Annotated in this window: 54 protein-coding genes and 1 pseudogene (1 of these 55 running past the window's edge); 25 read left to right on the top strand and 30 right to left on the bottom strand. The window is 72.8% G+C overall.

Annotation, left to right across the window (positions count from 1 at the left end):
- Positions 1–118: 118 nt before the first annotated feature.
- Positions 119–490 (bottom strand): hypothetical protein, encoded by a 372-nt coding sequence (locus tag IEY30_RS20350; protein ID WP_030200401.1) that lies wholly within the window; start codon positions 488–490, stop codon positions 119–121.
- A gap of 78 nt (positions 491–568) precedes the next feature.
- Positions 569–1,936: a ferredoxin reductase family protein gene (locus IEY30_RS20345; RefSeq protein WP_052358717.1), complete on the bottom strand. Its 1,368-nt coding sequence runs from the start codon at positions 1,934–1,936 to the stop codon at positions 569–571.
- 190 nt (positions 1,937–2,126) lie between these two features.
- Between IEY30_RS20345 and IEY30_RS20340 the strand changes: the two genes are divergently transcribed.
- Positions 2,127–3,710, top strand: coding sequence for an alkaline phosphatase PhoX (locus IEY30_RS20340; protein WP_052358719.1), 1,584 nt, complete (start codon positions 2,127–2,129; stop codon positions 3,708–3,710).
- Positions 3,711–3,984: 274 nt separating this feature from the next.
- On the opposite strand, the gene IEY30_RS20335 is transcribed toward IEY30_RS20340, so the two are convergent.
- Positions 3,985–4,971 (bottom strand): sugar phosphate isomerase/epimerase family protein, encoded by a 987-nt coding sequence (locus IEY30_RS20335; RefSeq protein WP_030200417.1) that lies wholly within the window; start codon positions 4,969–4,971, stop codon positions 3,985–3,987.
- A 46-nt stretch (positions 4,972–5,017) separates the two neighbouring features.
- Positions 5,018–6,199, bottom strand: coding sequence for a Gfo/Idh/MocA family protein (locus IEY30_RS20330; protein WP_030200422.1), 1,182 nt, complete (start codon positions 6,197–6,199; stop codon positions 5,018–5,020).
- A gap of 152 nt (positions 6,200–6,351) precedes the next feature.
- Between IEY30_RS20330 and IEY30_RS20325 the strand changes: the two genes are divergently transcribed.
- From IEY30_RS20325 to IEY30_RS20315, 3 genes and pseudogenes are all read left to right on the top strand, one after another.
- Positions 6,352–7,401, top strand: coding sequence for a LacI family DNA-binding transcriptional regulator (locus tag IEY30_RS20325; protein WP_030200424.1), 1,050 nt, complete (start codon positions 6,352–6,354; stop codon positions 7,399–7,401).
- A gap of 40 nt (positions 7,402–7,441) precedes the next feature.
- Positions 7,442–7,645 (top strand): annotated as a pseudogene (locus tag IEY30_RS22050) (4a-hydroxytetrahydrobiopterin dehydratase); the annotation flags it as partial.
- A 128-nt stretch (positions 7,646–7,773) separates the two neighbouring features.
- On the top strand, positions 7,774–8,100 hold the full coding sequence (locus tag IEY30_RS20315) for a VOC family protein (RefSeq protein ID WP_229675119.1): 327 nt from the start codon (positions 7,774–7,776) through the stop codon (positions 8,098–8,100).
- A gap of 10 nt (positions 8,101–8,110) precedes the next feature.
- On the opposite strand, the gene IEY30_RS20310 is transcribed toward IEY30_RS20315, so the two are convergent.
- Both IEY30_RS20310 and IEY30_RS20305 read right to left on the bottom strand, forming a co-directional pair.
- Positions 8,111–8,842, bottom strand: a complete 732-nt coding sequence (locus IEY30_RS20310; protein ID WP_030200427.1) for an alpha/beta fold hydrolase — start codon at positions 8,840–8,842, stop codon at positions 8,111–8,113.
- 59 nt (positions 8,843–8,901) lie between these two features.
- Positions 8,902–9,942, bottom strand: a complete 1,041-nt coding sequence (locus tag IEY30_RS20305; protein ID WP_081920570.1) for a LacI family DNA-binding transcriptional regulator — start codon at positions 9,940–9,942, stop codon at positions 8,902–8,904.
- 116 nt (positions 9,943–10,058) lie between these two features.
- On the opposite strand from IEY30_RS20305, the gene IEY30_RS20300 reads away from it, so the two are divergent.
- Positions 10,059–11,087 carry a Gfo/Idh/MocA family oxidoreductase gene (locus tag IEY30_RS20300; RefSeq protein ID WP_030200434.1) on the top strand — a complete coding sequence of 343 codons (1,029 nt, stop codon included), beginning with the start codon at positions 10,059–10,061 and terminating at the stop codon, positions 11,085–11,087.
- Positions 11,087–11,890 (top strand): TIM barrel protein, encoded by an 804-nt coding sequence (locus IEY30_RS20295; protein ID WP_030200437.1) that lies wholly within the window; start codon positions 11,087–11,089, stop codon positions 11,888–11,890. The genes IEY30_RS20300 and IEY30_RS20295 overlap by 1 nt, the downstream gene beginning before the upstream one ends.
- 74 nt (positions 11,891–11,964) lie before the next feature.
- Here the strand turns inward: IEY30_RS20295 and IEY30_RS20290 are convergent, their stop codons facing one another.
- The 4 genes from IEY30_RS20290 to IEY30_RS20275 are packed head-to-tail and all read right to left on the bottom strand — an operon-like array spanning position 11,965 to position 15,092.
- On the bottom strand, positions 11,965–12,813 hold the full coding sequence (locus tag IEY30_RS20290; RefSeq protein WP_030200440.1) for an SCO6745 family protein: 849 nt from the start codon (positions 12,811–12,813) through the stop codon (positions 11,965–11,967).
- A 24-nt stretch (positions 12,814–12,837) separates the two neighbouring features.
- Positions 12,838–13,626, bottom strand: coding sequence for an ABC transporter permease subunit (locus IEY30_RS20285; protein ID WP_030200441.1), 789 nt, complete (start codon positions 13,624–13,626; stop codon positions 12,838–12,840).
- Positions 13,616–14,551 carry an ABC transporter ATP-binding protein gene (locus IEY30_RS20280; RefSeq protein WP_030200442.1) on the bottom strand — a complete coding sequence of 312 codons (936 nt, stop codon included), beginning with the start codon at positions 14,549–14,551 and terminating at the stop codon, positions 13,616–13,618. Before IEY30_RS20280 ends, IEY30_RS20285 begins: the two co-directional genes overlap by 11 nt.
- A gap of 4 nt (positions 14,552–14,555) precedes the next feature.
- Positions 14,556–15,092, bottom strand: coding sequence for a MarR family winged helix-turn-helix transcriptional regulator (locus IEY30_RS20275; RefSeq protein WP_229675118.1), 537 nt, complete (start codon positions 15,090–15,092; stop codon positions 14,556–14,558).
- Positions 15,093–15,118: 26 nt separating this feature from the next.
- Between IEY30_RS20275 and IEY30_RS20270 the strand changes: the two genes are divergently transcribed.
- The gene (locus IEY30_RS20270) at positions 15,119–16,933 is read left to right on the top strand and encodes a chloride channel protein (protein WP_081920572.1); all 1,815 of its coding nucleotides are present in this window, start codon (positions 15,119–15,121) and stop codon (positions 16,931–16,933) included.
- Positions 16,934–16,945: 12 nt separating this feature from the next.
- Here IEY30_RS20270 and IEY30_RS20265 read toward each other — a convergent pair whose 3' ends face one another.
- Together IEY30_RS20265 and IEY30_RS20260 are read right to left on the bottom strand one after the other, a co-directional pair.
- Positions 16,946–17,680, bottom strand: coding sequence for a sulfite exporter TauE/SafE family protein (locus tag IEY30_RS20265; RefSeq protein ID WP_030200447.1), 735 nt, complete (start codon positions 17,678–17,680; stop codon positions 16,946–16,948).
- Positions 17,681–17,731: 51 nt separating this feature from the next.
- Positions 17,732–18,229 carry a MarR family winged helix-turn-helix transcriptional regulator gene (locus IEY30_RS20260; protein WP_030200449.1) on the bottom strand — a complete coding sequence of 166 codons (498 nt, stop codon included), beginning with the start codon at positions 18,227–18,229 and terminating at the stop codon, positions 17,732–17,734.
- A 39-nt stretch (positions 18,230–18,268) separates the two neighbouring features.
- Between IEY30_RS20260 and IEY30_RS20255 the strand changes: the two genes are divergently transcribed.
- Positions 18,269–19,195 carry an EamA family transporter gene (locus IEY30_RS20255; protein WP_030200454.1) on the top strand — a complete coding sequence of 309 codons (927 nt, stop codon included), beginning with the start codon at positions 18,269–18,271 and terminating at the stop codon, positions 19,193–19,195.
- Here the strand turns inward: IEY30_RS20255 and IEY30_RS20250 are convergent.
- Complete coding sequence (locus IEY30_RS20250) at positions 19,182–19,559, bottom strand: hypothetical protein (protein ID WP_030200460.1); 378 nt, start codon at positions 19,557–19,559, stop codon at positions 19,182–19,184. The two genes, IEY30_RS20255 and IEY30_RS20250, sit on opposite strands and share 14 nt — an antisense overlap.
- Positions 19,560–19,651: 92 nt before the next feature.
- Between IEY30_RS20250 and IEY30_RS20245 the strand changes: the two genes are divergently transcribed.
- From IEY30_RS20245 to IEY30_RS20205, 9 genes are all read left to right on the top strand, one after another.
- Positions 19,652–21,019, top strand: coding sequence for a dihydrolipoyl dehydrogenase family protein (locus IEY30_RS20245; RefSeq protein WP_030200462.1), 1,368 nt, complete (start codon positions 19,652–19,654; stop codon positions 21,017–21,019).
- A gap of 193 nt (positions 21,020–21,212) precedes the next feature.
- On the top strand, positions 21,213–22,070 hold the full coding sequence (locus IEY30_RS20240; RefSeq protein ID WP_043417044.1) for an HAD family hydrolase: 858 nt from the start codon (positions 21,213–21,215) through the stop codon (positions 22,068–22,070).
- A gap of 17 nt (positions 22,071–22,087) precedes the next feature.
- Complete coding sequence (locus IEY30_RS20235) at positions 22,088–23,008, top strand: hypothetical protein (RefSeq protein ID WP_030200464.1); 921 nt, start codon at positions 22,088–22,090, stop codon at positions 23,006–23,008.
- A gap of 46 nt (positions 23,009–23,054) precedes the next feature.
- Positions 23,055–23,486, top strand: a complete 432-nt coding sequence (locus IEY30_RS20230) for a YciI family protein (protein WP_156035436.1) — start codon at positions 23,055–23,057, stop codon at positions 23,484–23,486.
- A 105-nt stretch (positions 23,487–23,591) separates the two neighbouring features.
- Positions 23,592–24,818, top strand: a complete 1,227-nt coding sequence (locus tag IEY30_RS20225; RefSeq protein ID WP_188960181.1) for an RNA polymerase sigma factor — start codon at positions 23,592–23,594, stop codon at positions 24,816–24,818.
- A gap of 86 nt (positions 24,819–24,904) precedes the next feature.
- Positions 24,905–25,738: a uracil-DNA glycosylase family protein gene (locus tag IEY30_RS20220; protein ID WP_030200485.1), complete on the top strand. Its 834-nt coding sequence runs from the start codon at positions 24,905–24,907 to the stop codon at positions 25,736–25,738.
- A complete protein-coding gene (locus tag IEY30_RS20215) occupies positions 25,723–27,102 on the top strand; it encodes an amidohydrolase family protein (RefSeq protein ID WP_030200488.1) in 1,380 nt (459 codons plus the stop codon). The genes IEY30_RS20220 and IEY30_RS20215 overlap by 16 nt, the downstream gene beginning before the upstream one ends.
- A 71-nt stretch (positions 27,103–27,173) precedes the next feature.
- Positions 27,174–27,644, top strand: coding sequence for a hypothetical protein (locus tag IEY30_RS20210; RefSeq protein ID WP_030200492.1), 471 nt, complete (start codon positions 27,174–27,176; stop codon positions 27,642–27,644).
- Between the two features lie 249 nt (positions 27,645–27,893).
- On the top strand, positions 27,894–28,490 hold the full coding sequence (locus IEY30_RS20205; protein WP_030200495.1) for a hypothetical protein: 597 nt from the start codon (positions 27,894–27,896) through the stop codon (positions 28,488–28,490).
- Between the two features lie 15 nt (positions 28,491–28,505).
- Here IEY30_RS20205 and IEY30_RS20200 read toward each other — a convergent pair whose 3' ends face one another.
- A complete protein-coding gene (locus IEY30_RS20200; protein WP_030200498.1) occupies positions 28,506–28,958 on the bottom strand; it encodes a winged helix-turn-helix transcriptional regulator in 453 nt (150 codons plus the stop codon).
- 118 nt (positions 28,959–29,076) lie between these two features.
- Here IEY30_RS20200 and IEY30_RS20195 point away from each other — a divergent pair, with 118 nt between their 5' ends.
- The 3 genes from IEY30_RS20195 (at position 29,077) to IEY30_RS20185 (ending at position 30,564) form a co-directional block, all read left to right on the top strand.
- Positions 29,077–29,457 (top strand): TIGR03618 family F420-dependent PPOX class oxidoreductase, encoded by a 381-nt coding sequence (locus IEY30_RS20195; protein ID WP_030200501.1) that lies wholly within the window; start codon positions 29,077–29,079, stop codon positions 29,455–29,457.
- 4 nt (positions 29,458–29,461) lie between these two features.
- Positions 29,462–29,839, top strand: a complete 378-nt coding sequence (locus IEY30_RS20190; protein ID WP_052358723.1) for a hypothetical protein — start codon at positions 29,462–29,464, stop codon at positions 29,837–29,839.
- A gap of 71 nt (positions 29,840–29,910) precedes the next feature.
- Positions 29,911–30,564, top strand: a complete 654-nt coding sequence (locus IEY30_RS20185) for a hypothetical protein (protein WP_030200506.1) — start codon at positions 29,911–29,913, stop codon at positions 30,562–30,564.
- Between the two features lie 129 nt (positions 30,565–30,693).
- Here the strand turns inward: IEY30_RS20185 and IEY30_RS20180 are convergent, their stop codons facing one another.
- The 7 genes from IEY30_RS20180 to IEY30_RS20150 form a co-directional block, all read right to left on the bottom strand.
- Positions 30,694–31,743: a TerC family protein gene (locus tag IEY30_RS20180; protein ID WP_030200510.1), complete on the bottom strand. Its 1,050-nt coding sequence runs from the start codon at positions 31,741–31,743 to the stop codon at positions 30,694–30,696.
- Positions 31,744–31,912: 169 nt separating this feature from the next.
- Complete coding sequence (locus IEY30_RS20175) at positions 31,913–32,605, bottom strand: NADPH-dependent F420 reductase (protein WP_030200513.1); 693 nt, start codon at positions 32,603–32,605, stop codon at positions 31,913–31,915.
- A 167-nt stretch (positions 32,606–32,772) separates the two neighbouring features.
- A complete protein-coding gene (locus IEY30_RS20170; RefSeq protein WP_052358725.1) occupies positions 32,773–34,212 on the bottom strand; it encodes a sensor histidine kinase in 1,440 nt (479 codons plus the stop codon).
- On the bottom strand, positions 34,209–34,979 hold the full coding sequence (locus IEY30_RS20165; protein ID WP_229675117.1) for a response regulator transcription factor: 771 nt from the start codon (positions 34,977–34,979) through the stop codon (positions 34,209–34,211). The genes IEY30_RS20170 and IEY30_RS20165 overlap by 4 nt, the downstream gene beginning before the upstream one ends.
- A gap of 234 nt (positions 34,980–35,213) precedes the next feature.
- Positions 35,214–35,726: a DedA family protein gene (locus IEY30_RS20160; RefSeq protein ID WP_030200524.1), complete on the bottom strand. Its 513-nt coding sequence runs from the start codon at positions 35,724–35,726 to the stop codon at positions 35,214–35,216.
- Positions 35,727–35,779: 53 nt separating this feature from the next.
- Entirely contained in the window at positions 35,780–36,340 is a 561-nt protein-coding gene (locus tag IEY30_RS20155) for a cysteine hydrolase family protein (RefSeq protein WP_030200526.1), read from the bottom strand.
- Positions 36,341–36,415: 75 nt separating this feature from the next.
- On the bottom strand, positions 36,416–36,853 hold the full coding sequence (locus IEY30_RS20150; RefSeq protein ID WP_373286744.1) for a VOC family protein: 438 nt from the start codon (positions 36,851–36,853) through the stop codon (positions 36,416–36,418).
- Positions 36,854–36,911: 58 nt separating this feature from the next.
- Between IEY30_RS20150 and IEY30_RS20145 the strand changes: the two genes are divergently transcribed.
- The 5 genes from IEY30_RS20145 to IEY30_RS20125 all read left to right on the top strand — a co-directional run bounded on the left by IEY30_RS20145 (position 36,912) and on the right by IEY30_RS20125 (position 40,928).
- Positions 36,912–37,730, top strand: a complete 819-nt coding sequence (locus IEY30_RS20145) for an AraC family transcriptional regulator (RefSeq protein WP_030200532.1) — start codon at positions 36,912–36,914, stop codon at positions 37,728–37,730.
- Between the two features lie 163 nt (positions 37,731–37,893).
- Positions 37,894–38,322: a DUF2000 domain-containing protein gene (locus IEY30_RS20140; protein ID WP_030200535.1), complete on the top strand. Its 429-nt coding sequence runs from the start codon at positions 37,894–37,896 to the stop codon at positions 38,320–38,322.
- A gap of 114 nt (positions 38,323–38,436) precedes the next feature.
- Positions 38,437–39,300: an RNA methyltransferase gene (locus IEY30_RS20135; protein ID WP_030200538.1), complete on the top strand. Its 864-nt coding sequence runs from the start codon at positions 38,437–38,439 to the stop codon at positions 39,298–39,300.
- A gap of 151 nt (positions 39,301–39,451) precedes the next feature.
- On the top strand, positions 39,452–40,087 hold the full coding sequence (locus tag IEY30_RS20130) for a VOC family protein (protein ID WP_030200539.1): 636 nt from the start codon (positions 39,452–39,454) through the stop codon (positions 40,085–40,087).
- 136 nt (positions 40,088–40,223) lie between these two features.
- Positions 40,224–40,928: a hypothetical protein gene (locus IEY30_RS20125; RefSeq protein ID WP_156035396.1), complete on the top strand. Its 705-nt coding sequence runs from the start codon at positions 40,224–40,226 to the stop codon at positions 40,926–40,928.
- 60 nt (positions 40,929–40,988) lie between these two features.
- On the opposite strand, the gene IEY30_RS20120 is transcribed toward IEY30_RS20125, so the two are convergent.
- From IEY30_RS20120 to IEY30_RS20080, 9 genes are all read right to left on the bottom strand, one after another.
- Positions 40,989–41,528, bottom strand: a complete 540-nt coding sequence (locus IEY30_RS20120) for an NUDIX hydrolase (RefSeq protein ID WP_052358726.1) — start codon at positions 41,526–41,528, stop codon at positions 40,989–40,991.
- On the bottom strand, positions 41,525–42,547 hold the full coding sequence (locus tag IEY30_RS20115; protein ID WP_156035398.1) for a hypothetical protein: 1,023 nt from the start codon (positions 42,545–42,547) through the stop codon (positions 41,525–41,527). Before IEY30_RS20115 ends, IEY30_RS20120 begins: the two co-directional genes overlap by 4 nt.
- A gap of 127 nt (positions 42,548–42,674) precedes the next feature.
- Positions 42,675–43,013: a VOC family protein gene (locus IEY30_RS20110; RefSeq protein ID WP_030200552.1), complete on the bottom strand. Its 339-nt coding sequence runs from the start codon at positions 43,011–43,013 to the stop codon at positions 42,675–42,677.
- A gap of 111 nt (positions 43,014–43,124) precedes the next feature.
- On the bottom strand, positions 43,125–45,611 hold the full coding sequence (locus tag IEY30_RS20105) for a heavy metal translocating P-type ATPase (RefSeq protein WP_030200556.1): 2,487 nt from the start codon (positions 45,609–45,611) through the stop codon (positions 43,125–43,127).
- A complete protein-coding gene (locus IEY30_RS20100; protein ID WP_030200559.1) occupies positions 45,608–45,826 on the bottom strand; it encodes a heavy-metal-associated domain-containing protein in 219 nt (72 codons plus the stop codon). Before IEY30_RS20100 ends, IEY30_RS20105 begins: the two co-directional genes overlap by 4 nt.
- A gap of 77 nt (positions 45,827–45,903) precedes the next feature.
- A complete protein-coding gene (locus IEY30_RS20095; protein WP_020143728.1) occupies positions 45,904–46,185 on the bottom strand; it encodes a metal-sensitive transcriptional regulator in 282 nt (93 codons plus the stop codon).
- A gap of 54 nt (positions 46,186–46,239) precedes the next feature.
- The gene (locus IEY30_RS20090) at positions 46,240–46,647 is read right to left on the bottom strand and encodes an MmcQ/YjbR family DNA-binding protein (RefSeq protein ID WP_030200563.1); all 408 of its coding nucleotides are present in this window, start codon (positions 46,645–46,647) and stop codon (positions 46,240–46,242) included.
- 100 nt (positions 46,648–46,747) lie between these two features.
- The gene (gene purB, locus IEY30_RS20085; RefSeq protein WP_030200565.1) at positions 46,748–48,160 is read right to left on the bottom strand and encodes an adenylosuccinate lyase; all 1,413 of its coding nucleotides are present in this window, start codon (positions 48,158–48,160) and stop codon (positions 46,748–46,750) included.
- 120 nt (positions 48,161–48,280) lie between these two features.
- Positions 48,281–48,443, bottom strand: partial view of a VOC family protein gene (locus tag IEY30_RS20080; RefSeq protein WP_030200568.1) — the end only. It continues 629 nt past the right edge of the window; 163 of the gene's 792 nt are visible here — the last part of the coding sequence; its start codon lies off the right edge, out of view — the gene reads right to left on this strand; it ends in the stop codon at positions 48,281–48,283.

Here is a 48,443-nt window from a genome sequence, read left to right as displayed (position 1 = left end):
CCACCATGGACCGCAAACCAGACCACTGTCAGGGATGTCCCTTCACACTCCTGTCAGGGATGTCCCTTCAAAAGACACCGCAGAACCTGCGGCGGGTACACCTCAAACCGGCGGCCCCTCACTGGAGGACCACGAGCAGGACCCCGCCGACGGCGACCAGCGCCCCGATCACCGCCGGCACGAGCCCGACTCGAGCTCCCTCCCGGCGGGCGCGCAGCCCGTAGACGACGGCGCCGGCGCAGGGCAGGAAGAGGATGAGCAGGGCCGGGATCCCGGCGACGAGATCCGCCCAGAGCGGCGGCGTGGCTCCGGCGCTCGGGTCGTAGCCGGTCAGCGCGTAGATGCCCTGCGCGGCCGCGAACGCGACGAAGAAGAAGACCGGGACGAGGGCGACGGAGATCCAGGCGCGGGTCAGCGGCGTCCGGTCGCGGGGCCCCTCACTTGCTGTTGGGGTGCTGGACGGGGTGCTGGGGCCTGACGTGTCGACCATGGTGCGCCTCCTGTCCGGCATCCCGCTCGACGGGCACGGGGAGAGGGCCGAAGGTCCCGGTCCCTTCAGGAGCCGCGCTCAGCGCAGGTTGTAGTACTCGCGGTGGACGTTGGCCGGCTTGACCCCGGCGCGCACGAGGTCGCGCTGCAGGGCGTTGACCATGGGCTCGGGCCCGCAGAGGAAGGCCGACAGCTCCCGGGAGTCGACGTCGACGGTCGCCAGGACGTGCTCGGCGGTCAGCCGCGGGTCGGTAGCCGTGTCGACGAGGTGGAGGCGCATCTCGTCGTGGTGCTCGGCGAGGTGGCTGACCTCGTCGGCGAGCGGAGCCGGTCCACGGGCGGTGTAGAAGAAGTCGACCCGGTGGGGCAGCTCGCCCGGCTTGGCCGACCGCAGCCAGCTGAGCATGGGCGCCACCCCGATGCCGCCCGCCACCCACACCTGGTGCTCGGTCCCGCGGGTGAAGTCGAAATGCCCCTGGGGGCTGCTGATGACGGCCGGCATGCCCGGTGCGACGAGCTCGCCGATGCTGGACGTGAAGTCGCCGAGGGCACGCACGGTGATGCGGACCTCCTTCTCCTGCGGGGCGCTCGCGATGGTGAAGGGGTGCCGGTGCCAGCCGTCGCGGGCCTCGAGGTTGACGAGGGCGAACTGCCCGGGCCGGAAGGCGAAGCGGTCGCCGAGCGGCCGGAGCCAGATCTCGAAGGCGGCGTCGTCGATCGGCGCCACCGACGACACCTCGTAGTCGTGGGTCTGCGCGAGACGCCGCGCCAGCAGCTCGCGGTAGACGTAGAAGGCGAGCCCGATGCCGCCGACCGCGACGTAGGACCACCTCAGCAGCGGCGAGCCGAAGAGCGTCGCGTCCATGAGCCCGTGCACGAAGCCGAAGGCGAGGAAGACCCCGGTCAGCCGGTGGAACCCGCGCCAGAGTCCGTAGCTGCCGACCCATCGCCCGACGAGCCGGACGGGTGCGGTCTCCATGACCCGCTCCACCGGACCGCGCAGCGGGCGCGGCGTGATTGAGCGCCAGCGCGGGGCGATGGCCCACACGGTCAGGGTCGCGAGGCCGACGATGCCGATCGTGCCCAGCGTCGGCCCGAGCTGGGTGGCGTTCGGGTTGCCCGTCGAGGCGATGTGTACGCCGATGAGGATCGTCCCGGCGATCGCGACCCGTCGGTGCCACACGGCGGCCTTGTCGACGCCGTCGAAGAACTGCTCCACCCAGCGCAGCGTGCTGATGAGCACGAGCCCGACGGACAGGAGCAGCACTCCCTCGGCCCCGATGAGCTGGCCGACGAACTGGCCCACGTCGCCGAGCGGCCGGGCGACCAGCCAGAGCAGCGCGAAGGCGACGACGAGCGCCGCGATCGTCAGCGGGCCGACGAGTCGGGTGATGAGGTGCGCGCCGCGGTAGGGCCGCCGGTGCCGCACGGCCGTGTCGATCGCCATGCCCCACACGTACCCTCTCGACGCCCGTGACCGGCGTGTCCGGGGGTCGCCGAGTCTTCACCGGCTGGTCCGCCGGATCTTCCACGCCGTTCACGCAATCCGAAGGATTCTCCCAGACTTCGTGGAAAGTGTTGGGGCGTCTGCGAACTCACCCGGACACACGTTCCGAAAACCCACGAGAGGTCTCTCCGTGAACACTCCCACCATCCTCAAGGCAGGGCTTGTCGGCACGCTCGCCGCGGCGGCCGCCTTCGCCCTCGGCGGCACGTCCGCCGAGGCCCACGACGGCCTGCCCGTCGTGAACGTCCCCCACGCCAACCCGAGGTCCGGCGTCCAGAACAACGTCCTGACGCCGTCGGCGACCCAGACGTCCGTCGCCTGGGGCAACCTGCCGCTCACCAACCCCGACACCGCCAACGGGGTCACGCACTACGGCTACAACACCCTCGACGGCGCACCGCTGACGCAGACGAAGGACGAGGCCCACAAGACGGAGCCCGACAAGAACGTCTACCTCGTCCTCGGCGGCAAGCACTACCTCTACCAGGGGCACGAGATCGGCCCGCGCGGCTACGTCACGCGGATCAACCTCGACGAGAGCGACCCCCTCAAGCGGGTCACGCTCATCTCCGACACCGATACGGCCGGCAACGCCTACCCGACGATCGACGGCATCACGTGGGACCCGTTCACCCAGCAGCTGCTGCTCACGGCCGAGTCGAGCGCGCCCAAGGGCGGCGTCTTCGCCGTCGGCCTCGACGCGAACGGTGACCCGGTCGACGGCGGCAAGGCCACCCGGCTCGCAGCCCTCGGTTCCGGCGGCTTCGAGGGCATCCAGAACGACGCCGACGGAAACGTCTGGATGCTCGAGGACATCGGCGGCAAGGGCGCGAGCGGCGGCAAGGTGCCCAACAGCTTCGCCTACCGCTTCGTCCCGACCGACAGGAGCGACCTGACGAAGGGCGGCTCGCTGCAGGCCCTGCAGATCGAGCGCAAGGACGGCACGCCCGCGACCACCGCTGCGCTGCAGGCGAACCCGTCGGACGCGTTCATCAGCCAGCTCCACGCATACGGCAGCTCCTTCGCGACGAAGTGGGTCACGGTCCACACGGGCACGACCGAGGCATTCGACGCCACGGCCGCCGCGAAGGCTGCCGACGCGACGCCGATGAAGCGCCCCGAGAACGGCGTCTTCCGCCCGGGCACCGGCTTCCGGGAGTTCTACTTCACCGAGACGGGTGACACGAGCACGTCGAGCACGCTGCCCGGCGCCTACGGCGGCGTCTTCCGCATCTCGCAGAAGAGTCCGAGCGCCGACACCGGGCGCATCTCGATCGCCGCGGTCGGCGACGAGGAGCACACCGGCTTCGACAACATCACCTTCGCGACGGCCGACGACCTGCTCGTCGTCGAGGACGCCGGCGACAGCCTGCACACGCAGCGGGGCGCGCTGGACTCGGGCTACGTCTTCCACCTCGGCGAGGGCCGCGACGCGGAGGGGTCGTATGCCGCGGGCCGCGGTCACGCTCCCCGCCCGGTGCGCTTCCTCGCCGAGGGTCGCGACGCGTCGGCGACGTTCGACTCGATGAGCGGCCCCTCCTACAACGACGGCGACAACGAGATCACCGGCATCCACGGCTCCGACGGTGACGCCTCGGTCGGCGGTCTGCTCGGCGCCAAGCTGCCCCGGCCCACGACGTCGCCGGCCTGGCGCACGTTCTGGACCCAGCAGCACGGCGACAACACGACGTGGGAGATCCACTGGAACGGCTGACCCCGTCCCGCCCACCCGCTTGAGGTATGCCCGCCGCAGCTACCGCGGCGGGCATACCTCAACCCGTTGCCGGTTCGGTCGCCGGGGCGGCCGCGAACGCGGCGTCGATGAGCTCGGCGTTGCCGACGGCCCAGTCGGCGTCGGTGGTGACGGCCCGGCCGTTGCGCACCGCGCTGGCGAACGCCTCGAGCTGGTGGGTGTAGCTCGTCCGGGTGCCCAGGTGCTCGACGACCTCAGGTTCATCGTGGCGCCGGACGACGAGCGAGCCGTCCTCTCAGATGCCCTTCTCGGCCTCGATGAGGGTGTTGGCGGCGAAACGCAGGCCCTCGAGCTGGTCGAGCTCCTGGTCCTCGTGCTCGATGTTGACCGGCATGTCGGGGTCGACCTTGTGCAGCGCGCGGAGGAACTCCGTCCAGTAGGCGTTGTCGTGGCCGCGGCCGACCGCGACGAAGTCCCACGACGGGCTCTTCGGCCAGCCGCTCAGGGTCGTGCCAACACCGAGCGGGAGGTAGCCCTTCTCGCCCTGGGCGACGCGGTAGAAGGAGTCGTCGATGACGCCGTTGACCTTGGCGGCCTCGTTGATCCGGGTGTCCTTGGCGGCGGCGATGAAGACGAGCTCACCGAGGTCGGCGACGGCCAGCACGGGGTCGATGCCCTGCCAGAAGAGGTGGCTCGGGTCCATCTCGGCGCCGATGTGCGTCGCGTTCGTCTCGGCCACGAGACGGTGCAGGGTGCGCGGGTTGAAGACGATGTTGCCGGGGTGCATCTCGATGGCGACGCGGACGTCCGCAGCCGCGGCCCGGGCCTGCACGTCCTTCCAGTAGGGCACGGCGACGCTCCACTGGTGGTCCTGCACGTCGAGGAACGGGCTCCACCAGGGGAGCGGGTTCCACACGGGGACAGACGTGCCCGGCTCGCCGCCGGGGGCGCCGGACATCGTGATGACGCGCGGGACCCCGAGCAGGGCGGCGAGCTCGATGGAGTCGAGGAGGTCCTGCGAGTGCGGGAAGCCGGCGGCGGGGTGCAGCGGGTTGCCGTTGCAGTTGAGGGCCGTGAGCGTCAGTCCGCGCGAGCTGAACTCGCCGAGGTAGTCCTGCCGGGCCTGCTCGCTCGCGCGGAGGTCGTCGACGGGCAGGTGGATGGGCGGCAGGAAGCCGCCGGAGTTGATCTCGACGCTCGTCAGGCCGAGGCTCTTGATCATGTCGAGGGCCTCGCCGAGCGGCTTGTCTCCGAGGCAGGCGTTGTAGGCACCGAGCTGCATGGGATCGTTCCTTCTGTTTCGGGAAGTGCTTGGGGTGGTTGGGGACTCAGCTGAGGGAGACGGTGGCGCCACCGGCTGCGGCGGACCGCGCGACGGCGTCGATGACGGTGAGGTCGCGCACGCCCTCGTCGAAGGCCGCGACCTTCGGCAGGCCGCCCTCGATGCCGGCGACCTGCTCGAGGAAGGCCCGCGCCTGGTAGCCGAAGAGGTCGCCGACGCCGTAGGAGCAGCCGGGGAAGTCCATGGGCAGGCCGCCCTTGACGTAGGGGTGCGCCGGCCCGGCGAGCACCTGGTTGTAGCCGTCCAGGCCGTCACCGCGCAGCTGCCGGATGACGGAGAACTCAGCCGGCCGGTCCATGTCCCACTTCGCGGCGCCGTGCTCGGCCATGAGGTCGAAGGCGAGCGAGTTCGCGTGGCCCGGGGCGATGCGCGAGATGGAGAAGGTGCCGACGGCGCCGGACGCGAAGTGCGCCGTGAAGGTCGCGACGTCGTCGTTCTCGACGGGCTCGCGCACGTCGGACAGCTCGGCCCTGGCGTGCCCGTAGGTCGTGCCGAGCGGGACGGCCCGCTCGGTGACCTTCGTCGTGAAGGCGCCGCCGCTGACGGAGGTCATCGGGCCGCAGACGAACTCGGCGAGGTCGATGAGGTGGCTGCCGATGTCGGCGAGGGCGCCCGTGCCGGGACCGCCCTTGTAGCGCCAGGCCATCGGGGTCTCCGAGCTGCGGGCGTAGTCGCACCAGTAGCGCCCGTTGAAGTGCGAGACCTCGCCGAGCTCGCCGACCACGAGGTCGCGGATGGCGGCCACCGCAGGCTGGCGGCGGTAGACGAACCCGACGCCGCTGACGAGCTCGGGGTGGGCCTCGGCGGCGGCGACCATCGCGCGGGCGTCCTCGAGGCTCGCGGCGAGCGGCTTCTCGCAGAGCACGTGCTTGCCGGCGGCGAGGAGGGCCTCGACGATCTCGCGGTGCAGGTGGTTGGCGACGACGACGCTGACGACCTGGACGTCATCGTCGTCGAGCAGCTCGCGCCAGTCGGTGCCGTGCCGCTCGTAGCCGTAGCGGCCGGCCGCGTCCTTGGCGACGGCCTCGTTCGCGTCGATGACGGCGACGTAGCGGATGGGCGGCAGCGGCGGGTCGAAGAGCGTGGGGGCGGTGCGGTAGCCGGCGCAGTGCGCGCGGCCGGCCATGCCGGCGCCGATGACGGCGACGCCGATGGGTGACTCGGTCATGGGATGTGCCTCTCTGGACATCTAGGTCGGGGTCGCAGCGGCGATTTAAAGCGCTTTAAGATTACGATGGCACCAGTGTGCGGAGCGCGTCCCGCGCCTGTCAACACTTTGTTCTGACAAAGTGCCCTGAGCTCGTCGAACCAAGGAGTCGTATGCCGTCCCGTCCCTCGCGTCCCCGCCTCGAGGACGTCGCCGCGCGGGCCCGCGTCAGCACGGCCTCGGTGTCGCTCGTCCTGCGCGGCCGGCCCGGCCCCAGTGCCGCGACGAGGGAGGCGGTGCTCGAGGCTGCACGCGACCTCGGCTACCGCGCCGACCGCACGGCGAGCCTGCTCGCCCGGCGTCGCACGCAGCTGCTCGGCGTGACGATGGACGTCCGGAGCACCTTCCACGGCGAGCTGCTCGAGGACCTCCAGGCCGCCGCCGACGAGCGCGGCTACGACGTCGTCGTCAGCCCGCTGACCCGCACCCGGGACGAGCGTCGCGCCGTCGAGTCGCTGCTCGACTTCCGGTGCGAGGCCCTGCTCCTGCTCGGTCCGCGCCTGCCCGACGCCGAGCTCGCGGCGCTCGCCGAGGAGCACCATGTCGTCGCCATCGGCCGCCGCGCCCGGGCCGCCGGGGTCGACGTCGTGCGGGCCGCCGACGACGTCGGCGTGGGCCTCGCGGTCGAGCACCTCGTGGGTCTGGGCCACCGAGACATCGCCTTCGTCGACGGCCCCCGGGGGCCGATCTCCACGCTGCGCCGCCAGGGCTACCGCCACGCCCTGAAGCGCCTCGGCCTCGCCGACGCCGCCGACGTCGCCGCGGGCGGCGACGACGAGGAGTCCGGCGTCGCCGCAGCCGAGTCCCTCCGAACCCGCGAGGCCCCGTTGCGCATGCCGTCCGCGGTCGTCGCGTTCAACGACCGTGTCGCGCTCGGGCTGCTCGACCGGCTGCGGCGTGACGGGCTCGACGTGCCGGGCGACGTCGCGGTCGTCGGCTACGACGACAGCCTCGTCGCCCGTCTCGCCACCGTCGACCTGACGAGCGTCAGCCAGGCACCCGAGGCGATGGCGGTTGCCGCCGTCGAGGCCGCGACCCAGCGTCTCGACGGCGGCCGCACCGAGGCGGTCGACGTCGTGCTCGAGCCGCACCTCGTCGTCCGCGGCACGACGGCACCGCGCGGCGACCACGCCACCCGGGGTGACGGCACGCGCGAGGGGTGACGGGCCGCCGACCGTCGGCGCCGCGGGCTACGGTCGGGCCATGGCCGACAAGCTCTCCCGTCGGGCGGCGTCCGACGCCCTGCCCACGTGGCGGTTCCTGCTCCAACGCATGCACCTCACGGTGCGCGCGCCCGATGCGGCGGCCGCCTTCGGCTTCGTCGCGCGGGTCGGTGAGGTGGCGGCCGTGCTCGGTCGCGGTCCGGACGTCGACGTGCGCGGTGACGTCGTGCACCTGGCCGTGTCGACCGCGTCCGCGGGTGGTGTCACCGACGACGACATCGCCGTGGGACGCGCCGTGGACGCCGTCGTCGCGGAGCTGGGGCTCGCGTCCGCGCCGGCACGCTCACGGACGTCGAGATCGCGATCGACGCCGTGGACATCGACGCGGTGCGGCCCTTCTGGGACGCCGTGCTCGGCTGGGACGTCGTCGCCCGCGACGACCTCCAGGACCCGCTGCGGCTCGGCCCGGCGGTGTGGTTCCAGCAGATGGACGAGCCACGGCCGCAACGCAACCGGATCCACCTCGACGTCACCGTCGCCCACGACGAGGCGCCCGGCCGCATCGAGCGGGCCCTCGCCGCGGGCGGCCGCCTCGTGTCGGACGACAGTGCCCCCGCCTTCTGGATCCTCGCCGACCCCGAGGGTAACGAGGCCTGCGTCTGCACGTGGCAGGGGCGCGACCCCGCGCCGTCGGACTGACACGCCGGCGTCACCCGGCGGATCGCGTGGCGTCCTCGGCGGCCAGGGCGACGAGGTCGGCGACCGCGTCCGGATGGGTGAAGAGGTTGTTGTGCGAGCCGCCGAGCAGCGAGGTGCGCACGCTCGGGGCGCTGCTGGCCGACAGCGCCAGGCGGTCGAGCCACGGGACCGGCACGAAGGCGTCGTGCACGCCCGCCGTGACCGTCAGCGGCACCGGCAGCCGGCTGATGCGCTGCTCGGGCGCGTCCCGCAGTCCCGAGTGCAGTATCGCGACGATGCCGGTCCGACCGCGGTACAGCTCTGCAGGGTCCACCTCTGCCGGGCCGTCGTCGCGGTAGGCGAGGGGAGTGGCGCCGGCCAGTCGCCACAGGCGGCGCTGTTCCGGCGCGAACGTCGTCCCGGCCAGCACGACAGCGAGGGCGCGTCGCCGGGCACTGAGGGCGAGGCCGGTGGTCAGGGCGGCCTGCCCTCCGGTCGAGTGGCCGAGCACCACGACCGGGCGCCTGCTCGCCGTGGCCTCGACCCAGCGGGCCGCGGTGAGCCCGATGGCATGGATCGAGGGGCGCGTCGGCCACGGGCGGCTCGAGCCGAAGCCGGGCAGGTCGAGCACGGCGGCGTCGAACCCTCGCGCGACGAGCGCGCGTGCCGTCGGCAGCGTGTAGAAGGGCAGCCCGAGGCCAGGAACGATGACGACGAGCGGCGCTGTGCTGGAACGCTGCTCGCCGACGGTCAGTGATCGCACGACTCGACCCCGCACCGTCGTCAGGTGCTCTCGGATACCTGGCTCGAGTCGGCTCCGGGTCATGAGAGGTCCGGGCGAGGCCTCGGTGACTCGACCTCCGACGGTCGCGCCGTGCTGGACCGGACGACGAGCTCGGGCTGGATGACGACGCGTGCGGGAGCGGTCGCGGCCGACCCGTCCAGCCGGTCCGCGAGGGCGCGGACGGCCTCGACCCCGAGCTGTTCGGCGTCCTGGCGCACCGTCGTCAGCGCCACGTGCGGGTAGCCGGCCTCGGTGATGTCGTCGAAGCCGACGACGGAGACGTCGTCCGGGACCCGGAGCCCGTGCTGACGCACGACGTCGATGAAGCCGATGGCGCACCGGTCGTTGAAGGCTGCGACGGCAGAGGGCCGCTCGCGCGGCGAGAGGTCGAGGAAGGCGAGGGCCGCAGCCGCGCCCTCGAGCTCGCTCAGCCCGCCGGGGAGGACGATCTCCGACAGGGCGGGCAGGCGGCGCACGGCCGTGCGGTAGCCGCGCCGCCGCTCGGCCCCGCCGGCCGTGCGACCGCCGTCGAGGAGGGCGATGCGCGTGTGGCCGAGGCTGCGCAGGTGCTCGACCGCGAGGCGCAGGCCGGCACCGTCGTCGGTGCGCACGACGCCGACGTCCTCGACGGAGCTCGGGCGCAGCACGCTGACCACCGGCACGCGCCCGGCCAGTCGGGTGAGCTGCGCCGTGGACTGGCTGCTGCCGAGCAGGACGATGCCCTCGCACCGCTCGGCGAGGAGCGTCTCGACGGCGGCCTCCTCCGACCGGGACGGCGTGACGCCGCTGAGAACGAGCTCGTAGGCGGCGGCGTCCGCGTGCGTGTAGAGGCTCTCGAGGAGGTCGCCGTGAAAGGCGTGTCCGACGCTGAAGGTGACGCCGAGCGTGCGGGTGCGGCTGCTGCCGAGCCGGCTCGCCCGGGTGTCGGGGCGGTAGTCGAGCTCGCGCGCCGCGGCCAGGACGCGCTCGCGCGTTGCCTCGGACGCCCCCGGGACGCCGCGGAAGACGATCGACACGAGGGCCCGCGAGACGCCCGCACGTGCCGCGACGTGCTCCATCGTGACCTTCTCGCGTCCCACGCCGCGACTCTAGAGCGCTCCACAACATTCGGCCAAGCCCTTGACGCGCGTCACGGCGAGCGGCTTCACTGGAGCCAGAACTAGAGCGCTCTAGTCCAGATCGCGAAGGAGTAGTCATGACGCGCACCGACCCCGTCCGGTTCGGGCTCATCGGAGCCGGACGCATCGGCACCCATCACGCCATCACCCTGGCGCGCCGCCTCGGTGAGGCCGAGCTCGTAGCGGTCGCCGACGTCCAGGCCGGGGCCGCCGAACGCCTCGGCGACCAGCTCGGCGTCGAGTGGCTCACCGACCCACAGGCCCTCATCGACGACCCCCGCATCGAGGCCGTGGCGATCACGTGCGCGAGCACGGCCCATGCCGACCTCGTCGTCGCCGCGGCCGAGGCCGGCAAGGCCGTCTTCGTCGAGAAGCCCATGGCGATGACCCTCGCCGACGCAGACCGCGCCGTCGCTGCGCGCCGGGCTGCCGGCATACCCCTGCAGGTCGGGTTCAACCGACGCTTCGCGCGCGACTTCGCCACTGCGCACGAGACGGTCGCGGCCGGTGGCATCGGCACGCCGCAGCTGCTGCGCTCGCTGACCCGCGACCCCGGGCTCGCGAACCCGGCCGGCGTGCCGCCGTGGACGATCTTCACCCAGACGCTGATCCACGACTTCGACACGCTCAACTGGTTCAACGCCGGCGCGACCGCCGTCGAGGTGTCCGTCATGGCCGACGCGCTCGTGGCCCCCGACTTCAAGGACGCCGGCCTGCTCGACACCGCCGTCGTGACGATCCGCTACGACAACGGCGCCATCGCGGTCGCCGAGGCGAGCTTCTCGGCGGCCTACGGCTACGACGTGCGGGGCGAGGCGTTCGGCTCGGCCGGCATGGTGACCGCGGGCAGCCCGGCCCATCTGCACACGGCGCACTGGAGCGCCGCCGGGGTCTCGAGCCCGACCGCCCGCGCCGACACCGACCTCTTCACGGACGCGTATGCCGCGGAGCTCGCTGCCTTCTGCATCGCCGTCCGCGAGGGCACCCCGACGCAGGTCGGCGGCGAGGACGCCCGCGCCGCGCTGCGGATCGCGCTCGCCTGCATCGAGGCGGTCGAGACCGGCGCCACCGTGACCGTGCGCGACGCGGATCGGGTCGGTGCCTGATGCCGACGACGGGGGAGAGCCACTTCACACTCGCGGTCAGCGCCGAGATGGTCTTCGTCGACCTGCCCTTCGCCGAGCGGGTGCGCCGCATCCACGGGCTCGGCTTCCAGGTCGAGATCTGGGACTGGACGCGCCACGACATCGACGAGCTCGAGGCGCTGCGGGGTGAAGGGGTCGTCTACTCCTCGATGACCGGCTACGTGCGCGGGCGCCTCTCCGACGCGGAGGGTGCCGACGAGCTGCTCGCGACCGCGGCCAAGTCGGTGCCGGTCGCGAGGCGGCTCGGCATCGCGCGGCTCAACCTGCACGGCACGGGACTCGACGACCGCGGTCTGCCGGTGCGGCCCGAGCCCGTCGCGACCGGGCCGATGTGGCTCACCGCGCAGCGCACCCTCGGTCGCATCGCCGAGCTGGGGGAGCGCGAGGGCGTGATGTTCGTGCTCGAGAACCTCAACACCGCCGTCGACCACCCCGGCGTGCCCTTCGCGACCGCGGCCGACTGCCTGGCGCTCGTCGAGGCCGTCGACAGCCCGCACCTGAGGCTGATGCTCGACCTCTACCACGCGCAGATCGGCGAGGGGAACCTCATCGAGCTGTGCCGTCGGGCAATCCCGCACATCGGCGAGATCCAGGTCGCCGACGTCCCAGGGCGGTGCGAGCCGGGCACGGGCGAGATCGCCTATCCCGCGGTCGCGCGTGCGCTCGTCGAGATGGGGTATGCCGGTCCGGTCGGTCTGGAGGGCTGGGCGTCGGGAGACGACGAGCTGGCTCTCGAGCGGTTCCGCGACGCCTTCACGCCCTGACCGCTCGTTCGAGGCGATCCCGGCACCGACGCGGGTGCCGACATCACCTCGAACCGGCAGAGGGTGGGGGCCGGTCAGCCGCGGGAGCTGATCCAGTCGGGGAGGATGCCGCTCGCAAGCGCGGCGGCCCGCAGCGGCGCGGCGAGCTCGGCGACCCGGCGCGTGCCGTCGAGCCCCAGGTGCGCCCATCCCTCGAGAGCCATCCGGTCCGTCTCGCGCTCGAGGTCCTTGCGGAAGGCGAGCCCCTCGTCGGTGAGGGAGTCGCCGTCGACGAGGCCCCGCTCACGGAGCCGCGCGGTCGCTGCGGCCCACTCCTCGTCGGACCACCCGCGGCTCGACCGCATGAAGCCGGTGTTGCCGGCGAAGAGCCCGCCGACGACGATCGACTCGACCGGGTCGAGGCCGGCGCGGAGCAGGGCCGCCACGTGCCCGTCGCCCCGGTGCTCGCGGATCAGGGTCGCGGCGTGCCACAGCGCGAGGCGCGGCTCGTCGGGCCACGCGAGCCCGGCGTGAGCGGCATACAACGGACGACCGTGAGCGGTCAGGCCGGCGCAGGCGGTGCGAGCGAGGTCGAGCAGCTCGCTGACGTCGGCGTCTGCGACGACCCGCTCGAGCACGACCGCCATGCCGTCGCGGCGAGCCTGCTGCACCTGCTCCGGGCTCGCGACCGACCACGACGCCGGCAGCGCCTTGGCGTGCAACCACGGCGCGAAGACGTAGAACGTCGCGGCCGGCACCTCGGGCCCGACCGCACCGAAGGCGGCCGACCGGGCGGCGAAGTAGCTGAGGCGCGGGTGCAGGCCGAGGGCCACGTAGGCATCGCGCACGTCGTCGGCGAAGTAGCCGAGCACGTGCAGCGTCTCGAGGGCGCCCCAGGCCTGGCGGGAGGCACGGAGGAGGTCGACGTCGTCGGTGCGGCTCATGCCCAGCACCCTAGGTGGGCTGCCTCACCGAACGTCCATCCGGTCGACCGCCCACACGCAGGCTGACGCCAGGCCGCCGATGCACAGCACCAAGGTCCACGTCGCCGCGGCCCCGATGCCTCGGGTGAGTGGCTCGCCACCGAGGGCCCAGTAGAACGGTGAGAGCCACCGGACGGCATGGACCCAGTGCACGACGGGTGCCAGCGCACTGATGACGTAGGAGAGGGCGGCCACGGCCGAGGTGACGCCGAGGGCCGTGGTCCGGCTGCTCGACAGCGCGCCGACGAGCAGCGCGAGGAGTCCGAAGACGATCCCGAGGCCGATGACCGCGGCCGTCGCGGCGACCAGCGGCCCCGTCGCGAGGTCGATGTCGGAGCGGCGGCCCGCGACGGCGGCCAGCATCGTCACGGCCGCGACCGGCGTGGCGATGACGACGAGGGCCAGGATCTTCTGCACGGCGAGCGAGACCCGGCCCAGGGGGAGGGCCGCCGTGAGCCCGAGCACCCCGTCCTCGTCCTGGCCGGCCACGGCGGAGGCGCCGTAGCCGATCGTCATGAGCAGCACGACGAGCGGCAGGAAGTTGGCGTAGATGTTGGCGTTCATCCATCCGTCCGGGGACGTCAGGGGTCCGCTGACGCCCAGCAATGCGGACAGGGACGAGTTGCCCGAGGTGATGGCGTCGAGACCTGTGTCGCCCTTGAAGGTGGGGTAGAGCGCCACGACCAGCACGGCATACGCCCCCATCCCGACGGTGTAGCCGACGAGCCCGCGACGCCGGAGCCGGACGTCGAGGCGCATCACGTCAGTGCGCATGGTCCTTCTCCTCGGTGAGGGGGTCGTAGTAGCGCAGGAAGAGCTCCTCGAGATCCACCGGCCGTGCCGTGATGCCGGTGACGTCGTCGGACACGGCGGCGCGGAGGACGGCCGACACCGGTCCGGTGACGCCCAACGTGACGTCCCGCTCGCCCTGGGCGGTCACGCTGACCCCAGGCAGGTCGGCGAAGCGAGTCCGGGGTGGGTGTGCGAAACGCAGCTCGATGACCTGGGGCGCCGTGCGTCGCAGCCCGTCGACCGTGTCGACGGCCACCACGTGACCCTCGCGGATGATCGCCACGGTGGAAGCGAGCCGCTGGACCTCGTCGAGGTCGTGCGAGGAGAGGAAGACCGTGACCCCGTCGGCCGACACCTCTTGGATGAGGCGCGAGAACTCCTCTTGCAGAAGGGGGTCCAAGCCCGAGGTCGGCTCGTCGAGGATGAGGAGGCGAGGGCGGTGCATGAAGGCCTGGACGAGCCCGATCTTCTGTCGGTTGCCCTTCGACAGCGCCCGGACCGGGCGGTCGATCTCGGCGCCGAACCGCTCGATCAGGCTGTCCCGCCAGCCTGTGTCACGCAGGTCGCGCGCTCCGCCGAGGCGCTCCAGCGTCTCGCGCCCCGTCAGGCGGGGGAAGAGTGCCAGCTCGCCGGGCAGGTAGCCGACGTCGCGGCGAACTGCGGCGCCATCGGCGACCGGGTCGAGCCCCAGGACACGTGCGACGCCGCGGCTCGGGCGCTGGAGACCCATGAGCAGGCGGATCGTCGTGGACTTGCCGGCCCCGTTGGGCCCGAGGAACCCGAAGACCTCCCCGTCCCGGACCTCGATCGTGACGCCCTCGACGCCTCGGCGGGTGCCGAAGCGCTTGGTCAGGTCATCGGTGCGAACGGAAGTCGCGCTGCTCGACGCACGTCCGCCGGGGGCCATGGCGTCACCAGCCGAGCCTGGTGGCCGCGTCGGCGAGCGCCACCGGCTCGTCGGCGGCGGCGCTGAAGGCGATCAGCGCGTCGACGAGGGTGTGCCGCTGCGACGCCGGCATGGCTTCGACGATGGCTCGGATGGCGGCGCGCCGGCGCTCGGTGACCTCGGTGACGAGGGCGCGGCCGGCATCGGTCAGGGCGATGACCACCTCGCGCCGGTCCTGGGCATTCTCGGTGCGTGCCACGAAGCCCGCGGCGATGAGACGGTCGACCGAGCGCAGGGCGGTGGACGGTCCGACGGCGAGCCGGGTCGCGAGCTGGTTGAGGCGCGTGGGGCCGTGAGCCTGCAGGACGACGAGCGTGCGGAACTGGCTGAGGGTGACGGCGTCCTCGACCTCGGCCAGCGACCGCGCCGAGACGCCGACCAGGACGCGCGACCCGGTGAGCAGGGCGGTGACGAGGTCGTCCGTCCCGCCGTCGTCGGGGGCCTGGGCGTCGAGGACCTGGTCGTCGGTCCGGTCGGCGCGAGCTCGCTTCGTTGTTGTCACCATGCAATTATTGCATCATGCAATCCATGGCGCCAGACCCGACGACCGCGTCTCTTCCGGCGGACCGCCGCGCGGCGGTCGCCGGATGGGCGCCTCCTGAGCTGTGGCGCCGGGCGGTCGTCGGACTGCGCACCTCGGGCACGGGTCTGCTCGTCATGGCCCTGGTGGTCGGAGTGGGGGCGGCCGGGTTCGCCGTCCTGTTCCGCTGGCTCATCCAGACCTTCACGCTGCTCTTCACGGGCCACGCGGACTATGCGGCCTCGCCGGGCGCGGCCAACCCGAACCTGCCTGGCCTCGGCCGGTGGTTCGTGCTCCTCACTCCCGTCGTGGCCGGGCTGCTCTACGGCCCGCTCGTGCACTTCTTCGCCCGTGAGGCCCGCGGGCACGGCGTGCCGGAGGTCATGTATGCCGTCGCGCGCCGGGGCGGCCGCATCGCCCCGCAAGTGGCGGCCGTCAAGGCGCTCGCCTCCGCCCTGTGCATCGGTGGCGGCGGGTCTGTCGGGCGCGAGGGGCCCATCGTGCAGATCGGGTCGGCACTGGGGTCCACGGCCGGCCGGTGGGTCAAGCTGCCCGAGTCGCGCCTGCGGGTGCTCGTGGCCTGCGGGGCCGCGGCGGGGATCAGTGCCACCTTCAACGCGCCGCTCGCCGGTGTCTTCTTCGCGATGGAGCTCATCCTCGCCGACTTCACGGCGCAGGCGTTCGGCATGGTCGTGCTGGCGTCAGTGGCCTCCAGCGTCATCGCGCGGGCGGTGCTCGGCGACACCCCGTTCCTGACCCTTCCCGCGTTCGAGGTGGGCCACCCGGCGGAGTACCTGCTGTTCGCGGTGCTCGGCGTGCTCGCCGGGGGAGCCGGCGTGCTCTTCACCCGCGTGCTCTACGCCATCGAGGACGTCTGCGACGCGATCTGGCGCGGACCCGAGTGGTTGCGGCCGGCCGTGGGAGGGCTCCTGCTCGGCGGGGTGCTGCTGCTCCTGCCGCAGATGTACGGCGTGGGCTATCCCGTCCTCGGCCATGCGGTGGCCGGCGGCTACGCCATCGCCTTCCTGCTCGTGCTGCTCGTCGGCAAGATGGTCGCCACGAGCTTCACCATCGGGATCGGCGGCTCCGGAGGTGTCTTCGCTCCCAGCCTGTTCATCGGTGCGATGCTCGGCGCCGCCTTCGGCGAGGCCGCCCACCTCGTCGTCCCCTCGGTCGCGGGGTCGGTGGGCGTCTACAGCCTCATCGGCATGGGCGCGGTCTTCGCCGGGGCCGCACGGGCGCCGATCACGGGGGTCATCATCCTCTTCGAGCTGACCGGCGAGTACACGATCATCCTGCCGCTCATGCTCGCGATCGTCCTGGCCACCGGGATCAGCCACCGCCTCAGCCCCGACACGATCTACACCCTCAAGCTGCGCCGGCGGGGCGTCGACCTCGGCCTGCCGTCCGAGACCGTCGACGGGCACCCGCCTCGGCTGGTGCGCGACGTCATGACGCCGGTGCCCGCCCCGGTCGTCAGCACCTCGACCCTCGTGGAGGTGGCTGCAGCGCTCGCCGGCACGCCCTTCGGGGTGCTGCCCGTCGTCGACCCCGATGGCACGGCGGTGGGAGTGGTGTCGGCCCGCGGCGTGTCCGACGCGCTCGCGGACGGGCGGCACGACGCGGCCGCCGCCGGCCTCGTGACGGAGATCCCTGCGACCGTGGGGGCTGACCAGCCTCTGTCTGGTGCGGCGGAGTCGTTGTCCCGCAACGGAGTCGATGCTGCGCCGGTCGTCGAAGACGGGGGCGTCGTGGTCGGCTGGATCGACTACCGCACCCTGCTGCTCGCGGAGAGCAAGGGGGTCGCCCCCGCTCTCGCGTGACCGACGAGCCGGTCAGTGGATGACGAGGGCCAGCGCGGACACGACCGTGGCGGCGAGCACGGCCTGGTCGAAGCGGGTCTGGCTGAGGCGCCGTGCCGTGTGCAGGCCGACCCAGGTGCCGACGAGGACGAGTGGCGCGAGCAGCGCTGTGCGCCAGAGGGTCTCGCTGCCGAAGAGTCCGAGGCCGATGCTGAAGGGCACCTTGCACAGGTTGACGCCGAAGAAGAAGAGGGCGCTCGTGCCGAGGAAGCGGCGCTTCTCGACTCCCTGCGCGACGAGGTAGAGCGTCATGACGGGACCGGCGGCGTTCGCTGTCATCGTCGCGAACCCGGCAGCGGCGCCCGTCCCGAGGGCGGCGGCGCGCGAGGCTCCCACCCGGGCCGTGTCGGGTGATCGCCAGGTGAGGAAGAGCTGCAGCGCCGCGAGCGCGAGCAGCAGCCCGCCGATGGCCCGGCGCAGGGTCGTGTCGTCGACCCAGGCCAGGAAGAGCGCGCCGAGGGCGAGGCCGGGCAGGACCGCGGGGATGAGGCGCTTGAGCAGCCCGAGGTCGGCGTCGCGACGGTAGTGCCACACCGCGACGACGTCACCGACGAGCAGGAGCAGCAGGATCGCGGCCGTCGACTCCTTGGTCGGCAGGACGAACGCGAAGATCGCGATGGCGATGCTCCCGATGCCGCCGATGGCCGTCTTGGCAAAGCCGACGAGCAGTGCGGCGACACCGAGCAGCACCAGCGTCGAGACGGTCATGGAAGCGCAGCGTAGGCCGACGCCGCCGCGCGCGTCCGGCCGTCCGCCGGGTCAGACCCCGAGCGGGGCCCCGAGCTTGCCGAGCAGGCGTGCGAGCGTCGCGCGCTCCGCCGCGCTGAGCGGCTCGAGCAGGCGGGCCTCGTTGGCGAAGTGCTCGGGCGCCGCCCGGTCGATGAGCTCGCGACCCCTGTCGGTGAGCACGACGATGCGGCTGCGGCGGTCACCGTCCGCGACCCGTCGCTCGACGAGGCCCGCGCCCTCGAGCCGGTCGAGCCGCTTGGTCACCGCGCCGGACGTCACCATCGTCTGGTCCATGAGCTCGGACGGGGTCAGCTCGTAGGGCTCCCCGGTGCGCCGCAGCGTCGCGAGCACGTCGAAGTCGCCCTCGCCCAGGCCGTGCGCGTTGTAGACCTTGACGAGCTCGGTCGTCAGGGCGAGCGCGACGCGGTGCAGGCGCCCGATGACGAGCACGGGGGTGGCATCGAGCTCGGGCCGCACGGCGGCCCACTGGTCGACGACGTGCTGGGCGTGGTCCTCGAACTGCTGCATGGGTGGAATATATCTTCTCCGGAAGGTAGTTTACCTTCCATGGAAGACAATCGAGCGAGCTGGAGAAACGTCGCGCTGACGGCGGTCCCGGCCGCGGTCTGGGGATCGACGTATGCCGTCACGCAGCAGTGGCTGCCACCCGGCCGTCCGCTCTTCGCCGCCACCGTGCGGGCGCTGCCCGTCGGGCTGCTCATGCTGCTCTGGCTCCGGCGCCTGCCGAGGGGCGACTGGTGGTGGCGCTCGCTCGTGCTCGGCTCGCTCAACATCGGCCTCTTCTACGCGCTGCTCTTCGTCGCCGCCTACCGCCTCCCGAGCGGCCTCGGCGCAACGCTGGTCGCGACCGCCCCGATGGTGACGATGGTCGTCGCCCGGCTGCTGCTGGGGCAACGGCCCGCCCGGGTCTCGGTGGCGGCCGGGCTCGTCGGCCTCGTCGGGGTCGGGCTCCTCGTGCTCCAGAACGGCCTCGACAGGCCACTGGACCCGGTCGGCCTCGCCGCGGGCCTGCTCGCCGTCGTGCTCTCGTCGGTCGGCTTCGTCCTGACGCGGAGATGGACGCCCACCGAGGACGTGGTGACCATGACCTCGTGGCAGCTCGTCGCCGGTGGCCTCGTGCTCCTGCCGATCGGGCTCGTCGCCGAGGGCGCGCCACCGGCTCTGGACCTCCCGGCCGTCGGGGCGCTCGTCTACCTCGGGCTCGTCGGCACCGGCGTCGCGTACGTCCTGTGGTTCCGGGGCCTCGCCCTCCTCGGTCCGACGTCCGCCTCGATCATCGGCCTCGTCAACCCCGTCGTCGGGGTGCTGCTCGGCGTCGCGGTCCTCGGCGAGCACTTCGGCCCGGTCCACCTCGTGGCCATGGTCCTCGTCGTCGGCAGCGTCCTCGCGGCGCAGGAGCAGGTCCGGGCCCGCCTCGGCCGGTCGCGCGACCGGGCGAGCGACCGAGCGAGGCTTCCCGTCAGCTGCTCGTGAGGTAGTGCGCCCCGGCCCCCAGGGCTCGGACCAGGCCGTAGAGCGGGACGGCCGTGTAGACGAGGGCAACCAACCCCCAGAAGCCCCAGCGCACGGCGAGACCCCAAGCCCCGCCTGGCTGTTCGGCGCGCATGGCCGACCAGTAGCGGTTGTCGCAGAGCGGACCCCACGAGCCGTCCTCGCGTGGCAGGAAGGGCCGCCACCAGTCGCCCGTCCGGCGCGCCTGCGCCGCCTCGACGAAGACCGGGAGCGCGAAGCTACGCCAGACCCGCACGAGGACGGCGAGGACGGCCAGCGCCATGACGACGGCGAAGGCCCAGGCTCCCCAGAGCAGCAGTCGGACGTCGGTGTTCCCCTGTTCCACGCGCCGACCCTAGCCGGGCGGGGCGGCCCGCCCCACGGCATACGACCTCGGGCGCCTCTTCCCAGTGGTGCCCTGACGGGTAAGGCTGGGGCATGGCTACGGACAGCGACCACACCTTCGACGTCATCGTCATCGGACTCGGGCCGGGCGGTGAGCACGTGGCCGGCAGCCTGGCCGAGCGCGGCCTGCGCGTCCTCGGGGTCGACCGCGGACTGGTCGGCGGGGAGTGCCCCTACTGGGGCTGCATCCCGTCGAAGATGATGATCCGCGCCGCCGACGCGCTCGCCGAGGCACGACGCGTCGACGGATTGGCCGGCTCGGTCGGCGAGGTCACGCCCGACTGGTCGGTCGTCGCGAAGCGCATCCGCGAGGAGGCCACCGACAGCTGGGACGACACGGTCGCCGTCGACCGGCTCACCGGCAAGGGCGCGACGTTCGTGCGCGGCACCGGCACGATCGCCGGGCCCGGACGCGTCGACGTCGACGGCACCGCCTACACCGCGACGAAGGGCATCGTCGTCAACACGGGCACGACGGCCGCCGTCCCGCCGATCGAAGGCCTGCGCGACACCCCCTACTGGACCAACCACGAGATCGTCGAGGCCACAGAGCTGCCCGCGTCGCTCGTCGTCCTCGGCGGCGGCGCCATCGGCTGCGAGCTGAGCCAGGTCATGGCCCGCTTCGGCGTCGAGGTCACGATCGTCGAGGCCGCCGAACGCATCCTCGCGCTCGAGGAGCCCGAGGCCTCCGCGGCGCTGCTGACGGCCCTCGAGGCCGACGGCATCACGGTGCGCCAGGGCGTCGGCGCCGACAAGGTCAGCCACGACGGGTCGACGTTCACCGTCACCCTCGCCGACGGCTCGACGCTGACGGCGGAGAAGCTCCTCGTCGCGACCGGCCGCCGCGCCGACCCCGCGGCCGTCGGCCTCGACACCGTCGGCCTCGCGAAGGACTCGCGCACGGCGCCCGTCGACGACCGCTGCCGCGTCAGCGACGGCGTCTGGGCCGTCGGCGACATCACCGGCAAGGGCGCCTTCACCCACGTCTCGATGTACCAGGCCGGCGTCGTCATCCGTGACGTCCTCGGCGACGACGGCCCGCCGGCGGAGTATGCCGCCCTCCCGCGCGTCACGTTCACCGATCCCGAGGTGGGTGCCGTCGGGATGACCGAGGCGCAGGCGCGCGAGAAGCTCGGCAACGTGCAGGTCGGGCTGACGCCGCTGGGGGAGACGACGCGCGGCTGGATCGCCAAGGCGGACGGCCTCATCAAGGTCGTCGCCGACGCCGACCGCGGCGTGCTCGTCGGCGCCACGACCATGGGTCCGGCTGGGGGAGAGGTGCTCGGGGCGCTCGCCGTCGCTGTGCACGGCGAGGTGCCGATCGAGCGGCTGCGGTCGATGATCTACGCCTACCCGACGCTGCATCGCGGCATCGAGGACGCGCTCGGCCGCCTCGCCTGAGCCTGTGCGCGCGCCGACGAACGACCGTTGGTCGGCGCGGCTGCGCGGTCGCGGCGTGTCGGGCGGCGTGTCGCAGCGGTGAGGCGACCAGTGGTCGTCCGTCGGGTGGCCGGCGGGCGTCGGCTGGCCGACGCGTGCGCGACGAACGTCCGGGCCCGACAGGGCGCCCGGACCCGGACGATACGGTGAGCGCATGGCACAGCGACTGCTCGCCCTCGACCTCGACGGCACGACCCTCAACCACATGGGCGAGCTCTCCGACCGCGTCCGCGACGCCGTCCAGGCCCTTCCCGACGACGTCGCCGTCGTCATCGCGACGGGCCGCTCGATCATCGCGACGACCCCGATCCTCGAGGCGCTCGGCCTGCGCGAGGGCTACGCGATCTGCTCCAACGGAGCCCTGACGCTCCAGCTCGACCCGTCGTCGGACGAGGGCTACTCGATCATCGACATGGTGACCTTCGACCCGCGGTCGGTGCTCGAGAAGATGCGCGTCGCCCTGCCCGACGCGCTCATCGCCGTCGAGGAGCCGGGCGTCGGCTTCAAGGTGAGCAAGCACTTCCCCGACGGCGAGCTCATGGGCCAGTCCCGCGAGGTCGGCTGGGACGAGCTCATCGCCCACCCCGTCACCCGCGTCACCCTGCGTCAGCCCGAGGCCACGGCCGAGGAGTTCATGGAGCTCGTCGAGCGCGCCGGCCTGCACGGCGTGTCGTATGCCGTCGGCTGGTCCGCGTGGCTCGACATCAACCCGGAGGGCGTGTCCAAGGCGAGCGCCCTCGAGCTCGTGCGTCGCCAGCTGCGCGTCGAGCCGATCCACACCGTCGCCTGCGGCGACCAGCGCAACGACCTCGAGATGCTGCACTGGGCCGCGTGGGGCGTCGCCATGGGCAACGCCCCCGACCAGGTCAAGGCCGTCGCCGACGAGGTCACCGGCCACGTCGACGAGGACGGCCTCGCGCCGGTGCTCGAGGCCGTGGCGCAGGCCGCGCGCGACGGCGTCCCGTTCCGCGACGGGGTCGAGTCGGCCGCGACCGTCCGGCTCGAGCTCTAGCCGACGGCGGACCGCGCGTGCCCATCGTCTTCGTCCACGGGGTCGCGGTCCGCGACGAGGACCCGGGTCTGGCCCGGGCGACCCGAGCCTTCGGCGAGGTGCCCTGGGCGGCCATCGAGGCGCACCTGCGTCAGCACGTCGCGCCGGCCATCTCCGACGACCCCGGCGGCGTCCCGGTCATGCGGATCTACTGGGGCGACCTCGCCGCGCACTTCGCCTTCGGTGGGCGCTCGCTCGTCTCCCGTCCCCTCGACCTGCCGGACGTGGTCGAGCAGGCGGAGGAGGCCGCCGCCGCGGCCGCAGCGACGCCTGCCCCGCTCCCGGAGTCGCGTCGGGTCAGCAGGCTGCGCGGAGCCGTGACGTCCCTGCGGCGGCCGCTCGAGGACTTCGTGCCGGTCTTCCTCGGCGACGTCATGACCTACATCTCGACGCGCGGGACCGCCGAGGCGCCGGGGCCGATCATCGAGCGCGTCCTGGCCGGTCTCGACGCGGCGGCCTTCGCCGCCGAGAGCCGGGGTGAGCCGCTCGTCGTGCTGACCCACAGCATGGGCGGACAGATCGTCTACGACCTCGTCACCCACTTCCTGCCCCGCATGCCGGAGCACCGCGGCATCCGCATCGACTACTGGTGCGCGGCCGCGTCCCAGGTGGGCCTCTTCGAGGAGCTCGGGTTCTTCCTCGAGAGCGCGCCCGACCGCGGGCCCGAGCCCACGGCATACCCTCCCTCCGAGCACCTCGGCGGCTGGTGGAACGTCTGGGACCACGCCGACCTGCTCAGCTTCCGCGCGGAGGGCATCGTCGACGGCGTCGACGACTCGGCCTACTTCGCCGCGGGCAGCCTCGCGACGGACCACTACCGCTACCTCGCCAAGGCCGACTTCTACACAGCCCTCGCCTCTCGTGTCGAGACGTGGCTGTCCCGTTCGACGAAGGAGTGAGGCGGGCGACCGACCCGCACCGACGAAGGAGACCCCCGTGCGTTTCATGATCATCGTCCCCGCGTCCCCGGAGACCGAGCAGGGCACCACCGGCACCGAGCAGCAGTTCGCCGACATGCAGGCCTACAACGAGGAGATGTTCAAGGCCGGCGTCTTCGTCGACGGCCAGGGCCTGCACCCGAGCTCCAAGGGGGCGCGCGTGAGCTTCGAGGACGGTGACTGGGTCGTCACCGACGGGCCGTTCGCCGAGGCCAAGGAGCTCATCGCCGGCTTCACGATCATCGACGTCAGCTCCCGCGAGGAGGCCCTCGAGTGGCTCCGCAAGTGGCCGGTCTCGTGCGCGCCCGTCGCGGGCCAGGCGCTCGAGCTGCGACAGGTCTTCGCCCCAGAGGACTTCGGTGATGGCTACACGCCCGAGCTGCGCGAGCGCGACGAGCAGATGCGCACCGAGGCCGCCCGCAACGCGGCCCGCGGCTGACCCCGTCCCGACACCCCTTCGTGCCAGAGTGACGGGGTGTCACCCACCACCGGACCACGCCTGTCCACCGACGACGTCCAGCGCACGCTCGAGGCCGTGTGGCGCATGGAGGCCGCCAAGGTGACTGCCGTCGTCGCCCGGGTCATCGGCGACGTCGGCCTGGCCGAGGACCTCGCGCAGGACGCGTTCGTGCAGGCGCTCGAGCAGTGGCCACGCGACGGCATCCCCGACAAGCCCGGTGCGTGGCTCACCTCGACCGCGCGCCGGCGCGCCATCGACCGCATCCGGCGCGACGTCAACCTCGCGAGCAAGCTGCAGCAGGTCGGACACATGGAGGAGCTCAGGGTGGCCGAGCTGGTCGAGGGCGACTTCGACGCGGCCCTCGAGGACATCGACGACGACGTCCTCGGGCTCGTCTTCGCCGCGTGCCATCCGGCCCTCACCGCACAGGCGCGGATCTCGTTGACCCTGAGGATGATCGGCGGCCTGACCACTCGCGAGATCGCCCGCGCCTTCCTCACCACCGAGCCGACCATCGCCCAGCGCATCTCGCGCGCCAAGCGCACCCTGAGCCAGGACGGCATCACCGTCGAGGTGCCGTCCGGGGCCGAGCTGGCCCCGCGGCTGGCGTCGGTCCTCGAGGTCGTCTACCTCATCTTCAACGAGGGGTATGCCGCGACGTCCGGTCGCGACTGGGTGCGCGGCGACCTCATGGAGGAGGCGATCCGGCTCGGCCGCGTCCTGTCCGCCCTCGCGCCCGGCGAGCCCGAGGTCCACGGGCTGCTCGCGCTCATGGAGATCCAGGCCTCGCGCACCCGGGCCCGCATCGGCCGCGACGGCGAGCCGGTCCTGCTCCTCGACCAGGACCGCACGACGTGGGACTGGGCCCTCATCCGGCACGCACTCGCCGCCCTCGACCGTGCGGTGTCGCTCGTCGACCCCGAGCGGGGCGGGGCCGGGCCCTACGTGCTGCAGGCAGCCATCGCCGCCTGCCACGCGCGCGCCCGCACGGCCGACGCGACCGACTGGGGCCGCATCGTCGCGCTCTACGCGCAGCTCGCCGCGATCCGGCCGTCGCCGGTCATCGACCTCAACCGGGCCGTGGCGCTCTCCTACGCCGAGGGGCCGGCGGCCGCACTCGAGGTCGTCGACGGGCTCGTCGTCGCAGGGGCGCTCGCCGACTACCACCTGCTGCCCAGTGTCCGCGGTGACCTCCTCGCCCGGCTCGGTCGCGACAGCGAGGCGCGGGCCGAGTTCGCGCGCGCCGCCGAGATGACGCAGAACGACGCCGAGCGGGCGATCCTGCTGCGCCGGGCGTCCGGCGAGGACTGAGCGGTTCCGCCGACGCGCCCGATGTATCAGGACTACCGTCGAATCACCCTGCACTGACAAGGCCGTCGATCGGGTGGAGGTCAGCCATGGCCGTGGTGCACCAGAGCTGCGTCGGGTACGGCGCCGAGCCGTTCGCGTCCCTCGTGGCCGACTATCCCGGGGACGACGTCTACCCGTCGGGGGACTTCCGCACCGAGTGGGGACCGATCTTCCACCGGGGGCGGCTCGACGGCAGCGCCCGCGTGCTGGTCCTCGGCCAGGACCCTGCGACGCACGAGGCGATCTCACGGCGCATCCTCGTCGGCGAGGCCGGCCAGCGCGTGCAGGGACTGCTCGCGAAGGTCGGTGTCGACACGGCATACGTCATGGTCAACGTGTACCTCTACAGCGTTTTCGGGCAGGCGGCCGGCAGCAGGCACGCCAAGGACGCGCACATCGCGGACTACCGGCACCGCTGGCTCGACGCGCTGCTCGTCGGCACGGGCGTCACCGCGGTGGTCGCGCTCGGCGACCTCGCGGCCACGGCCTACCGGATGTGGGCGAAGACGCAGCCCGACGTGGCAGCAACACTGCACTTGGCCGCGATCCGGCACCCCACGTACGCAGAGGGATTCGCGCGTGCATCCGGCAAGCCGCTCGCCGAGACGACGGCCGCCCTGCTCACGAACTGGAACGAGCACCTCGGCGACCTCGCGGCCCACGTGACGCCCGAGGGGCCGACCGACCTGACTCCGTATGCGGCGTCGTGGGGTCCCACGGACCTCGCGCCGATCCCCGAGATCGACCTCCCGGCAGGCGCGCCCGCGTGGTGGCGCGACGTGGACGCCTGGGCGACCCGCACCGGCGCCGACACGCAGACGAAGCGCGCGACGATCAGCGTCGTCGTCCCGAAGGGAGCCCGGACATGGCCGGCACTGTGATCAACGCGGCCGCGGGGCCGTTCGACGAGGCCTACACCCGCGGCATCACCGAGGAGCTGCCCGAGCCGACGCGCCGTTCGCGCGCGCTGCCCCCGGCGCCGTTCGCGCTGCACGGCGCCGTCATCACCCCGGACGGTGCGTGGTCGAGCGGCTACGTCACCGTCTCCGGCGGGCTCGTCGACCGCGTGTCCAAGCAGAAGCCCACGGACGTCGAGGTGCTCGAGACGGACGGCGTCATCCTGCCCGGCCTGCTCGACCTGCACGGGCACCCGGAGTTCAACGTCTTCGCGGCCTGGGAGCCGCCGAAGCTCTACGACAACCGCTACGCGTGGCGTCGCTCGAAGCCCTACCAGGAGCTCGTCCGCGACCCGCAGAACACGCTGCTGACGCGGGTCCCGCCCAAGACCCAGACCCGCTACGCCGAGGTGCGCGCCCTCGTCGGCGGCGTGACCGGCATCCAGGGCGCGTCGGGCGCGAGCAGCGCCTCGTCCGAGCCGCTCGTGCGCAACATCGACCAGTGGGCCTTCGGCGCGCACCGGGCGCGATCGATGATCGACCTGCCGTCCGGGTCGTTCGGGCTGCCGAGCTTCGAGGCCGTCATGAAGCGGATCGCCGCCGGTGACGTCAACGCGTTCTACCTGCACCTGTCCGAGGGGCGGCGCGGAGACGCGGTGAGCGCCAGGGAGTTCCAGCACTTCCTCGACCTCGGCGGTGCGACCCCGGCGACGAACATCATCCACGGGACGGCCCTCACCGCCGACGACCTGCACACCGTCGCCGGGCTCGGCTGCCGGCTCGTCTGGTCGCCGCAGTCGAACCTCCGGCTCTACGGCGAGACGACGCTGGCCGGCGAAGCCCTGGCGGCCGGCATGCCCGTCGCGCTCGGCGCCGACTGGCTGCCGTCCGGGTCGACCAGCCTGCTGGGGGAGATGAAGGTCGCCCGGCGCGAGCTCGCCCGACAGGGGCACCCGGTCGCCGCAGCCGACCTGGTCGCCATGGTGACGTCCGTGGCGGCACGCCTCGCCGGGCTGGACGAGCACCTGGGCTCGCTGGCCGAGGGGCGGCCGGCCGACCTCGTCGTGCTCGAGCGCCACCACAGCGACCCGTACGAGAACGTCTGTCTCGCCGACCCGTCGTGGGTCGACCTCGTCTGCATCGGCGGCGACGTCACCTATGCCCGGGCCGACTGGTTCGCGGCCCTCTCCGGGGCCGCGACCGGCCCGACCATCGAGGACCTCACCGCGTGGGGCAAGCCGATGCGCCTCGACACCGGCTACCAGGGCGGCGCGGACGTGCCGTCCCTGACGGCGGTGCGCACCGCGCTCACCGCGGCCTACCCCGCCGTCGGACCGATCTTCGCCTGACGGGACGAAGGACACGAAGGACCCGACCGCCAAGCGGCCCCAGCGGCCGACGACCTGCCATCATCCGTGCCATGGGATTCGCAGACCTCACCATCCCCGGGGTGGCCGGCACCGTCTCGACCGACTTCTCGTTCTGGAGCGGCTACCGGTTCACCGTCGACGGACGTCAGGTCAAGCCCCACGGCTTCCCCCGCAACCGGCTGACGCTCCCGGGAGCGTCCGGCTCCGTCGAGGCGAAGATCAAGGGCGGGTTGGCTCGGGCGCACCCGGCCCTCGTCGTCGGCGGCACGGAGTACGCGACCGGTCCGGACACCCCGAGACTCCAGCAGGTCCTGGCGCTGCTGCCGATGCTGACCCTGCTCCTGGTCCAGGGCGCGATCGGCTTCGGGGTCGCCTTCGGCGGGACGGCCGTCAACATGGGCATCGTGCGGGGCGACCAGCGCGACGGCGTGAAGGTCGCCCTGATGATCGGGACGCTCGTCGTGGCAGTCGCCGTCGACCTGGCAGCCGTCATGGCCCTCGACGCAGCCTTGGGCGGGTAGCGGATAGCGGGAACTGCGGGGCACGCTCTCGTCATCCGGTGAATCCCTTTGGTGTGGAAAGGGATGCTTCGCCATCACCTCCTCGGGGTGATTGCCCGCCGAGAGCCGCGAAGTGGCGGTGTCGCCTGACCTGTGCTCGCTACCGTGACGACACGTCACCATCGGGTGGCTCACGCATCTGGGGTCCGTCGGCGCTCTTCCGCCGGGCGGAGCGCGTCAGGCTCGGCACCGCAGTTCCGGAGGATCCCCATGACCCGTGAGCACGTGCGCACACCGCAGCGCAGGGGCGTCTCCCGGCGCACCGTCACCAGGGGCGCGGCCTGGTCCGTGCCGGCGGTCGTCGTCGCCTCGGCCGCCCCGGCCATCGCCGCGTCCGGCCCCTCGCCCACCAATGCGGTCGGCACGGCCTGCAAGCTCCCGGGCAACAGCGCACAGGGCTGCGCCGACGTCTTCGCGGGGCTGCCCGGTCTCAACCCCGACAAGGCCTTTGCGATCCCGCTGCTCGTCACCAACAACACGTACAAGGCGATCGTGCTCAAGTCGTCGATCAGCATCAGCTCGTCGGGGCTGCCGTTCACCGTCGTCGGCATCGTCCCGGCCTACTGCACGTCCATCGCTCCAGGGGCCTCCGTCAAGATCATCGTCTACGCCAACTCCGACAACAGCGCGAACCAGGGCGTCACGCTGTCGATGACGGTCCCGTGGGGGCACGACTGCGACGACACCGATCACGCGCCCGTCGTCGTCCCGGGCGTCTCGATCCCGGCGTTCCCGCCGTGCTCGTCGCGGGTCCCCTTCCCGACGGGGTCCCCGACGTGCGACCCGCCCTTCTACCAGAGCACCTGACGGGCCGGCTCGGGCTCAGCCTGCTGCGCCGGGCCCCGGGAGCAGGTCGACGTCGTCCGCGTGCATCGGCTCGCCGCAGCTGCTGCAACGGGGGTCGACCTCGGCGATCTCGCCGCAGGCACGGTGGCGGTAGAGCACCGGAGGGCCGGCCGGGCCCGCGAGCCAACGGTCGCCCCACTTCACCATGACCATGAGCATCTCGACGAGCTCGGTGCCCTTCTCGGTGAGGTGGTACTCGTAGCGGGGACGTGCGTCGTAGGGTCGCCGCTCGAGCACGCCCTGCTCGACCAGGTGGTGGAGCCGCTCGGTGAGCACCTTGCGGGAGATCCCGAGGTCGGACTGGATCTGCTCGAACCTCGTCATGCCGACCCAGACGTCTCGCAGGACCAGTGGCGACCACGGCTCGCCGATGACGTCGAGCGTGCGGGCGATGGAGCATGACATGTCGCCGAACTGCGTGCGCTGCATGGGAGCAGACTAACATTCGGGGTTCCTTCAAGGAACTTCGCCTGCTAGCGTGGCAGAGTCTCCTCACGGAACTCGGAGGCGGCGAACAGACGACGACCGCACTGCGAAGGAGCTCGACATGCTCGACGACGACGTCCGCACCGTCCTGGACGGGACCCCGATCGCCCACCTCGCGACGACTCTTCCCGACGGTTCCCCCCACTCGGTGCCGCTCTGGATCGGCACGGTGGGCGACCGCGTCGCCTTCCTCACCGGACCGGGCTCGCGCAAGGCCCGCAACCTGCGCCGCGACCCGCGCGTCGCCATCTCGCTCACCCCGCCCGACGCCCCCTTCACCCCCGTCGTCCTGCGGGGTCGGGTCGTGGAGTGGCTCGACGGCGACGCGGGGTGGGCAGCGGTCGACGACCTCGCGATGAAGTACGTCGGCGCGCCCTACGGCCGGGACGTCGAGCGGGTCGTGGCGCTCGTCGACGTCGACCACCAGAAGCTGGGGGTGTGACCCCGTGGGCGACAGCACGCACCTGACCGTGGCCGACGTGACCGCGCTGCCCCACGCCACCGACGACGAGGTGCAGGAGGTGGCCGCGACCGCGCAGCCGTTCAGCCTGCTCGTGCTGCGGTGGGCGCCCGGCCGGCACCAGGAGGGCGCGGAGGCCATCGAGCGCGAGCACCAGCGACGCATGGTCGGCCTGCGGGCCGGCGGGGTGATCGCGGTGCTCTGCCCCGTCCTGTCCGACGAGGTCGCCGGCGCCGCCGTCATGACCGTGGTCCCCGAGGTCGCCGACGAGGTCATGGCGGCCGACCCGTGCGTTCTCGCGGGGATGATGACCCACGAGGTGCGGCCCTGCGTGGCCTTCCCCGGTGACACGGTGCCCGGCTGACGAGGGCGCCCGAACACGATCCGAACACGACGCGGACCGGGGCTTCACCTGCACGCGAGAGCGTAGGGGTCATGAACACCGACACGCGCCGGACGACCGGCCTGCTCCGCTCCTCCACCACCCTGGGCGCTGCCGTCCTCGTGCTGGGCAGCCTCGCCCTGGGGGCCTGCTCCAAGACCGACTCCACCGGCACCGCCGCGAGCGCGATCGGGGCCCAGGCCCAGTCCCAGCAGGACGCGGCGACCGACCGCGACACCGTGGACCTCGTCGACGCCGCCCTCGTCGACGCCGCCCTCGTCACCCCGGCGTCGGCCGACACCAGCCAGGGCGCCGATGCCACCCAGGGCGCCGACGCCGGCGCGGGCGACCGCAAGGGTCTGCGCGCCCGCCTGCTCCGGGCCCTGCACGGCACGTGGGTCACCGAGGGCAAGACCGGCCCGGTCACTCACCAGGCGATCCGCGGCGACGTCACGGCCGTCTCGGGCACGTCGATCACGGTCAAGGCCAAGGACGGCTTCTCCCTGACCTTCTCGGTCGGTGCCGACACGAAGGTGCGGCAGCGGTCCCAGGGCAAGGGCGCCGACTCCACCATCTCGGCCGTCAAGGTCGGCGCCAAGGCGCTCGTCACCGGCGTCGGCGCGACGAACCCCACCGCCCGCGCCGTCGTCTTCAAGGTCATGACGTCCCAGCCCGGCGGCTCACCCTCCCCGAGCGCCACGAGCTGAGGCGCGGCACCGGCCGGGGACGGGCCGGACCGGTGCCGCAGACGAGGGAGGCGCCCCGCACCCGGCGGGACGCCTGCCTCGTGACGTCGCCACACGGCATACGACCACGTATGCCGTGTGGCGAGCTCGTCAGCCCTGCGGCACCGACGACTTCTCGTCCTCGGGCTCTCCGGCGGGCTCGTCGGAGCGCCGGTTGGAGAGCAGGCTCGTCACGGTGACGACGGCGAGGATGCCGAGGATGACGCCGAGCGAGAGCAGCGTCGGGATCTCCGGGACGCCGGGCCACACGCCGTGCGCCCAGTGCAGGACGAGCTTGACGCCGATGAAGGCCAGGATGAGCGACAGCCCGTGGCCGAGGTGGACGAGCTTGGCCAGAGCGCCCTCGAGGACGAAGTAGAGCGCCCGCAGGCCCAGCAGCGCGAACGCGTTCGTCGCGAAGACGAGGTAGGGGTCGCCGGTGATGCCGTAGACCGCGGGCACCGAGTCGATGGCGAAGACGATGTCGGTGCCGAGGATGGCGATCGCGACGAGGGCGAGCGGCGTCAGGGCGCGCTTGCCGTCCTTGCGCACCGTGAGGTTGGTGCCCTCGTAGGTGTCGGTGACGGGGTAGAAGCGGCGGATCAGCTTGACGCTGCGCAGCTGGTCGACGTCGATGCTGTGGTCGGAGTGCGAGAGCGCGTCGCGGCCGACCTTGACGGCCGTGGCGAGCAGGATCGCGCCGAACAGCAGGAAGGTCCAGGCGAAGCTGGCGATCATCTGCGCGCCGAGCGCGATGAAGATGCCGCGGAGCACGAGTGCGCCACCGACGCCGATGAGCAGCACCCGCTGGCGCAGCTCGCGCGGCACGGCGAACGCCGACAGCAGGATGATGAAGACGAAGAGGTTGTCGACCGAGAGCGACTTCTCGACGAGGTAGCCGGTGTAGTACTCGACGCCCTGCTGGGAGCCGTACTGCCACCACAGCCAGCCGCCGAAGACGACGGGGATGGCGATGTAGAAGACCGACCACCCGATCGCCTCGCGCATGCTCGGGTCGTGCGGGCGGCGGGTGATGAGGAAGTCGACGACGAAGAGGGCGGCGACGCCGGCGATCGTCGCGATCCACAGCGTGGGCGAGCCGATCGACTCGAGCGAGCCTGCGGGCGGCGCCGGGGTGGCGGCGGGTAGGGCAGTGAGCATGGGTCTCCTCAGAACGATGTCTGAGGTCTCCTTCACCGACTGTCGTCGGCCGCGGACCGGGGCGGACGTGGGACCGCCGTACTGACCGGAGCGCGCGAGGAAGTACTCCCCTCGGGGCACAGTCTACGGGTGGCGGTCCCACCGCCCAAACGGCTGTCGAGGGTTGGTGTCAGACCTCGCGCACGGCCCGCACGGCGAGCCCGGCCACCTCGTCGCTCCCGGCCCGTCGGGCGCCGGCCGCCCAGTCGCTCTCGTCGGCGGCGTACTGCGTGCCGTAGGCCGGCTGGCCGGGCTGGGTGCGCCAGCCCTCGGCGAGCGGCCCGAGGTCGAGGGTGTCGTAGCCCAGGGCGTCGAGCGCCCGGCGCACGGTGTCCTTGGCCGCGGCGTCGTCACCGGCGATGGCGAGGGCGCTGCGCTCGTCGGAGCCGGCCGGGTCAGCGGGACGAGCAAGGTCGCGCAGGTGCTGGAAGAAGATGTTGTTGAAGCCCTTGACGACGTGCGACTGCGGCAGGTGCGCCTGGAGCAGCTCGGAGCTCGTCGTCGAGCCGTCGTCCAGCGCCTCGATCTGGCCGTCGCGCTGGGGGTAGTAGTTCATCGTGTCGATGACGACCTTGCCGACCAGCTCGTCGACCGGGACGTCGCGGTAGGCCTTGAGTGGGATCGTCACGACGACGATGTCGCCGGCCGCTGCTGCCTCCTGCGCGGTCGCCGCGCGTGCGTGCGGGCCGAGCTCGCTGACGAGGTCCGCGAGGGTCTCGGGACCCCTGCTGTTGCTGAGCACGACGTCGTGTCCGGCCGCGATCGCGAGCCGGGCGACGGTGCTGCCGATGTTGCCGCTGCCGATGAATCCCCAGGTGGTCATGAGCTGGTCAACCGTGCTGCCGTGGTCCACATTCCGCGGGGCTGGCCTGACGCGTCGATGAACCGGCGCATGGTGCTGCAGCTGGTGGGGTGATCACCCCACCGATCGCAGGACCATCGGCAGCGTCATCAGGTATGCCGTCCGCGGCCTTCGCGGCTCGGGTGGCGTCATGGGGTGGCCGGGTGGGAGAAGCGCGGGGTGGCGGGGTGGGGGAGGCGCAGGGTGAAGCGCGCCCCTCCCTCGGCTGCGTGCCCCGCCTCGACCGTGCCGCCGAGCACGTCGGCGAGCCGGCCGACGATGGCGAGCCCGAGGCCGGTGCCGACGGGCCGCAGGCCCCGGTAGCGCTCGTGCAGCACCGACGGCTCGAACGCCACGGCGAGGTCCTCGTCGGTGAGTCCCGGGCCGCCGTCGCGCACCTCGACGACGTCGACACCGCCACGGGGACCGGTCTCCCGGCGCACCTCGACGACGACCGGACGTCCGGCCGGCGTGACCCGCAAGGCGTTCTCTAGCAGCCCGTCGACGAGCTGGCGCACCCGGGCCGGGTCGGTGACGGTCCAGGCGTCGGCGACGTCAGGCACGAAGGTGAAGGGCACCCCGACGGCAGCGCAGCGCCGGGCCCAGACCGACTCGACCTCACGACCGAGCGCCACGAGGTCGGTGCGCTCGGGGGCGACGCTCGGGCGGTCGGCGCCGAGCCGGGCCAGGTCGAGCAGGTCGCCGACGAGCCGCTCGAGCCGCTTGGCCTCGGTGAGCACGACTCCGCCGACGCGGGCCGTCTCCTCCGGCGGCACGACCCCGCCCGCGAGCGACTCGGCGTAGCCGCTGATCCCGGTCAGGGGTGTGCGCAGGTCGTGCGACACCGACAGGAGGAAGTCGCGCTGGCGCCCTTCGGACCGGGACAGCGAGCCCGACAGGGAGTTGAGCGCGCTCGCCACCTCGGCCACCTCGTCCGGCCCCTCGACGGGGACCTGCACGTCTCGCCGGCCCGCCGCCAGGGCGTGGGCCGCGTCGGCGGTGCGGCGCAGCGGCATCGACAGCCGCCGGGCCACGGCGACGCTGACGACGACGGCCACCGCGGCCGCGATGAGCAGGGCCAGCAGGACTCGTCGCACGAGTCGGTCCGAGTCCGCCGTCGCGTCGGACCGGCGCTGGACCAGCACGATGCCGCCGGCGTCGGTCGGTCGGCCCTCGACGAGCACGAGGGTGCCCCCGAGGTCGTCGCGCGCCGAGACCGTGCGTCCGGCGAGCAGGGCCCGCTGGCGCGCCGGTGTCAGGGCGTCCCGTGCGAGCGGGCTCGTCGACGTGACGACACCACCGCGCCCGACGCTCGCCGACTCGATGCCGAGAGCCCCGAGGGTGCGCACGGCCCGGTTCTGGGCGACGCGCGCGGCGGCCCCGGAGTCGGCCCGCTCCGCCGCCGCGTCGGCGATCCGCGCGAGCGTGGTCCGGGCCGACTCGTCCACCGACGTGCGGGTCAGACCGACGACGAGCAGGCCGGCGAGCAGGGCCGTGAGCACGGCGATCCCGACGGCGAGCAGCACGATCCGGCGCGAGAGCGACCCGCGCGACGGGACCGCACCCGCGGTCACCGCGTCGGCCGTCACGGCGACCCCGGCCCGGCAGGGTCGGCGCCGTCACGCGTAGCCCGCTCGGCGGCATACCCCACCGCGCGCACCGTCCGGATCGGGCTCGCGTCGCCGAGCTTGGCGCGGACCTGCGCGACGTGGACGTCGACGGTGCGCGCACCGGCCGTCGCGGCATACCCCCACACGTCGCTGAGCAGCTGCTCCCGGGTGAAGACGACACCCGGACGTCGCAGCAGATGACTCAGCAGGTCGAACTCCGTTGCGGTCAGGGCGATCTCGCGCCCCGCGACGCGCACCTCGTGGCTCGTCAGGTCGAGGGTGAGCTCGCCGAAGCGCCGCACCTCGGGAGCCGTGTGCTCCCCGCGCGTGCGCCGCAGCACGCCCCCGAGACGTGCCACGAGCTCGCGCGGGGAGAAGGGTTTGGTGACGTAGTCGTCGGCGCCGAGCTCGAGCCCGACGATGCGGTCGACCTCGTCGTCGCGGGCCGTCACGAAGAGCACGGGGGTCCAGTCGCCGCGACCGCGCAGGCGCCGGCACACCTCGATGCCGTCGAGCACCGGCAGGCCGATGTCGAGCACGATGGCGCTGGGCCTCAGGTCGCGCGCCGCGTCGAGGGCCGTGGCTCCGTCGCCGACCACCTCGACGCCGTAGCCGGCCGCGCGCAGGTTGAGGCGCAGCACGTCGGCGATGGCCGGCTCGCCCTCGACGACGAGCACGAGGCCGCGACCGGTGTCAGGGCGATGGTCGGAGCGGCGGTCAGGGCCGGCGCCGGGCTCGGTGGACACGATCGCAGCGTAGTGAGCGCAGGCGCCGCGCACGTCACGCTCATGTTCGAGTCGTGTCAGGACAGCTCACCCCGTCGAGTGGCCCCGTCGTCACACGTCCGGTGGCCCCCGCCCCGTCGAGTGGCCCCGCTTTCACACCGCGAGGGGGGCGGATGGGTGTCCTGTCGTGTGGCGGATGGGACGACGGGGCCACTCGAGGGGAGGGATGGTGGAGTCGTGGCAGAGACGGGGCGCTCAGTCGAGTGGGGCGGAGCGCTCAGTCGAGTGGGACGGGCGCTCACTCGAGGGGGCGGGGCGCACGGCGCGGCGGCGGACCACGACCCAGGTGACGATGCCGGCGACCACGGCCAGCACGACGACGGCGCCCCACCACGAGCCGGCCTCGGCCGCGAGCCAGGCCTGCACGACCGCGAGCCCGACCGTCGCGTAGAGCACGGCCCAGACGACCGACCCGACGACGGCGGCCGGGAGGTACCAGCGCAACGGCATCCGGACGACACCGGCCGTCAGGTGGATCGCGGTCTGGATGCCGACGGTGAGGTAGGAGAGCGTGACGGCGAAGGGCCCGAAGCGGTGGATGAGGCGCTCGGCGCGCGCGGTCAGGTCACCGTGGGCCCCGCGGTAGCGACGCCACCCCGCGATGGCGCCCCGGCCCACCCAGTAGGTGCCGTTGGAGCGCACCATGGCGCTCGCGAAGAGCGCGAGGAACGCCTGCCAGAAGGGCAGCGCCGCCAACGTGTCGAGCATGGTCCAACCCTAGGCGGGCCCAGCGCGCCACCTGCCTCCGGTGTGGCCCTCCGTCAGCGCGAGCGGAAGTCGACCTCGGCCGCGGGCACGACGTCGCCCGTGCGCCCGGGCGAGTCCGACCAGGACCAGTAGGTGTTGGTGTGCGCGATGACCTGCTCGGCGCTGACCGGCACGCCCCACTGGCGCAGGTCCTCGGTGGTGTGGGCGTCCTCGACCAGCGTCGCGTCGTAGCCGCGGACGAGGGCTCCGTGCAGCGTCGAGCGGATGCAGGCGTCGGTCTGCGCGCCGGTGACGACGAGCCGCCCGACCTGCCGCTCGGCGAGCAGCGTCTCGAGGTCGGTGTCCTCGAAGGAGTCGCCGAAGCGCTTGTGCACGAGCGGCTCGCTCTCCTCGCGCGTCAGCTCGGGGACGTACTGCCACCCGTCGCTGTCGACCGGCATGTTGTCGTCGGAGTGCTGCACCCAGATGACGGGGACGTTCTCGCCCCGGGCCTTGTCGACGAGGATGTTGATGCGGCCGATGACGCCGTCGCGGTCCCAGGCGTCGGCGACGACCTGCTGCTGCACGTCGATGACGAGCAGGGCGGTGTTGGGGCGTCCTTCGAGCGTGGTCATGGTGGCTCGCACCTCCGTGTCGGTCTGCCGCGTCGTCCTGTCGACGCTACGCCGACGCACCGACAGCCGGGGCGTTCACGGTGCGACGGAACGTGCGACGAGCAGGCAGAACGGGTGGCCCGCCGGGTCGGCGAGGACGACGAGCGGCTCGACCTCGTCGGCGGTGCGGTCGAGGAGCACCTCGGCTCCCAGCGCGACCGCCCGGTCACGGTGCCGTTCGAGCTCCACGGACGACGGCACGGCGTAGTCGACGTGCAGCTGCATCGGCACGTCGTGCGACGGCCACGTCGAGCGTGGGAGCCGTTCGTCGACCCGCTGGAAGGCGAGCCGTCGCACGCCGTCCGCGTCGAGCAGGACGAGCCAGTCGGCGTCGTCCGGACCCTCCGTGGGCGGCTCGTCACCGGGCCGGTAGCGCAGCCCGAGCAGCTCGCGGTAGAACTCCGCGAGACCGCGGGCGTCCTCCGTGTCGAGCGCGGTGTGCATGAGTCGCGGGTATGCCGTCTGCTCCGTCACGGGCCCTCCTCGGTGGACGTCCCCACCCTACGAGCGCCGCCGGGGCTACGGTGCCGGTGTGGAGGCCCCGACCGACCGCACGGTCTCGTGGCGGCCCGCGGTCGCGGGCGTCGCGGAGGTCTTCCATGCGCAGTGGCACGACCACGCCTATCCGGTCCACACCCACGACACGTGGACCCTTCTCGTCGTCGACGACGGCGTCATCGGCTACGACCTGGACCGCCACGACCACACCGCCGTCCGCTCTGGGGTCACCCTCCTGCCGCCGCACGTCGTCCACGACGGCCGGGCCCTGACGTCGGCCGGCTTCCGCAAGCGCGTCGTCTACCTCGAGGAGGACGTCATCGCGCCCGACCTCGTCGGTCGGGCCGTCGACGCGCCGCTCGTCCCGGACGCGGACCTGCGCCGCGCCGTCTCCCTCCTCGACCGCGCCCTCGTCGCGCGCGACGACCTCGAGGCCGAGTCGCGCCTCGCACTCGTCGTCGAGCGCCTCACCTCCCATCTTGTATGCCGTATCGCCCCGCCTGCACCCACCGCCCGGTCCGCGGGTGGCCGGGTCGCGGGTGGCCGGGTCGCAGCGCTGGCGCGCGAGACGTTCGACGCGGACCCGGTCGGTGCCGACGGGATCGCCGCCGTGGCGGCCTCGCTCGGCGTCACGACACCGCACCTCGTGCGGTCGTTCGTCATGGCCTACGGCATCGCCCCGCACCAGTACGTCGTCGGCCGCCGGCTCGACCTCGCCCGCCGACGACTGCGCGACGGCGTCCCGGCAGCCCTCGTGGCGACCGAGTCCGGCTTCTACGACCAGGCGCACCTGACGCGGCACTTCAAGCGCTTCCTCGGCACGACCCCCGGCCGCTACCAGCGGGGCGTCTGACGGCACGGACGGGCGCGATGCCACCACCCGGCATACGTGATCGGGCGTGTGGTCGGGCGCCCGTTGTCGTGGGACGACACCACCTGCGCGATCTCGCGCCCGATCTGCCGCAGGATCAACGACGTACAAGACGGTGGCCGCCACCGCGCCGGAGGCTTGGCCCATGGACGACCTGCTGACCCCGCCCTTCGACACCAAGATCGCCGTTCTCGTGCGCGACGACCTCGAGCCCTGGCAGCGCCTCAACGTCACGGCCTTCCTCGTCAGCGGCGTCACGGCCGCGCACCCCGAGCTCGTCGGACAGCCGTATGCCGACGCCGACGGTCACACCTACCTGCCCCTCCTCGGCATGCCGGTCCTCGTCTTCGAGGGGGCGTCCGCGACGCTGACCTCGGCCCACGAGCGGGCGCTCCGACGCGGCACGGCGCTCGCCGTCTACACGCGGGAGATGTTCGCGACCGGCCACGACGCCGACAACCGCGCCGCGGTGGCGGGGGTCCCGGCGGCGGACCTCGACCTCGTCGGCCTCGCGCTGCACGCCCCGAAGAACGCCGTCGACCGCATCCTCAAGGGCGCCCGCCTGCATCCATGACCCGCCACCGGCACGACGTGCGCCTCCCGTCATGCCCTGCTGATGCAGCCGCGTGTCGTGACATGAAGCGCACGTCGTGTGGCCGACGGCCGCGGGTGGGATGCTGGGCGCGCCATGACGAACCCGAGCGACCTGACCCACGCCCGCGAGCTGACCATCACGTCCGCCGCCAACCCCCGCCTCAAGGCCCTGCTCGGCCTGCGCCGGCGTCGCACCCGCGAGGAGACCGGCCAGACGCTCGTCGAGGGCTACGAGGAGATCGGCCTCGCCCTGTCGGCCGGCGTGCGGCCCGGCACGGTCTACGTCTGCGAGGAGCTCTTCAGCCCCGCCGGTCGCGCCGGGAGCCAGGACATCGGGCACCAGGGCGACCTGCTCGCGCGGCTGCGCGACGACCGCGTCGAGGTCGTGCACCTCAGCCGCAGCGCCTTCGAGAAGGTCAGCTACCGGGAGGGGCCTGACGGGCTCATCGCGGTCGTCGACCGCATCGGCGTCCCGCTCGCCGACCTGCGCGTCGACGGCCCCGACCACCTGACCCTGCTGAGCCAGGGCGTCGAGAAGCCCGGCAACCTCGGCGCCATGCTCCGCACCGCCGACGCCGCCGGGGTCGACGCCGTCGTCGCGGCCGACCCCGTCACCGACTGGGGCAACCCCAACGTCGTGCGCGCGAGCAAGGGCACCGTCTTCGCCGTGCCTGCCGCGAGCGCCACGACGGCCGAGGCCCTCGAGTGGATCCGCGCCAACGACATCCGCCTCGTCGTCACGACGCCCGAGACCGACCTGCTCCACACCGACGTCGACTACACCGGCCGCGTCGCCATCGCCGTCGGCAGCGAGAAGCACGGCGCCGACCGCACCCTGCTCGACGCCGCCACGCACCGCGTCCGCATCCCGATGTTCGGCTTGGCCAACAGCCTCAACGTCGCAGCATCGGCCGCGATCGTGCTCTACGAGGCGGTCCGCCAGCGCGACGCACGCTGACCCCGCACCCCCTGAGGGGGCCGTCCGGAGCGCGCGACACGGCATACGCGATGACGTTCAGGTTTCATCCATGTGACGGGTGTGACGAGCCCCGCAGCCGGTGGGGAGGGGTGGTCAAGAGCACCCCTTGGCGTGTGTCACGATGTTCTGTATGCGAGTTGACCACGTCTCTTATGCAGCGGAGGCTGGTGGCCTCAAGGCCACGGCCGCCCGCCTGTCCGAGCTCATCGGCGTCGCGCCGGTCGACGGCGGGGTGCATCCCCGGTTCGGCACGCGCAACGTCATCTTCCCGCTGGCCAAGGACCACTACCTCGAGGTCGTCGAGGTCCTGGACCACCCGGCCAGCGACAAGGCCCCCTTCGGCCAGGCCGTCCGTGCCGCCTCCGAGGCCGGCGGCGGCTGGCTCGGCTGGGTCGTCGCCGTCGACGACATCGCCAAGGTCGAGCAGCGCCTCGGCCGCGAGTCGGTCCCGGGCAACCGGCACCGCCCCGACGGCACCGAGCTCAAGTGGCGCCAGCTCGGCATCAAGGGCCTCATGGCGGACCCCCAGGTCCCCTACTTCATCGAGTGGGACGACATGACGGTGCACCCCTCCGCGGGCGCCGACACGTCGGTCTCCATCGACAACCTCCAGATCGCCGGTGACCCCAAGCGCGTGCGCGAGTGGCTCGGCCCGGAGGACACCTTCGACAAGGGCGGCATCGACTTCACGTTCGTCGCGCCGCACGGCACGCCCGGCCTGCTGTCGGTCACCTTCGACACCCCCGGCGGCAAGGTCACCATCTGACCCGCTCCAACTCGCACGCCAGACGGCGGTCACCCTTCGGGGTGGCCGCCGTTCGTCGTTCCCCGATGGCGTATGCCGTGTCGCGCGCCGGGCGGTCGTACCCGGTTTGTCGGGGTGGCCGGGTTAGGGTGCCTGGATGCCCCAGGAGCCGGTGCACGAGCTCGACGGTCAGGTCCGCAGGTGGGGGAGGCTCCGCCGGGTGCCGTCCCTCGACCTCGAGGCGCTGCCGCCGGACGTGCGGGCCGCGGTCGACGCGATGCTCGCCGGGCAGGAGGTCACGCTCCGGCGGGACGGGCGCGAGATCGGCGTGCTGGTGCACCGCCCGAGCGTGCTCGTCGGGACCGTCGTGGGCGGGCTGGAGCCCGGTCGCGGGGACGGTGACCCCGAGGAGGCTGCGCCGCGCGTGCCGGAGGGCGCCATGGTCGTGGCCACGGCGACGAAGCTGTCGAAGGCGGCCCGTCAGCGGCTGTCGGACGAGCTGGGCGCGGGCTACGTCGTGCTCGACCTGCTCAAGGCTCCGACGAGCGCCGACGTCGTGCTGACCCACCCGGTGAGCCCGCAGCTGCTCGGGTCGCTGCGGATGATGTTCCCCGACGCCCGGATCATCGTGACCGAGATCGAGGACGACGAGCTCGGCGTCAGCGCGCCGGGGCCCGTGAGCCGGCTGCTCGATGCGGGCGCCTCGGCCTACCTGCCGCCGCGCCCGTTGCGCGAGGTGGCCGCCAACGTGCACGCCTACCTGACGGGCTCGGGGGCGCCGCAGCTGACCGCGGGCAGTTCGGCGCCGGGGCCGGTCGCGTTGCCGTGGGCACCGACCGACGGGGTCGGCACGCAGCCGTGAACCCCCGGCGCCTTGTGGGTGCTGGGGGCCTGTCCGAGGCGCGGCTGAGGGCTCGTCGCCTCACACCGCGGCGGGCTGCCAGAGGCCGGCGGCGTTGCGCCGATGGGTCATCCGGAAGTGGGTCGGGGGCTCGAGCCAGCCTCGCCGCTGCTGCTCGACGAGGGGCAGCAGGAACGGGCTGACGTCGTCGGTCGGGAGCCCGAGAGGGTCGAGCCACGCGACGTCGCGGATGTCGGGCTCGCCGTCCGGGACCCGCGGCGCCGGCCCGGGCTGCACCGCCGCGTCGAAGAAGCAGATGAGCTTGCGGGCGCGCCGCTCGTGCCACTCGTGCACGCACGTGGCGAGCAGGGCGCCGACCTCGACCGCGACGCCGGCCTCCTCGAGCGTCTCCCGGGCCGCGGCCTGCTCGAGATCCTCGCCGGGGTCGACGTGACCGCCGGGCAGCTCCCACGAGGTCACGCCCAGGCGCTCGTGGCGGATCATCAGCCACTCGGAGCCGCGGCGCGGGACGGTGAAGGCCGTGACGGTCGTCGTCCACGGTGTCAGGGCGGAGGCACCATCGGGCGCAGGCCCGCGGTCCGTCATGCCGTGGTCCGTCATGCCGTGGTCCTCGTCGAGTCGTCGGGTGCGCGGTCGGCGCGGTCGGCTCGGTCGGCGCGACGAGCGGCGAGGAGCGTGCCGACGGCGCCGACCGTCGCAGCGACGACGACGGCCGTGAGCGGGGACGCCGGCGGCGGGCCCCAGGCGGTGAGGGTCGTCTGTAGGGACGCGCCCATGACGCGGAGACCGTCGACGATCAGCTCGGAGAGGGCGTCGCCACGGATCGGCGTGCCGCGCAGTGCCTCGAGCACGTAGCGCACCGCCGTCAGCGCCGACGCGGTGACGACGAGCAGGACGAGCGAGCCGACCCACGCGGCGACGCGGGCGAGCAGGTGGGCTCGCGCGGCTCCCACGAGAGCCAACCCGACGCCGGCGCCGGCCAAGGCGGCGAGCAGCGTCGGCAGCCACGTCGGTCCCGGCGACCCGAGGCTGCCGAGCACGAGCTGGCCCAACCAGTCGGCGATGAAGACGGCGGCAGGCGCCGACGCCGCCGCGCGCACCGCGGCACCACCGAGCGACACCGTGAGGCCGAGGACGAGACCGAGCAGTGCACCCGCGACGGTCACCGCGACGAACGCCACCCGCACCTGGGCGGCGGTCGTCCCGGAGCCGCCGAGGTCGGGGTCGGGGGAGAGGGTCTGCACGACCGACCAGCCGGCCGCGAGCAGCGCTCCGAGCGTCGTCAGCGCGGCGAGGACGAGGCGCCGGGAGCGGCGGGAGGTGCTGCACCACGGGGCGCTGCCGGCGAGCAGACCGGCCACGACCGTGACGACGACGAGCATCGGCAGCAGCTGGTGGTGGAAGGGCAGCAGGGCGTCGCGCAGGTCGTTGCGCGGGTTCCACGGCGTGCCGAAGGTGCCCTGCCGGGATCGCCGGACGATCCATGGGAGCAGGCCGACGAACCAGCCGAGCACGGCAGCGATCGGCACCACCCACGGGCTCGACCAGAGCCCCGACCCGAGCCGTGTCCCGCGGCCCTCGTCCGGCGGTGCCTGCTGTGGTGCTGTCGTCGACGTCACCGTCTGACCTCCCCTGTCGTGCCCGACGACCGGTCCGTCGTCGGTGACCCGAGCCCACCAGAACGTGCCGTGCGCGTCAAAGTGCGGATGCGACTCGGCTCGGGTCGGGTCGGCTATCGATGCCGCGTCAGGACTCGACGCAGAACTCGTTGCCCTCCGGGTCGGCCATGACGACGACGTCTCCGTCGCGGCCGATGACCGTCGCGCCCAGGATCGTGAGCCGGTCCACCTCGGCCTCGACCGGGCCGACGGCCCTCAGGTCGAAGTGCTGCCGGTTCTTCGCGGTCTTGCCCTCGGGCACGGGCTGGAACCACAGGGTCGGCCCGCCCCAGCCCGCCGGCTCGACCCACGCTCGCCGGTCCGTGCTGTCCTCGTCGACGTTCGAGCCGAGCGCCGCGGCCCAGAAGCCCGCGAGCCGCAGCGGGTCGGAGCAGTCGAACGTCACCGACTTCACGAAGGCCACCATGCCCCGAACCTAGCCGCCCGCCGCTCGCCACCACCCGTTTGAGGTAGGCGCGCCGCAGGGATCGCTACCGGCATACCTCAAACCGGCGGCGGCAGAAGGAGACCGGAGACCTCAGCGGCCCCAGCGCTTGAGGCGCAGCGAGTTGCTGACGACGAGCACCGACGACAGCGCCATCGTCGCCCCGGCGATCATCGGGTTGAGCAGGCCGAACGCGGCGAGCGGGATGGCGGCCGTGTTGTAGCCGAACGCCCACGCGAGGTTCTGCTTGATGATGCGCAGCGTCTCGCGCGAGAGGCCGATCGCGTCGCCGACCGCGTCGAGGTCGGGGCGCACGAGCACGATGTCGGCCGAGTCCATGGCGACGTCGGTGCCCGAGCCCATTGCGAGGCCGAGGTCGGCCTGGGCGAGCGCCGCGGCGTCGTTGACCCCGTCGCCGACCATGGCCACGACGCGTCCCGACTGCTGCAGCTCGGTGACGACGGCGTGCTTCTGGGCGGGCAGCACGTCGGCGCGCACGTGCGAGGCGTCGATGCCGACCTGCTCGGCGACGCTGCGGGCGTTGGAGGCGCTGTCGCCGGTCAGCAGGTAGGGGGTAAGGCCGAGGGCGCGCAGCCGCGCGATGGCGGCCTTGGACGACTCGCGCACGGTGTCCTCGACGGTGAGGGCGGCCTGGGCGACGCCGTCCCAGCCGACGAAGACCGTGGTGCCGGCGCTCGCGCGGGCGTGCTCGAGCAGCTCGGGGGCGACGCTCTCGAAGAGCACCGCCTTGCCGACGGTGACCTCGGTGTCCTTGATCCGTGCGGTGGCGCCCTCTCCGGGGTTGGCCTCGAAGTCGTGGATCCGCGGCAGCTCGAGCCGGGCCAGGCGGGCGCCGTCGACGATGGCCTGTGCGATGGGGTGCTCGCTGCCCTGCTCGACGGCGGCGGCCGCGGTGAGGGCCGCCTTCTTCGAGAGCTTGCCGAGCACCGCGATGCTCCGCAGTCGCAGCTCGCCGGTGGTCACGGTGCCGGTCTTGTCGAGCACGACGGTGTCGACGCGGCGGGTGTCCTCGAGCACCTGCGGGCCCTTGATGAGGGTGCCGAGCTGCGCGCCGCGGCCGGTGCCGACGAGCAGCGCCGTCGGTGTCGCGAGGCCGAGCGCACAGGGGCAGGCGATGATGAGGACGGTCACTGCGACGGCGAGCGAGGTGCCGAGGTCGTGGCCCGTCGCGAGCCACGCGACGAACGTCACGAGGGCCAGCACGAGCACGACCGGGACGAAGACCGACGAGACCCGGTCGGCGAGGCGCTGCACGTCGGCCTTGCCGGTCTGGGCGGTCTCGACGAGGCGCTGAATGCCGGCGAGCATCGTGTCGGCCCCGACCTTGCGGGCCTCGACGACGAGGCGCCCGGTCGTGTTGATCGAGCCGCCGGTGACGTCGTCGCCGGGGGAGACGTCGACCGGGGTCGACTCGCCCGTCACGAGGCTCGCGTCGACGGCGCTCGACCCGTCGCGCACCACGCCGTCGGTCGCGACCTTCTCGCCCGGTCGCACGACGAACTGGTCGCCGACGACGAGCTGGTCGACCGGGATCCGCAGCTCGCTCGTGATCCGCGACTGCGGGTCGATGCGCAGGACGGAGACGTCCTTGGCGCCGAGGTCGAGCAGCGAGCGCAGCGCGTCCTTGCCCGAGTCCTTGGCGCGCGCCTCGAGGAAGCGGCCGACGAGCAGGAACGTCGTGACGACCGAGGCGACCTCGAAGTAGAGGTGCATGCCCCCCTGCAGGAGCTCGACGACGGAGTACCCCCACGCCGCGAGCACCCCGAGGGAGACGAGGGTGTCCATCGTCGAGGCGAGGTGGCGGGCGTTGACGGCGGCGGCGCGGTGGAAGGGCCACGCGCACCAGAAGACGACGGGCGTCGCGAGGAGCAGCTGCAGCCACGGGCTGGCGCCGAACGACGGCAGCACCATGGCGAGCAGCAGGACCGGGACGGTCAGCGCGATCGCGACGAGCAGGCGCGGCTTGAGCACGTTCTGGGCGGGCGTGTGCTCGAGGTGGTCCTCGCCACCGGCGCCTGCGTGCCCTCCCGAGCCGTGCGCTGACGAGCCGGACGAGGGCGTATGCCGTGTGGCGGGCTGGATCGAGGAGGCCGGGGCCGTCCGGGCCCGGCTCTCCTGCGGCGCCGCGGCCCGGACCTTCTGCCGAGCCAGCTCCTGGGACCGCAGCTTCTCGAGCAGCGCCCCGGCCGCAGGTCGGTCGGCGGCAGGCGTGTCGACCCGGCCGTCCGCGGACTCCACGGGGGCGCTCTCGGGCGACACGGCATACGCCGTCTGCGAGGCGGCCGTCGAGGAGGCGGGGCGCGAGCCGTCGATGACGGTGGCGCCGTAGCCGGTCTTCTTCACCTCGGCGAGGATCTGCTCGACCGTGACGGGGGCGGTGAAGGAGACGAGCGCCTTCTCGGTGGCGAGGTTGACGGTCGCGGACTCGACGCCGGCGACCTTGGAGAGCTTGCGCTCGATGCGCGCGGAGCAGGAGGCACAGGTCATGCCGGTGATGGCGAGGCGGACCTCGTCGGGGTCCCGCCTCGCCGTGGCGACCGGCGCCTGGCCCTCGCTCATCGGAGGCTGTAGCCCGCCTCGGCGACGGCGTCGGCGACGACGGCCGGGTCGAGGGGGGCCTCGCTCGTGATGGTGACGGGGGAGTCCTCACCGGGGTGCAGGTCGACCGCGACGGCGGTGACGCCGGGCAGCGACGACAGCTCGTTGCTGACGGCGGCGCTGCAGTGGCCGCACGTCATGCCGGCGACGGTGATCTCGGTCTGGGTGGTGCTCATCGGGTGCCTCCTCAGGCGGTGGTCGGGTTGCGTCGGGGTGCTCGGCTGTGGACTCGGCTGCGGACTCAGTTGCGGACTCAGCTGCGGACCAGGCGGGCAATGGCCTCGGAGGCCTCGCGCACCTTCTCGGCGGCGGCCTCGTCGGACTCGCGGGCGGCGTCGACGACGCAGTGGGCGACGTGGTCCTCGAGCAGGCCGAGGCTGACGGCCTGCAGGGCCTTGGTGATGGCGCTGACCTGGGTCAGGATGTCGATGCAGTACGTGTCGGTGTCGACCATCTTCTGCACGCCGCGCACCTGGCCCTCGATGCGGCGCAGCCGCTTCAGGTAGTCGTCCTTGCTGCCGGTGTATCCAGCCATGGGCACCTCCTCGTCGTGGTCAACATGATACCCCTCTGGGGTATTCCTGACGGGTCACGGCTCGCCGAGCAGCTCCGTGGCCAGCCGCTTCGGGGCCTTGGCGAGCCAGGCGTCGGTCACGACCTCGCGGATCTCCTGCGCGGTGAGCCGGCCGATGTCGCGCTCGAGCAGGAGCACGGCGTTGTAGCCGTTCCAGTGCGGCGTCGTGAACCACGGCGAGTCGGGGTCCGAGACCATCGACTCCTTGTCCTCGGCCGTGCACGAGAAGGCGAGCACGTCCTCGTACGGCTGACCCGTCTCCGGGTCGACGGCGTCCTTGCGCGGTCCGCGGGCGAACGCGAACGTCTTGCCCCGCACCTGGAAGGAGGGCCGCCCACCGGACGGCGGGTCGCGCGTCACCTCGGGCAGCGCGAGGGCTGCCTCGTCGATGTCGCTGAGCCGGGCGGCGCGTGAGCGGGCCATGCCTCGGCACGTTACCGCCGAGCGCTGACCTCAGGCGCGGAAGTGACCAGCAAGCCCCGCGTGGCGAGAGCGTGCGTGCCGACGAGTCGGGCGTATGCCGTCAGGCGAGGTAGTCGTCGACGAGTCGGCTCGCGAGGGCGGTGTAGGTCTGCGGCGTCAGGGCCACGAAGCGGGCCTCGACGTCGGCGGGCAGGCCCAGCCCACGCACGAACTCGCGCAGGTCGTCGCCGTCGATGCGGCGCCCGCGGGTCAGCTCCTTGAGCCGCTCGTAGGGCTCCTCCATGCCGGGGACGCCCTGGGCGCCGAGGGCCCGCATGGCCGACTGGATCGGCTCGCCGAGCACCTCCCAGTTGGCCTCCAGGTCGGCCGCCATGCGCTCGGGCACGGCGTCGAGCCCGGCGAGGCCGCGGGCGACGTTGTCGAGCGCGAGCATCGAGTGGCCGAAGGCCGTGCCGATGTTGCGCTGCATGCTCGAGTCGGTGAGGTCGCGCTGGAGGCGGCTCTGCACGAGCGTCCCGCCGAGGACGTCGAGCAGGGCGTTGCTCACCTCGAGGTTGGCCTCGGCGTTCTCGAAGCGGATCGGGTTGACCTTGTGCGGCATCGTGCTCGACCCGACGGTGCCCTGGCCGCGCACCTGCGCGAAGTAGCCCATCGAGATGTAGGTCCACACATCGGTGCAGAGGTTGTGCAGGATGCGGTTGAAGCGCGCGACGTCGGCGTAGAGCTCGGCCTGCCAGTCGTGGCTCTCGATCTGGGTCGTCAGCGGGTTCCACGTCAGGCCGAGGGCCTCGACGAACGCCTTGGACACGGCGGGCCAGTCGACGTCGGGGAGGGCGAGCGCGTGGGCGCCGAACGTGCCGGTGGCGCCGTTGAACTTGCCGAGGTACTCCTGGCCCTCGATGCGGCGCAGCTGCCGGCCGAGGCGGTGCGCGAGGACGGCGAGCTCCTTGCCCATCGTCGTCGGCGTCGCAGGCTGGCCGTGCGTGTGCGCGAGCAGCGGCACGTCCTTGAGCTCACGGGCCATCGTCGCGACCTGCTCGACGAGCGCCTGCGCCTTGGGCAGCCACACCTGCTCGACCGCGCCCTTGACCATGAGGGCGTAGGAGAGGTTGTTGATGTCCTCGCTCGTGCAGCCGAAGTGGATGAGCTCGGCCAGGCCCTTGTCCTCGTCCGCCGGCGCGATGGCGCTCAGGCGCTTCTTGAGGAAGTACTCGACGGCCTTGACGTCGTGGACGGTGACGCGCTCGATCTCGCCGAGCTCGGCGACCTCGTCGGTGCCGAAGCCGTTGACGACCGCCCGCAGTGCCGTGACCTCGGCGTCGGTCAGCTGCCGCACGCCCGGCACGACGCCGTGGCTCGTCTGGTGGATGAGCCACTCGATCTCGACGTGCACCCGCTGCCGGTTGAGCGCCGCCTCCGACAGGTGGTCGACGAGGGGCGCGACGGCGCCGCGGTAGCGACCGTCGAGCGCCCCGAGCGCGATGGGCGGGGTTGCGTCAGCAAGCGTTGCCATGGCGCCATCCTCCCAGAGCGCGCGGAGTGGTTCGTATGCCGTCCGCCGCGGTCGGGTGGGTGGGCGCGGTCCCGGACACACGGCATACGCGATCAGTGCGTTTGTCGGCGGGGCGGCGCGTCAGTCCAGGTCGGGGACGAGGAGCGAGAACTCCTCTCCCTCAGGGCCGCTCAGCACCGCACCGACGCCGTAGGGGCCGTCGAAGGGGCCCTGGAGGAGGGTGGCGCCGAGGTCGAGCGCACGGGCGAGGCCGGGGACGACGTTGCGCGTCGCGAACGAGGCG

This window comes from Terrabacter tumescens (assembly GCF_014646815.1).
GTDB classification, from domain to species: domain Bacteria; phylum Actinomycetota; class Actinomycetes; order Actinomycetales; family Dermatophilaceae; genus Terrabacter; species Terrabacter tumescens.
Note: the sequence above shows the minus strand (reverse complement) of the source record. Positions and strands in the feature narration are given on the sequence as shown.

Coding starts and splice junctions, on each gene's coding strand:
- IEY30_RS20345 (WP_052358717.1), bottom strand. CDS start 1,936: ATGGCGATCGACACGGCCGTGCGGCACCGGCGGCCCTACCGCGGCGCG.
- IEY30_RS20295 (WP_030200437.1), top strand. CDS start 11,087: ATGCCGACGACGGGGGAGAGCCACTTCACACTCGCGGTCAGCGCCGAG.
- IEY30_RS20270 (WP_081920572.1), top strand. CDS start 15,119: ATGGCGCCAGACCCGACGACCGCGTCTCTTCCGGCGGACCGCCGCGCG.
- IEY30_RS20200 (WP_030200498.1), bottom strand. CDS start 28,958: ATGCAGCGCACGCAGTTCGGCGACATGTCATGCTCCATCGCCCGCACG.
- IEY30_RS20335 (WP_030200417.1), bottom strand. CDS start 4,971: ATGCAGCTCGGTGCCTACAACGCCTGCCTCGGAGACAAGCCGCTCGGC.
- IEY30_RS20245 (WP_030200462.1), top strand. CDS start 19,652: ATGGCTACGGACAGCGACCACACCTTCGACGTCATCGTCATCGGACTC.
- IEY30_RS20155 (WP_030200526.1), bottom strand. CDS start 36,340: ATGACCACGCTCGAAGGACGCCCCAACACCGCCCTGCTCGTCATCGAC.
- IEY30_RS20180 (WP_030200510.1), bottom strand. CDS start 31,743: ATGCTCACTGCCCTACCCGCCGCCACCCCGGCGCCGCCCGCAGGCTCG.
- purB (WP_030200565.1), bottom strand. CDS start 48,160: ATGGCAACGCTTGCTGACGCAACCCCGCCCATCGCGCTCGGGGCGCTC.
- IEY30_RS20120 (WP_052358726.1), bottom strand. CDS start 41,528: ATGACGGACCACGGCATGACGGACCGCGGGCCTGCGCCCGATGGTGCC.
- IEY30_RS20350 (WP_030200401.1), bottom strand. CDS start 490: ATGGTCGACACGTCAGGCCCCAGCACCCCGTCCAGCACCCCAACAGCA.
- IEY30_RS20300 (WP_030200434.1), top strand. CDS start 10,059: ATGACGCGCACCGACCCCGTCCGGTTCGGGCTCATCGGAGCCGGACGC.
- IEY30_RS20220 (WP_030200485.1), top strand. CDS start 24,905: ATGGCCGTGGTGCACCAGAGCTGCGTCGGGTACGGCGCCGAGCCGTTC.
- IEY30_RS20185 (WP_030200506.1), top strand. CDS start 29,911: ATGAACACCGACACGCGCCGGACGACCGGCCTGCTCCGCTCCTCCACC.
- IEY30_RS20125 (WP_156035396.1), top strand. CDS start 40,224: ATGCCCCAGGAGCCGGTGCACGAGCTCGACGGTCAGGTCCGCAGGTGG.
- IEY30_RS20225 (WP_188960181.1), top strand. CDS start 23,592: ATGGAGGCCGCCAAGGTGACTGCCGTCGTCGCCCGGGTCATCGGCGAC.
- IEY30_RS20330 (WP_030200422.1), bottom strand. CDS start 6,199: ATGACCGAGTCACCCATCGGCGTCGCCGTCATCGGCGCCGGCATGGCC.
- IEY30_RS20215 (WP_030200488.1), top strand. CDS start 25,723: ATGGCCGGCACTGTGATCAACGCGGCCGCGGGGCCGTTCGACGAGGCC.
- IEY30_RS20290 (WP_030200440.1), bottom strand. CDS start 12,813: ATGAGCCGCACCGACGACGTCGACCTCCTCCGTGCCTCCCGCCAGGCC.
- IEY30_RS20280 (WP_030200442.1), bottom strand. CDS start 14,551: ATGGCCCCCGGCGGACGTGCGTCGAGCAGCGCGACTTCCGTTCGCACC.
- IEY30_RS20195 (WP_030200501.1), top strand. CDS start 29,077: ATGCTCGACGACGACGTCCGCACCGTCCTGGACGGGACCCCGATCGCC.
- IEY30_RS20105 (WP_030200556.1), bottom strand. CDS start 45,611: ATGAGCGAGGGCCAGGCGCCGGTCGCCACGGCGAGGCGGGACCCCGAC.
- IEY30_RS20205 (WP_030200495.1), top strand. CDS start 27,894: ATGACCCGTGAGCACGTGCGCACACCGCAGCGCAGGGGCGTCTCCCGG.
- IEY30_RS20160 (WP_030200524.1), bottom strand. CDS start 35,726: ATGCTCGACACGTTGGCGGCGCTGCCCTTCTGGCAGGCGTTCCTCGCG.
- IEY30_RS20140 (WP_030200535.1), top strand. CDS start 37,894: ATGGACGACCTGCTGACCCCGCCCTTCGACACCAAGATCGCCGTTCTC.
- IEY30_RS20175 (WP_030200513.1), bottom strand. CDS start 32,605: ATGACCACCTGGGGATTCATCGGCAGCGGCAACATCGGCAGCACCGTC.
- IEY30_RS20325 (WP_030200424.1), top strand. CDS start 6,352: ATGCCGTCCCGTCCCTCGCGTCCCCGCCTCGAGGACGTCGCCGCGCGG.
- IEY30_RS20090 (WP_030200563.1), bottom strand. CDS start 46,647: ATGGCCCGCTCACGCGCCGCCCGGCTCAGCGACATCGACGAGGCAGCC.
- IEY30_RS20130 (WP_030200539.1), top strand. CDS start 39,452: ATGCGAGTTGACCACGTCTCTTATGCAGCGGAGGCTGGTGGCCTCAAG.
- IEY30_RS20240 (WP_043417044.1), top strand. CDS start 21,213: ATGGCACAGCGACTGCTCGCCCTCGACCTCGACGGCACGACCCTCAAC.
- IEY30_RS20110 (WP_030200552.1), bottom strand. CDS start 43,013: ATGGTGGCCTTCGTGAAGTCGGTGACGTTCGACTGCTCCGACCCGCTG.
- IEY30_RS20210 (WP_030200492.1), top strand. CDS start 27,174: ATGGGATTCGCAGACCTCACCATCCCCGGGGTGGCCGGCACCGTCTCG.
- IEY30_RS20230 (WP_156035436.1), top strand. CDS start 23,055: ATGATCATCGTCCCCGCGTCCCCGGAGACCGAGCAGGGCACCACCGGC.
- IEY30_RS20255 (WP_030200454.1), top strand. CDS start 18,269: ATGGAAGACAATCGAGCGAGCTGGAGAAACGTCGCGCTGACGGCGGTC.
- IEY30_RS20095 (WP_020143728.1), bottom strand. CDS start 46,185: ATGGCTGGATACACCGGCAGCAAGGACGACTACCTGAAGCGGCTGCGC.
- IEY30_RS20285 (WP_030200441.1), bottom strand. CDS start 13,626: ATGCGCACTGACGTGATGCGCCTCGACGTCCGGCTCCGGCGTCGCGGG.
- IEY30_RS20135 (WP_030200538.1), top strand. CDS start 38,437: ATGACGAACCCGAGCGACCTGACCCACGCCCGCGAGCTGACCATCACG.
- IEY30_RS20100 (WP_030200559.1), bottom strand. CDS start 45,826: ATGAGCACCACCCAGACCGAGATCACCGTCGCCGGCATGACGTGCGGC.
- IEY30_RS20260 (WP_030200449.1), bottom strand. CDS start 18,229: ATGCAGCAGTTCGAGGACCACGCCCAGCACGTCGTCGACCAGTGGGCC.
- IEY30_RS20265 (WP_030200447.1), bottom strand. CDS start 17,680: ATGACCGTCTCGACGCTGGTGCTGCTCGGTGTCGCCGCACTGCTCGTC.